53 protein-coding genes and 2 pseudogenes (2 of these 55 running past the window's edge) are annotated in these 56,386 nt (G+C 51.9%); 36 read left to right on the forward strand and 19 right to left on the reverse strand.

Annotation, left to right across the window (positions count from 1 at the left end; all coding sequences use genetic code 11):
- The 3 genes from ACP7EW_RS03070 to ACP7EW_RS03080 form a co-directional block, all read left to right on the forward strand.
- Positions 1 to 102, forward strand: partial view of a hypothetical protein gene (locus ACP7EW_RS03070; protein WP_410239493.1) — the 3' portion only. 45 nt of this gene lie to the left of the window's left edge; 102 of the gene's 147 nt are visible here — the last part of the coding sequence; the start codon falls outside the window, past its left edge; it ends in the stop codon at positions 100 to 102.
- A 69-nt stretch (positions 103 to 171) separates the two neighbouring features.
- On the forward strand, positions 172 to 531 hold the full coding sequence (locus tag ACP7EW_RS03075; protein ID WP_426215202.1) for a 4-fold beta flower protein: 360 nt from the start codon (positions 172 to 174) through the stop codon (positions 529 to 531).
- A 108-nt stretch (positions 532 to 639) separates the two neighbouring features.
- Entirely contained in the window at positions 640 to 1,230 is a 591-nt protein-coding gene (locus ACP7EW_RS03080) for a DUF6338 family protein (RefSeq protein ID WP_426215204.1), read from the forward strand.
- Positions 1,231 to 1,748: 518 nt separating this feature from the next.
- Here ACP7EW_RS03080 and ACP7EW_RS03085 read toward each other — a convergent pair.
- Positions 1,749 to 3,500, reverse strand: coding sequence for a UvrD-helicase domain-containing protein (locus ACP7EW_RS03085; RefSeq protein ID WP_426216370.1), 1,752 nt, complete (start codon positions 3,498 to 3,500; stop codon positions 1,749 to 1,751).
- Positions 3,487 to 5,403, reverse strand: a complete 1,917-nt coding sequence (locus tag ACP7EW_RS03090; RefSeq protein ID WP_426215206.1) for an ATP-dependent nuclease — start codon at positions 5,401 to 5,403, stop codon at positions 3,487 to 3,489. Before ACP7EW_RS03090 ends, ACP7EW_RS03085 begins: the two co-directional genes overlap by 14 nt.
- 184 nt (positions 5,404 to 5,587) lie before the next feature.
- On the opposite strand from ACP7EW_RS03090, the gene ACP7EW_RS03095 reads away from it, so the two are divergent.
- The 4 genes from ACP7EW_RS03095 to ACP7EW_RS03110 all read left to right on the forward strand — a co-directional run bounded on the left by ACP7EW_RS03095 (position 5,588) and on the right by ACP7EW_RS03110 (position 9,783).
- Positions 5,588 to 6,556 (forward strand): hypothetical protein, encoded by a 969-nt coding sequence (locus ACP7EW_RS03095; protein ID WP_426215208.1) that lies wholly within the window; start codon positions 5,588 to 5,590, stop codon positions 6,554 to 6,556.
- 10 nt (positions 6,557 to 6,566) lie between these two features.
- On the forward strand, positions 6,567 to 8,237 hold the full coding sequence (locus ACP7EW_RS03100; RefSeq protein WP_426215210.1) for a hypothetical protein: 1,671 nt from the start codon (positions 6,567 to 6,569) through the stop codon (positions 8,235 to 8,237).
- A gap of 261 nt (positions 8,238 to 8,498) precedes the next feature.
- On the forward strand, positions 8,499 to 8,927 hold the full coding sequence (locus ACP7EW_RS03105) for a hypothetical protein (RefSeq protein WP_426216372.1): 429 nt from the start codon (positions 8,499 to 8,501) through the stop codon (positions 8,925 to 8,927).
- Positions 8,928 to 9,090: 163 nt separating this feature from the next.
- Positions 9,091 to 9,783, forward strand: coding sequence for an ImmA/IrrE family metallo-endopeptidase (locus ACP7EW_RS03110; protein ID WP_056789435.1), 693 nt, complete (start codon positions 9,091 to 9,093; stop codon positions 9,781 to 9,783).
- Positions 9,784 to 9,816: 33 nt separating this feature from the next.
- Here the strand turns inward: ACP7EW_RS03110 and ACP7EW_RS03115 are convergent, their stop codons facing one another.
- Positions 9,817 to 10,032: a hypothetical protein gene (locus ACP7EW_RS03115; protein ID WP_426215212.1), complete on the reverse strand. Its 216-nt coding sequence runs from the start codon at positions 10,030 to 10,032 to the stop codon at positions 9,817 to 9,819.
- A gap of 343 nt (positions 10,033 to 10,375) precedes the next feature.
- Between ACP7EW_RS03115 and ACP7EW_RS03120 the strand changes: the two genes are divergently transcribed.
- The 4 genes from ACP7EW_RS03120 (at position 10,376) to ACP7EW_RS03135 (ending at position 18,429) form a co-directional block, all read left to right on the forward strand.
- A complete protein-coding gene (locus ACP7EW_RS03120; protein ID WP_426215214.1) occupies positions 10,376 to 10,969 on the forward strand; it encodes a hypothetical protein in 594 nt (197 codons plus the stop codon).
- A gap of 306 nt (positions 10,970 to 11,275) precedes the next feature.
- Positions 11,276 to 12,085 carry a phosphodiester glycosidase family protein gene (locus ACP7EW_RS03125; RefSeq protein ID WP_426215216.1) on the forward strand — a complete coding sequence of 270 codons (810 nt, stop codon included), beginning with the start codon at positions 11,276 to 11,278 and terminating at the stop codon, positions 12,083 to 12,085.
- 2 nt (positions 12,086 to 12,087) lie between these two features.
- On the forward strand, positions 12,088 to 13,002 hold the full coding sequence (locus ACP7EW_RS03130; protein ID WP_426215218.1) for a hypothetical protein: 915 nt from the start codon (positions 12,088 to 12,090) through the stop codon (positions 13,000 to 13,002).
- Positions 13,003 to 13,968: 966 nt separating this feature from the next.
- Positions 13,969 to 18,429, forward strand: a complete 4,461-nt coding sequence (locus tag ACP7EW_RS03135) for a PIN domain-containing protein (RefSeq protein ID WP_426215220.1) — start codon at positions 13,969 to 13,971, stop codon at positions 18,427 to 18,429.
- 59 nt (positions 18,430 to 18,488) lie between these two features.
- Here ACP7EW_RS03135 and ACP7EW_RS03140 read toward each other — a convergent pair whose 3' ends face one another.
- Complete coding sequence (locus ACP7EW_RS03140; protein ID WP_426215222.1) at positions 18,489 to 20,204, reverse strand: RNA-directed DNA polymerase; 1,716 nt, start codon at positions 20,202 to 20,204, stop codon at positions 18,489 to 18,491.
- A 90-nt stretch (positions 20,205 to 20,294) separates the two neighbouring features.
- Positions 20,295 to 20,828 carry a hypothetical protein gene (locus ACP7EW_RS03145; protein ID WP_213939617.1) on the reverse strand — a complete coding sequence of 178 codons (534 nt, stop codon included), beginning with the start codon at positions 20,826 to 20,828 and terminating at the stop codon, positions 20,295 to 20,297.
- A gap of 796 nt (positions 20,829 to 21,624) precedes the next feature.
- On the opposite strand from ACP7EW_RS03145, the gene ACP7EW_RS03150 reads away from it, so the two are divergent.
- Positions 21,625 to 22,551, forward strand: a complete 927-nt coding sequence (locus tag ACP7EW_RS03150) for a DUF6685 family protein (protein WP_426215224.1) — start codon at positions 21,625 to 21,627, stop codon at positions 22,549 to 22,551.
- Between the two features lie 514 nt (positions 22,552 to 23,065).
- Here the strand turns inward: ACP7EW_RS03150 and ACP7EW_RS03155 are convergent.
- Positions 23,066 to 23,620, reverse strand: a complete 555-nt coding sequence (locus tag ACP7EW_RS03155) for a hypothetical protein (RefSeq protein ID WP_426216374.1) — start codon at positions 23,618 to 23,620, stop codon at positions 23,066 to 23,068.
- A gap of 305 nt (positions 23,621 to 23,925) precedes the next feature.
- Here ACP7EW_RS03155 and ACP7EW_RS03160 point away from each other — a divergent pair, with 305 nt between their 5' ends.
- Positions 23,926 to 24,393 carry a helix-turn-helix domain-containing protein gene (locus tag ACP7EW_RS03160; RefSeq protein ID WP_426215226.1) on the forward strand — a complete coding sequence of 156 codons (468 nt, stop codon included), beginning with the start codon at positions 23,926 to 23,928 and terminating at the stop codon, positions 24,391 to 24,393.
- Positions 24,394 to 24,707: 314 nt separating this feature from the next.
- Positions 24,708 to 25,316 (forward strand): annotated as a pseudogene (locus ACP7EW_RS03165) (histidine phosphatase family protein); the annotation flags it as partial.
- A gap of 320 nt (positions 25,317 to 25,636) precedes the next feature.
- Here ACP7EW_RS03165 and ACP7EW_RS03170 read toward each other — a convergent pair.
- Together ACP7EW_RS03170 and ACP7EW_RS03175 are read right to left on the reverse strand one after the other, a co-directional pair.
- Positions 25,637 to 26,626 (reverse strand): hypothetical protein, encoded by a 990-nt coding sequence (locus tag ACP7EW_RS03170; RefSeq protein ID WP_426215228.1) that lies wholly within the window; start codon positions 26,624 to 26,626, stop codon positions 25,637 to 25,639.
- Between the two features lie 405 nt (positions 26,627 to 27,031).
- A complete protein-coding gene (locus ACP7EW_RS03175; RefSeq protein ID WP_426215230.1) occupies positions 27,032 to 27,280 on the reverse strand; it encodes a CsbD family protein in 249 nt (82 codons plus the stop codon).
- A gap of 187 nt (positions 27,281 to 27,467) precedes the next feature.
- Here ACP7EW_RS03175 and ACP7EW_RS03180 point away from each other — a divergent pair, with 187 nt between their 5' ends.
- From ACP7EW_RS03180 to ACP7EW_RS03200, 5 genes are all read left to right on the forward strand, one after another.
- The gene (locus tag ACP7EW_RS03180; RefSeq protein WP_426215232.1) at positions 27,468 to 27,677 is read left to right on the forward strand and encodes a hypothetical protein; all 210 of its coding nucleotides are present in this window, start codon (positions 27,468 to 27,470) and stop codon (positions 27,675 to 27,677) included.
- Entirely contained in the window at positions 27,674 to 27,991 is a 318-nt protein-coding gene (locus tag ACP7EW_RS03185; protein WP_426215234.1) for a hypothetical protein, read from the forward strand. The genes ACP7EW_RS03180 and ACP7EW_RS03185 overlap by 4 nt, the downstream gene beginning before the upstream one ends.
- 439 nt (positions 27,992 to 28,430) lie before the next feature.
- On the forward strand, positions 28,431 to 29,666 hold the full coding sequence (locus ACP7EW_RS03190) for a hypothetical protein (protein ID WP_426215235.1): 1,236 nt from the start codon (positions 28,431 to 28,433) through the stop codon (positions 29,664 to 29,666).
- 29 nt (positions 29,667 to 29,695) lie between these two features.
- Positions 29,696 to 29,908, forward strand: a complete 213-nt coding sequence (locus tag ACP7EW_RS03195; protein WP_426215237.1) for a hypothetical protein — start codon at positions 29,696 to 29,698, stop codon at positions 29,906 to 29,908.
- A 55-nt stretch (positions 29,909 to 29,963) separates the two neighbouring features.
- Entirely contained in the window at positions 29,964 to 31,130 is a 1,167-nt protein-coding gene (locus ACP7EW_RS03200; protein WP_426215239.1) for an HNH endonuclease signature motif containing protein, read from the forward strand.
- Between the two features lie 59 nt (positions 31,131 to 31,189).
- Here the strand turns inward: ACP7EW_RS03200 and ACP7EW_RS03205 are convergent, their stop codons facing one another.
- Positions 31,190 to 31,816: a hypothetical protein gene (locus tag ACP7EW_RS03205; protein ID WP_426215241.1), complete on the reverse strand. Its 627-nt coding sequence runs from the start codon at positions 31,814 to 31,816 to the stop codon at positions 31,190 to 31,192.
- A gap of 253 nt (positions 31,817 to 32,069) precedes the next feature.
- On the opposite strand from ACP7EW_RS03205, the gene ACP7EW_RS03210 reads away from it, so the two are divergent.
- Together ACP7EW_RS03210 and ACP7EW_RS03215 are read left to right on the forward strand one after the other, a co-directional pair.
- On the forward strand, positions 32,070 to 32,768 hold the full coding sequence (locus ACP7EW_RS03210; RefSeq protein WP_057723454.1) for a GIY-YIG nuclease family protein: 699 nt from the start codon (positions 32,070 to 32,072) through the stop codon (positions 32,766 to 32,768).
- A 12-nt stretch (positions 32,769 to 32,780) separates the two neighbouring features.
- Positions 32,781 to 33,506 carry a hypothetical protein gene (locus ACP7EW_RS03215; protein ID WP_426215242.1) on the forward strand — a complete coding sequence of 242 codons (726 nt, stop codon included), beginning with the start codon at positions 32,781 to 32,783 and terminating at the stop codon, positions 33,504 to 33,506.
- A 6-nt stretch (positions 33,507 to 33,512) separates the two neighbouring features.
- Here ACP7EW_RS03215 and ACP7EW_RS03220 read toward each other — a convergent pair whose 3' ends face one another.
- Positions 33,513 to 33,968 carry a helix-turn-helix domain-containing protein gene (locus ACP7EW_RS03220; protein WP_426215244.1) on the reverse strand — a complete coding sequence of 152 codons (456 nt, stop codon included), beginning with the start codon at positions 33,966 to 33,968 and terminating at the stop codon, positions 33,513 to 33,515.
- A 157-nt stretch (positions 33,969 to 34,125) separates the two neighbouring features.
- Here ACP7EW_RS03220 and ACP7EW_RS03225 point away from each other — a divergent pair, with 157 nt between their 5' ends.
- From ACP7EW_RS03225 to ACP7EW_RS03235, 3 genes are read left to right on the forward strand one after another with little or no spacing between them, the layout of a single operon-like run.
- Entirely contained in the window at positions 34,126 to 34,521 is a 396-nt protein-coding gene (locus ACP7EW_RS03225; RefSeq protein WP_426215246.1) for a DUF6957 family protein, read from the forward strand.
- A gap of 42 nt (positions 34,522 to 34,563) precedes the next feature.
- Entirely contained in the window at positions 34,564 to 35,034 is a 471-nt protein-coding gene (locus ACP7EW_RS03230) for a hypothetical protein (RefSeq protein WP_426215248.1), read from the forward strand.
- 2 nt (positions 35,035 to 35,036) lie between these two features.
- Positions 35,037 to 35,426, forward strand: a complete 390-nt coding sequence (locus ACP7EW_RS03235; RefSeq protein WP_426215250.1) for a hypothetical protein — start codon at positions 35,037 to 35,039, stop codon at positions 35,424 to 35,426.
- 1,044 nt (positions 35,427 to 36,470) lie between these two features.
- Here the strand turns inward: ACP7EW_RS03235 and ACP7EW_RS03240 are convergent.
- Positions 36,471 to 36,953: a hypothetical protein gene (locus tag ACP7EW_RS03240; RefSeq protein WP_426215252.1), complete on the reverse strand. Its 483-nt coding sequence runs from the start codon at positions 36,951 to 36,953 to the stop codon at positions 36,471 to 36,473.
- 464 nt (positions 36,954 to 37,417) lie between these two features.
- Here ACP7EW_RS03240 and ACP7EW_RS03245 point away from each other — a divergent pair, with 464 nt between their 5' ends.
- On the forward strand, positions 37,418 to 37,750 hold the full coding sequence (locus tag ACP7EW_RS03245) for a hypothetical protein (protein ID WP_426215254.1): 333 nt from the start codon (positions 37,418 to 37,420) through the stop codon (positions 37,748 to 37,750).
- Between the two features lie 129 nt (positions 37,751 to 37,879).
- On the forward strand, positions 37,880 to 38,284 hold the full coding sequence (locus tag ACP7EW_RS03250; protein ID WP_426215256.1) for a hypothetical protein: 405 nt from the start codon (positions 37,880 to 37,882) through the stop codon (positions 38,282 to 38,284).
- 188 nt (positions 38,285 to 38,472) lie between these two features.
- Here ACP7EW_RS03250 and ACP7EW_RS03255 read toward each other — a convergent pair whose 3' ends face one another.
- A complete protein-coding gene (locus tag ACP7EW_RS03255; RefSeq protein WP_426215258.1) occupies positions 38,473 to 39,273 on the reverse strand; it encodes a GNAT family N-acetyltransferase in 801 nt (266 codons plus the stop codon).
- Between the two features lie 266 nt (positions 39,274 to 39,539).
- Here ACP7EW_RS03255 and ACP7EW_RS03260 point away from each other — a divergent pair, with 266 nt between their 5' ends.
- Positions 39,540 to 39,908: a hypothetical protein gene (locus ACP7EW_RS03260; RefSeq protein ID WP_426215260.1), complete on the forward strand. Its 369-nt coding sequence runs from the start codon at positions 39,540 to 39,542 to the stop codon at positions 39,906 to 39,908.
- Positions 39,909 to 40,088: 180 nt separating this feature from the next.
- Here ACP7EW_RS03260 and ACP7EW_RS03265 read toward each other — a convergent pair whose 3' ends face one another.
- Positions 40,089 to 42,635, reverse strand: coding sequence for a UvrD-helicase domain-containing protein (locus ACP7EW_RS03265; RefSeq protein ID WP_426215262.1), 2,547 nt, complete (start codon positions 42,633 to 42,635; stop codon positions 40,089 to 40,091).
- A gap of 302 nt (positions 42,636 to 42,937) precedes the next feature.
- The gene (locus tag ACP7EW_RS03270; protein ID WP_426215264.1) at positions 42,938 to 43,426 is read right to left on the reverse strand and encodes a GNAT family N-acetyltransferase; all 489 of its coding nucleotides are present in this window, start codon (positions 43,424 to 43,426) and stop codon (positions 42,938 to 42,940) included.
- A 375-nt stretch (positions 43,427 to 43,801) separates the two neighbouring features.
- On the opposite strand from ACP7EW_RS03270, the gene ACP7EW_RS03275 reads away from it, so the two are divergent.
- From ACP7EW_RS03275 to ACP7EW_RS03285, 3 genes are all read left to right on the forward strand, one after another.
- Positions 43,802 to 45,766 carry a patatin-like phospholipase family protein gene (locus ACP7EW_RS03275; protein WP_426215267.1) on the forward strand — a complete coding sequence of 655 codons (1,965 nt, stop codon included), beginning with the start codon at positions 43,802 to 43,804 and terminating at the stop codon, positions 45,764 to 45,766.
- A gap of 2 nt (positions 45,767 to 45,768) precedes the next feature.
- Positions 45,769 to 46,578 carry a hypothetical protein gene (locus ACP7EW_RS03280; protein WP_426215269.1) on the forward strand — a complete coding sequence of 270 codons (810 nt, stop codon included), beginning with the start codon at positions 45,769 to 45,771 and terminating at the stop codon, positions 46,576 to 46,578.
- Between the two features lie 252 nt (positions 46,579 to 46,830).
- Positions 46,831 to 47,946 (forward strand): DUF3800 domain-containing protein, encoded by a 1,116-nt coding sequence (locus tag ACP7EW_RS03285; protein ID WP_426215271.1) that lies wholly within the window; start codon positions 46,831 to 46,833, stop codon positions 47,944 to 47,946.
- Here the strand turns inward: ACP7EW_RS03285 and tnpB are convergent, their stop codons facing one another.
- The 3 genes from tnpB to ACP7EW_RS03300 all read right to left on the reverse strand — a co-directional run bounded on the left by tnpB (position 47,947) and on the right by ACP7EW_RS03300 (position 51,974).
- Positions 47,947 to 48,300: an IS66 family insertion sequence element accessory protein TnpB gene (gene tnpB, locus ACP7EW_RS03290; protein WP_426215273.1), complete on the reverse strand. Its 354-nt coding sequence runs from the start codon at positions 48,298 to 48,300 to the stop codon at positions 47,947 to 47,949.
- Between the two features lie 150 nt (positions 48,301 to 48,450).
- Positions 48,451 to 51,048 (reverse strand): AAA family ATPase, encoded by a 2,598-nt coding sequence (locus tag ACP7EW_RS03295; RefSeq protein WP_426215275.1) that lies wholly within the window; start codon positions 51,046 to 51,048, stop codon positions 48,451 to 48,453.
- Between the two features lie 143 nt (positions 51,049 to 51,191).
- A complete protein-coding gene (locus tag ACP7EW_RS03300) occupies positions 51,192 to 51,974 on the reverse strand; it encodes an SIR2 family NAD-dependent protein deacylase (RefSeq protein ID WP_426215277.1) in 783 nt (260 codons plus the stop codon).
- A 546-nt stretch (positions 51,975 to 52,520) separates the two neighbouring features.
- Here ACP7EW_RS03300 and ACP7EW_RS03305 point away from each other — a divergent pair.
- A pseudogene (locus tag ACP7EW_RS03305) lies at positions 52,521 to 52,856 on the forward strand (endonuclease); the annotation flags it as partial.
- Between the two features lie 30 nt (positions 52,857 to 52,886).
- On the opposite strand, the gene ACP7EW_RS03310 reads toward ACP7EW_RS03305, so the two are convergent.
- Positions 52,887 to 53,252, reverse strand: a complete 366-nt coding sequence (locus ACP7EW_RS03310; protein WP_426216376.1) for an SPOR domain-containing protein — start codon at positions 53,250 to 53,252, stop codon at positions 52,887 to 52,889.
- A gap of 262 nt (positions 53,253 to 53,514) precedes the next feature.
- Here ACP7EW_RS03310 and csrA point away from each other — a divergent pair, with 262 nt between their 5' ends.
- Both csrA and ACP7EW_RS03320 read left to right on the forward strand, forming a co-directional pair.
- Positions 53,515 to 53,709: a carbon storage regulator CsrA gene (csrA, locus tag ACP7EW_RS03315; protein WP_003192511.1), complete on the forward strand. Its 195-nt coding sequence runs from the start codon at positions 53,515 to 53,517 to the stop codon at positions 53,707 to 53,709.
- 211 nt (positions 53,710 to 53,920) lie between these two features.
- Positions 53,921 to 54,160, forward strand: a complete 240-nt coding sequence (locus tag ACP7EW_RS03320) for a hypothetical protein (protein ID WP_033901731.1) — start codon at positions 53,921 to 53,923, stop codon at positions 54,158 to 54,160.
- 88 nt (positions 54,161 to 54,248) lie between these two features.
- Here ACP7EW_RS03320 and ACP7EW_RS03325 read toward each other — a convergent pair whose 3' ends face one another.
- Positions 54,249 to 54,926 (reverse strand): HAD family hydrolase, encoded by a 678-nt coding sequence (locus tag ACP7EW_RS03325; RefSeq protein WP_426215280.1) that lies wholly within the window; start codon positions 54,924 to 54,926, stop codon positions 54,249 to 54,251.
- A gap of 207 nt (positions 54,927 to 55,133) precedes the next feature.
- Here ACP7EW_RS03325 and ACP7EW_RS03330 point away from each other — a divergent pair, with 207 nt between their 5' ends.
- From ACP7EW_RS03330 to ACP7EW_RS03340, 3 genes are all read left to right on the forward strand, one after another.
- Complete coding sequence (locus ACP7EW_RS03330) at positions 55,134 to 55,904, forward strand: alpha/beta fold hydrolase (RefSeq protein WP_426215282.1); 771 nt, start codon at positions 55,134 to 55,136, stop codon at positions 55,902 to 55,904.
- A 113-nt stretch (positions 55,905 to 56,017) separates the two neighbouring features.
- On the forward strand, positions 56,018 to 56,263 hold the full coding sequence (locus ACP7EW_RS03335; RefSeq protein ID WP_426215284.1) for a DUF2790 domain-containing protein: 246 nt from the start codon (positions 56,018 to 56,020) through the stop codon (positions 56,261 to 56,263).
- Between the two features lie 42 nt (positions 56,264 to 56,305).
- Positions 56,306 to 56,386: the beginning of a heavy metal response regulator transcription factor gene (locus ACP7EW_RS03340; protein ID WP_033901736.1), read on the forward strand. It continues 591 nt past the right edge of the window; only the first 81 of its 672 coding nucleotides appear in the window; it begins with the start codon at positions 56,306 to 56,308; its stop codon lies beyond the right edge, outside the window.

Consider the following 56,386-nt stretch of genomic DNA (forward strand, 5'->3'; position numbering starts at 1 on the left):
GTCATCTATCGCATGACCATCACAACCAAAACGGGCAAGGTGATTCGACGTGCAAACGGTCAGCCGTTTCGTATCGTCATTCGCCCTAAAGCAGCCAAGTAATATGGCTGCTTAACAGAGCTCAGGGCACACAAGTGCCCTGCACTCTCTAGCTTCCGATGAAGAAATTCCATGAGCCTAGATTTCTATGATCGTGATCGGATGCCGATAGCATATACCGATGACGATGAACATTTGTACTCGTACTGCGGTCGCCCCGTAGCCTACATCCATGAAGGCTCCATTTACTCCTATCCTGGTCACCATCTAGGTTGCATATCCGATGGAGTGATCCGCGACAACCATGGCCACATTGTGCTTTACACAGCGGACTCCAGAGGTGGTTGTGAGAAACCGTATCTTCTACCAACCCGCAGAAGGTTCTCAAGCAGATGCGATACCTCAAGTGTCGACGACGCGCTAAGCATGAAATCCCGTTTCGGCTCTCCTGGTGGTCGAAGATGCCTAGTCAGGAATTCTTCTCTTGACTAGCGGACTACACGCCGCCTTTGAACGGGCATCCCTAATAGAGGCAGGCAGCGCTTGGTAGCCTGTAAGAATGCTCCAAGATGCCCACAGTTTTGGTACTAGGGGATTGTGATGGAAGACCTCGCTACAAAAATCATTCCACTGGTACAGACACTTGTTCCAGGCTTTCTGACCACCATGATCTTCTATTGGTTGGCCGATGTTAAAAAGCCCGGACAGTTTGAGCGTACAGTTCAAGCGCTGATCAGCACGGGGCTGATCACGATGCTGGTGTCAGGCATCAAGCCCGTTCTGTTCTACATTGGCGAGCATCACTTTCAGCTAGGGCAGTGGACGGTTCAAGTAGAAGGCGTTTGGGGAATAGGCTTGGCGACATCCCTAGGCCTATTGTTAGCCTTCGCTTCGAACCACGACTATCTATACAGATTTGGCAGGTGGTTGACCTTGACGTCTCGCTCGTCGTACCCCGAGTGGATTTATGCCTTCCGCAAACGCGAAGGCAAAAGCGTGGTGCTTACCCTGCTTGATGGACGGCGATTATTCGGGTACCCGTCAGTATGGCCAACCGAGCCTAAAGATGGGCACTTCCTCATTACACAGCCAAGCTGGATGAACGAAGAGAATGAGTGGGTCGACACGCCCGGCATCGAGAGTTATTTGATCGCAAACAGCGATGTGTACCTAGTCGAATTTCTAGAGTAGGAGATCAGAAATGAATAACGAAAATAAACCTAGGCATCACGTGCTTGAACAGCGAACTGGTAATGAGGGAATGAATGTTAATCCTCCTGCGCCAGCTAATATCCGTCCCTCAGCACCACCGCCTGCTCCCCCTAAAGCGCCGAAAAAATAGAGGTCGAAATGTACGAGGAAAGGGGTATATCGCCCCAACCACGCAAACCGAGTGGCGGACATTCAAATCCACCCAAGCCATTCGCTCAGCGCCCGGCAACTCCACCTAAGGCCCCTCCACCACCCACCAAAAGGTAATCCCATGACAAACCAATCCGGCGGAAGAGTTCATGTGAATGACGGTATCAGCAAACAAACAACCAGCCAAAGACCTGCCGCGCCGCCTCCACCTCCGCCGCCACCTAAAAAACGATAGAACGTCAGCTCGCAGCTTCGCGGCGAGGAGCTGATGTCCGAATGGGAAGCCCGCCTGGATAATTGTTATGCCAGTAGGCTCCTCCCTGACATCATCGTTAGTTAGCACAGTTTCAGGCGAGCTCAAACCCTAACCCAGTAAGCGTCTCTTTCTCTGCGACCTTCAGTTTCTTCACCGCCCAGATGAGCATGTAGCGCGGACGTGAGCTCGCCACGTAAGCAAACCTCGCGCCTTCGGATGCTGGGTCGGCCAGCCACTCTTTCCAATGGGAAAGGTGAATGCCCTTTTGAAGAGATGACACGACCACAGTCGCATCGTGAGTCTCGCCTTTGACTTGATGGATGGTCTCGTAGCGTAGGACGTCTGCGACTGGTTGTTGAGCAACCGCGTGGTTAAGGCGGACGGACAGTGCGATGTCACCCTGCTTTGCGGGTGATCGAAGTACCAGCTCCCTAAGCGGCTCAAGATCTCCACTGATTTCGTCCAACACGAAAGCCTGATCCGGCAAGTTACGCATGGTTTGTTTTGCTAATGCTGCCCACTCCTTCCACGTCAGGTTTGTATCCGCAGCGCCAGCGGCAACCAAGTGCTTCAAACATTGGTGAATGAATTTCCGCCAGGCAAGCTTCGACTCAATCGCTACCGGGCAATGGGGGCCTGATCTTGTGACGTGCAGGGCGAGCCTGCCAGCCAACCATTCAGCGAATAGTGCTACCGCGACGTTCAACTCCTTGTTGCTCCCATTACTGGCAGCCACACATGCCAGTGCCAACACTTCAACGCCCTTGAAGCTGTCGCCTCTGCGAAACCGTTGCAACGTGCTGTGCCCACGAGCGACAACGACAACTTTCTCATAGCCATTGGTGAGCTCGTTGATCTTTGGAATGAGCTCTGATGGGCATTTTGTGTACTGGAGCAGAAGGGGCTTAACTGTAGCAATATCGGGATTCCCCGAGATCCGATCGATTCGCAGCAAGTCACTGCAAAAATCCACGATGGATTGCCCACTTCTCCAATTCGCTGTGAGTGGCAGCTCTGCGAAACGGAGCTCGGCAAGGAGTGCCTTCACATTGTCTGGATTAGATTTTCTGAACCCGTAGATCGATTGGTTCAAATCGCCTACGAAGTGGAATTTAACACCAAGGCCATGGAGCTTGCGTACCATGGCCAGTTGCTCTGCTGACAGGTCTTGGCACTCGTCGACAATGATCAGTGGAAATCGCTTCGCCAGGCGCTGGAAATAGCCCTTAAGAGCGGGCCTCTTGAGCGCCGCCAGGGCAATCATGTCCATATCTTTGTACGTTGCAAAACCTGCTTCCCAGAAGCGCTTCTTCGTGTCGATCAGATCTTCCAAGGCAACATTAGTGATGTGAGCGTCATTGAGTTGTTTATCTCTAGTCCGCTCGCCGGTCGAGAACGTGAAACCTTTGGTCTCAAGGTCGTAGTTATACTTACAGGCGGAGACCGAACGGCCACAGATTTTTTTGCGAGTGTGGAATATGTCGGCCTTGTTTTCCAAGATCCTGATCCGACTGTCCCCATCCTTCCCTGGAAACTCAGTGACCTCGCTCGCAATGCTTGCGACCATCCGGGAATGGACAAAGCTATCAAAGGTGGACACTAGGTGAGGAAACCCCAGCGGCTCTCCTAGATAGCGAACCAATCTGTTTTTGAGCTCGTCCGTTGCGCTGTTGGAGAAGGTCAAAACCGCTATCCCGCTAGGGAAGCGAGTCCACTCTTCAACGACCTTGGCCACCATGGCCGCGACGACCTCAGTTTTGCCACTGCCTGGGCAAGCGTTGAGATAGACATGCTGATCGATAGGTGCGCCGATATAAGCCTTCTGCTCGTCAGTCAGCTTGATCATTGAGCGGGGGCTCCTCGAGTCCGCAAGCCCAAAGAATGGCATCACGGATGTAGGCTGGTACGACGAATTCGCCTTCCTGCTTCTCAAGCTCTTCGGCAAAAGCCTGCGCGTAGATTCCTTTTCCAATACTGGTGGAATCGATGCGATATAACAGCTCAGCCGCGTGTGCTGCTCGCTCGGGACTTTTCATGTCGTCAAAAACAAGCTTCGCTCTTTCTCGCAGCTCTGGAGCTACCGTTCCTTCCTGGGCAGGCCAAAGATCGGCAGCTAGGGAGAGCATCATTCGTAGGTTCGCGCCCTCCATAGCGATATCGTACTCGAAGGTTTTGTACTGACCTGCGTAAAGGCGGCCAAACTGAGACTGTCCAATCTTGGCAATGTAGGCGAGAGCATGGTTCTCACCGTCCCTCAAATCGTCGTCGTTCGGCGTGTACTCAACTGCCACCTGCTTCCCACCTTCAGCATCGACTTTAATCGTTTTGGGTGGATCCTTGTCGGTCAAACCCGCGCAACGTATCGGCACGTCCTCTCCTGCGCTCTCATCAGTCACGTCACAGAACAGCTGCATGAAATGCTTGAAGTAGATCCCACCTAGGTTTATGACGGACACACCGTAATCCTCCAGTGTGTTTTCGCCCTCGCCGTACTGAGCTAGCACCCTACGTGCCAGCTCCGGGATGACCATCGCTTCTGCTATGCCCTCAACCAAGATAGAGCCTTTCGAAAAAAGCAGGTTGGATTTAGTAACATCGAGCCACCGATCAATGAATTTCCTGCTGGGCTCTGGAAGCCCACACGTCCGCAGAGGTATCGCGATCGGGGTGCATTTGTTGGAGAGATGGATGATTTCGTCAACTGACACTGCGGATGAGATGACCGTGGAATGGGTGGTTACAATTACCTGAATACTTTTTTCTTTGGCCACAGTGCTGAGGTGCTTCAGGAGACGTATCTGAAGCTGGGGATGAAGGTGGGCTTCGGGCTCTTCAATCAACAGAAGCCGCAAGTAGGTCTCTTCCCCGCGCTCCTCCTCAACCTCTAACGTGAGCTCAGCCAGAATCGACGCAATGTAGAGCAGGTTGTTGTAGCCAAGACTGTTTTCTTCTAGAGACCGAAACTGCGTAGCGTCCGCCGCAGCGAGGTTCGGGAAGTAGAGCAATCGCAGACCTTCAACGATGCGTGAAAAGCTTACTTCCGAGAACTGAATGAGTGTGTTCTGGGACAGGTGCATCCCTAACGCAGCCCTCAAGCTATTCCCAATTCGTTCATTCGCTTGCTTGATTGCGTAGTCGTCGCTCGCGGAAAGCTCTTGGTTGAACGCCCCAACTCGCTCCTCCAAGGGATGCGGTTTCCCCTCCTTACGAGCGGTATCAAGTTCCTTGCGGCAGAGCGCCTTCAGAAGTCGGGCTAGACGGGACTGACGTCCATCCCGGAGTTTTGTTTCTGCGTCACGCAGAGGCGGTAAGTAGATGCAGTGAATAAGGTCGAGGGTCTCGGTTTCCAGCGCTGCAGCTCGTGCATAACCGCCATAGAGTTGGCTTTTGAACCGCCCCCGAGATTCCACATTCAGCGCGGTAAAAGTGAGTTTCGCCTCATCTTCGTTGCCGCACCAATCCCTGAATGCAATGGCATCGTTCTCATCTAAATCAGAGAAGGTGGCTTGAATATCAATCCTTTGTGCCGCTACTGCCGCCTCGTGAAATCCACGATGAAAATCTCTCTCGTTGATTAGACGCTTGCCAGATTCGGAGTCGTTAAAGAGCTGGCGGACGGCCGCGATGACACCTGTCTTACCGGCTCCGTTCTCTCCCACCAGAACATTGAGACCATCGTGGAACTCAATCGTGAAAGGCTCGCCGAAGCATTTGAAACCGTGAATATCTAAAGTACGTAAATACATGAGCGTCCTTTCTTCCTGAGAATCCATCGTGGCTTAGTAGGGCCATCATTACCTAAAAAGCTGAGTCGGCAAGAGGTAACGCTTCCAACAGAAGCTAGGTAGCAGCACTGGAATCATATTGACATCACTAGGGTATGTTTCTCAAAATTAAACCTTTATTTGGCCCGCAGGGACTCGCCCCCAAATGCTCAAACGACTCCTCGATTCGGTTGCCCAGGCTGCCGATCAAGTGAAAGAAAGCGTATCCGACGCCTTCGACTCCACTAAAGAGGCTGTATCAAGTGCAACCGATAAAGTCGTCGATGTCGTCTCCGATGCTTACGATGCCACTGTCAACACGGTGTCCGAAACCTCGGAAAAAGCGGCGGCAGTTGCCTCGGACGCATTCGGCGCTACCAAAGAAGCAGTATCAAATGCGACCGATAGAGTTGTCGACGTTGTCTCTAATGTCTACGACGTCACGGTTACTACAGTGTCCGAGACTTCGGAAAAGGCTGTGACCGCTGCCTCGAATGCTTACGACGCCACGCACAATACCGTCTCCAACGCAGCAGTGGTCGTAGGTGATGCCATTACTGGCACCTTTGAATCAGCGCGAGACGTACTGGGCAGCGGCTTCGACGCGTCCAAGGATTACGTCGGTAACTTTGGCCAATCCATGACTGAGTTTTGGGCGGCACGCAAAAATCGCGAAGATGCAAAGATTAAGGAAGCTGAGTCCCGAGGTGAGGCAAAGGCGAAGGCGTTGTATTTGGAGCGAGAAAACAGGTTTGAGTCGGCGCTTGAAAAGGCTACTTCCCGGCTTACAGATAACGACAGCTACTTCCGGATGCTCATTGCTATGCAAGCCGTAGCACAGGCTTGTGCAGCCTGCGATGGCATGGTGAGCCGGGATGAGCAGGAGCAGATCGACGAGCTATTGCTCGGCATGGGAGCCAAATGGCTTCCTCCTCAAGTTCGTAGCGCTCTCGATGCACAGATTGATCAACCTCCTTCGCTGAAAGAGGCGTTTGTAATTGCTCAGGCCGTGGGTGCCGATGCCCAAGACCTGTTTCAGGAAATCATCCGTTTTGTGATTCACCTGGATGACGATGTTACTGATGCGGAGACACAGTTCTTGTCGCACTGGGTTCAACTTCGCGCCAGCGCCTAAGGAGACTGACATGACGGATCGAATTGATCGTTTTAAAGCCCGCCGTCAGTTGCAGGCGAAGCTACGTGAAGAGCCGACACTCGTTGCTCTTCCAGAATCTGCTGATGCTTTAGCGATGCTGCAGCAATCGATTGATAGCCAGCGTGTTGACTTGGCATTCAGCGCCCTCTCAATAGACTTTGATACACGGGTTAGTGAAGCGGAGGTTGATGCGGCAATGCTGGACTTCACTAAGACGTTTAACGGAGAACGTTTTGACCAATTGATTACGGACAGTCGCCGCGAGGTGCTCCAGGCGGTAGTCGTTCCGTTTGGTTTAGGCAAGGTTCTGTCTGTCTATGACAAGGTCGGTGGGAACGTAGATACCATCCATAATGCCCGCAAAGAGGTCTATGCAACCGAAGAGGCGCGTAATAACTATGCGAAAGTTCCCCCGATGGACAAGGCTCTTCGAAAAACGTTTGATCGTGACTCGCGCTACGTTGACAAGAACCGTAGAGACACTACAGATCAGGCGTCGGGCGATCTGAGAGACGCATATACAGGTGAGATCTTTGGGCCTAAACAACTCGATAAACGCAACCTTGATCATACGATCTCAGCGGCAGAGATCCATCGAGATCGTGGTCGAGATCTCGCAGGTCTTGAAGCCATACCTCTAGCGAATAGCGCCTCTAACCTGAACCCTACGAAGGAGCGCTTCAACCAATCTAAAGGCGACCAGAAGGTCGAAATTCTCGTCAAGCGCCTGCAGCAAGGGGCCCCTGCTCGGCTTGAGCGGATTGCGGAGTTGCAATCCAAACCGGCGTCAGAACTGACTATCAAAGAGCGTAACGAGCTCAAACTTAATCTGGAGAAGCAAACCATTGCTGACAATCCAGAAATGATACTGACCAAAGACAAAGCCGCGCGCGAAGAGTACGAAGCGAAGCTCAGCGACGCCCACTACAAGAGTGAAAAATTCAAAAAGAACGTGATTGATACCAGCATGAAAGAAGGTGGCAAAATGGCCTTTCAACAAGCATTCGGTCTCATGCTAGTCGAATTTTTCGCCGCCACTTTTGACGAGCTTCAGGATTTTTATCGTAATGGAGCCGCTCATGATCGCTGGTGGCCAGAACTACGCTCACGTATGGAGCGTGTGGCGTGCCGAGTGGGTAGCAAATGGAAAGAAGCTCTTGCTGCCGGAGGCGCAGGATTCGTCGCCGGAGTTCTATCGAACCTGATCACCGTTTTTCTGAATACCCTCATGACTACGAGTAAACGGGTCATACGCATGTTCCGTGAGGGTTTTATGTCTCTGCTGCGTGCCCTCAAGACGCTTGCGATGCCACCGAAGGGCATGACGTTTAGAGAAGGCGCTCATGAAGCGTTGAAAGTCATCGGTGCCGGCGCGATAGTTATAGGTGGAGTCGCACTTGAGGAGTTCATTGAAAAGTTTATATTGACCATCCCTGGCCTTGGACTTATCGGCTCCGTGGTCTCTGCAGTTATCATTGGCGCATTGACTGGCATCACAAGTGTTTTTGTTGTGTATCTGATCGACCGTCTGGATCCGTTAGGGGTCAATCGCAGTCGCGAACTCAAAACTTTGCATGAACATCTGGATAGGGAACTGGATGCAGTCATGGTTCGAAATGACGGTTTGCTGTTGAGGCTTGAGGCGACGCTAGAGTGCTAGGATCAGAACTCTGCTCCTTTTATATCTGCATAGCGCAGCAGGACTTAACTAAGGAACGGATCGCCCCCCCCCACGGCATAGCAGATCGGTGATGGGTAGGAGTTGTAGAGGATCTCTCACTTTTCTTGGTAGATCAGCTCTTTCACGTCGATGACAACCTGGCTTTCCTACACCAGAGTGAATGCTGTTTTCTTGAGGTCAGATGACATGAACCACCCTCTGTTCGACATTGACCTCAAACGCGTCTCGCACTAGCACTACATTACAGGGAAAGCCGCCATCAATTCCCCCCATCCAGGAAGCACCACGGGTGGGTGGCATTTTCTTGCCTATTTTGATCGGGAATCCGGCGAGGCCAAGGTGTCATTGGCAGGCATCCATTTGCCTGAAACTACAGGCTACTTTGGCGACCTGGGCATCACTGACGTCACTGATCAACTAGCTGAGCGTGGCTGGATTGTTGAGGGACGGCGGCTGAATATGGCGGATCACAGCAGAGCTGCTGCAGACATGATCGTGAGATGGGCACTGAGCGAGTCCAACCACTGCAGCGTCGAAATTGATGACTGGTTCCCCTCTCATGCGGAAAGACAGCGGCTACTTCAGATTCTAGATACAGGAAGGTCACAGCTTTCCGAGGTTGGCCGATGGAAAAAAGTGGAAACGTGGCTTACGCAAACCCTCAGCTAGGGTCGCCGCTAGTCCGGATCGCAACAGAACAGGCACCGAGATGGGTTCTTCGCACGATTAACGGGAGCCCACTCAGGTCTTTATCCCGACATTGCAGGTCGTTGACAACACTACATATGGTGAATAGGATGAACATATAGCACATCATATGGTGTATGCAGCTATGAACCGTGAAAGCATCCAGCAAGCAGCCCATCGTCTTCATAAAGAAATTTGGGACAACCAGGAACGCTTATGGCCAAACCGGCACCTAACGCCTTTTCAGATGCTGGCACCTGAGGTCGCGGCCCATATTTTGGGACTTGATTACCAGCTCCTTCCTAACCTGGGCTCTCCACTCTTCGGGCGAGAGGGAGAGCGTTTCAAGGCTGCTGGCTTAATGAATCGCTCGATTCGACGCATAGCTGTTTCCACCGAATTCCCAATGAATGTAATCCGGTTCACTGGCGCTCATGAGGTCGGTCACTTTGTGCTTCATGAAGATGAGGTGATGCATCGTGATAAGCCTTTGGACGGATCGGCACGAGGACAAAGTCGCCCTCCCAAGGAAAGGGAGGCTGATTACTTTGCGGCGTGTTTTTTGATACCAGCCCGACTTCTACTGGATGCTTTTGCTGCTCAATTTCAAATGAAGGGCCCTTTCCCCTTCACCGATACCACCTGTTACCACCTCAACCCTTCAGATCCGTGGTCGCTTCTGAACGCAGAAAGGGATTCGCTTGATCGAGAGATTTCGCTGGCAAGGTGTGCCCGGTTCAACAACCGTAATTTGATTCCACTTTCGGTTCAATTTGGGGTTTCGGATATTGCGATGGCGATTCGAATCAAGGAGCTTCAGCTAGTACGCTGGCCCTAGCCTCTATCCTCCTTGATACTCTAGTGCCGATGCTCATTGGTGCGTCGGCCCAAACGAGTCCATGGTTGGTGGGTTTTCGACGAAATCGATGGACATACTGACTTTGTCTTGCATGTGCTCGAAGACTTTATCGAGATGCGGATGAGCTTTCGATTCTCGCAGTGCATTAGCCAACTCCAGAAGCTCTCGGCCTGCTGCCAGCAGCAAGAGTTTGGGAGCGATGACTTTGATCCAGTCTTGCTGAGTCATTGCAGTCGGCACGAACAGGATCAGTTGCCAGTGTGTCGTTTGGCAGGATTGCTCTGCGCGGAGCCGAAGTAGGCATTGGGCCATCCAGTTAGGTCAAGGCACTGTCCGGAGAGGACTAGCACTATGATCGGCACCTAGGCTTGAGGCCTACAAAGGTCTTTCAGAAAGCAATAACAGCAGTCAATAAGCGCGAGAGATGAATTCTACTGGCATGACCGCAATGCAAAGAAAAATCCATATGCAAATGCTTTTTGATCTTTAAGTATTTGAAGAAATTGTCGATATTATTTGTGTTAATCCACTTCACCTAGCCCCGGACACCGAGAAAAAAAGGCACTGCAAAATGGCAAGAAAAAAATCGAAGACGAGTAGATCGTCGACAATAAAACCAGATTCCCTCACGCCCATAGAAAAAACAAAGCTAGATAATTATCGCAACAAAATGGCAGCTGTGTGGCTCGCTATTACTTTCGTATGGTTGGCGGGTGGCTTGCTTACCGTGGTGAACGCATCTGAAATTTTGGCTCGAGCCAACAAGCTCGACACCGCTTTTCAGATTGGATATGCAGCCATCACTGTTGCGTTTATGGCTTACAGACTGCGCTCCAGAAAGCTAATAGTCTCGTCCCCAACATTCACTCAGGACATGGGCACTAGCATCCATAAGGCAAAGAAATTCAATAATATAGAGCTACTGAAAGGTACGATTGCCTTTGGCCTGATCTGGATTCCGGCGTTGCATTTTTCAGGCTTGCTTGATCCAGTGTTTATCTACTTCGGCATCTCCGCTTCCTCAGTCACAAATACAGCAGTTCAATGGCTAACCAGCGCGTTTGCATATCTGGCAAGCAACGCCTTGGCGGGCATCATCGGCGGTATCGCTTATGACCGTTTTAAGCGCAAACCCGAATCATCCAGCATAGAAGGGTACGAATAAGCATCGCTTAATATTTTGATTGTTGAATACTGAAACACTGACGTTCGAGTTCACCTGAGCCCACTGCCGTATTTACATAAAGCAGCTTGCCTCCGCGAGCTGCGCCACTTGCAGTCAATCGACGCTAGCTCGAATCCTTGGCTTTTCTAGTTCGCTGGAACGTCTGGCGCGGCTAGCACTCATACGCAAAAAACAGGAAAAAGTGGCAAGACGCCATTTCACTTATGCATTACTATTCTGCGCCTTTTTCTCCTGCCGTCTAGACGATGTTCTGATGGTGCCATCCAAAATGTAGACGAAAGAATAATGAAACGGACTTCTCTCGCCGCACTGCTGATTTCACTACTGGCAGTAGCCTCCACTGCTCATGCACAGGAGCAGTCAACGACTCCAGATTGTGTAGAAAAAAATTATTCGCTGGCTGCGGGAGCAGACGTTACTACTCACGTCTGCGGTGAATACCAAACTGTCATAGCCTACATCCCGGCCAACATCTCTACACTCTCCGTCCAGGACATTCGGAGGAAAGGTACGGCCAAGGAAGCATATGGGACACTCGCCAACAAAAACACAATCTTGATAGCAAGCGGTGGCTTTTTTGGATTCAGGTCAGACGGTGTCGAAAAGCCGATTGGGTTGATCAGGTCTAATGGAAAACGCCTCGTCAAGCTCATGGAATGGGATCACGGCGGCATTCTGGTTTCTGATCGCAAGGGGAATGTAAAAATAATCCCGGCCCAGAACCGTAATCAAGCGGGTGCTTGGCCTGAAGCCATCCAGTCTAAACCGATCATCCTCTACAAGGGCGCAATTGACGTCCGCCAAAACCCTAGGGACTCTGAATTCAACCGCGTTGCGATCGGTTATACCCTCGAGGGGGAGATGCTGGTCGTTGGGGTGTTCCACTCATTCAGCCAAGCTTCCACCCTTTATGACTTCGCACAGGCCTTCAAGAACATCGCAGATAGTCGGGGCCTAAAAATTCACAGGGCGCTTGCTTTGGACGGTGGTGCGGGGGCTCAGATACACATCCCCTCCAGAGGCCTGCTGTTCGGCGACTCCGGAAGATCGTACTTCCCGAACGCCGTTAGAATCGACCGTTTGGCTGAGAAATAGCCATGTTCGATTTTAAAAAAATGCTGACCGTCAAGTGGGGAGTATTTGCTGGCGTCTTGGCGTCCTGCGGAACGGGTGTAGCTTGGTGCGTAACCAACGCGGAGACGATGAAAAATCTCTATACCATGCTTCAAAGCCCTGACGCCCGGGTGTTAATTGACGCTGACTCTAAGACACTGAACATCGGTGAAACCAAGGACTTGGTCATTAAAATCTATCCGACGGCGCAACATAAGCTGCCCCCTGGGACAGTCACCGTCACATCGTCCTCAGAAAGCTTGAAGGTGATCCCTACGGCTAACGCAGAGGTCGCCGAATTCAGCGGCTCGGCTCTTCTCAAGCAATTCAAAATCCGTGCTATCAGCTTTACTGACGCTCCGATCAAGGTTACGGCGACCTACCGTACTGGTGACCTCGAACGAAATTCTGATCCCATCAGTTTCATCATCGAGCCTCAACTGCCAGCACTTAAACCACATTTCGAGCGGACGGATACTAAACGCGTCATTCTTACGGGTGAGTGGGAGGTTGTACTGGGCGCAAATTCAGGCGCTCTGAAGCTCATCCAAGTAGAATCCAAGCTAAACGGATCATTCGATTTACCTCGCTACAAGTGGCAGAGCGGATTGATCACTGGCAGCAAGGATGGCAACACCTTCCGTATGCTGTTTTCGATACCGTTCAAGTCTGTGGAGGAACGCCTCTGGGTGGTAGGTGACTATGTGTTAGAGAAGGAAACAGGGAGCATTCAAATGCGCGGGTGTGCCTATCATCTGAGAAAAGCTCCAACTCATAAAACAGAAGCAGGTGCGCAAGGGGTCGAATGCTCGAACGCAGTGAAGTTTTCCAACTGGAGAACCCTACAGGCAGACACATTCATGGCGACGGCGAGCTTCGATTTCGGAAGCGACTACTAAACGTCACGCTCGTGAAGCCAGTCTTAAATCGTTTGACGCCTTTATCCAAAAAGTGAAGGTTAAACTCAGCCCACCTTCACCGTTGGTAGCGTCCCCATTGTGGTGCCGCTCCTACGCTTAGGATTTTGGCTTCAGATTTTGTGTGTCGATGCTGGTTCAATGGGAGTAGCACAACAATCCTCTAGCTGGGGTAGCGTGCAACAATCATTTAATCACTGCTCAAGTTTTAAATTTCTGCTCCGTTTAGTTAGTCATGCGACTTATTATTTTGGAGTAAATCGAACCTATGATCACAAAACTGCCTCCGAACAGATTCTTCACTTTCAAGTGATGGTTCGCCCGGGGGTGACTCAGACGAAATTAGGCTTGCCATCTTCACTCGGCCCGGGATCGCCGAGGGCGAAGTCATAGGCGATGACAACAGCTACGCAGTTCTCCTGGATACAGAATCCGACGACATAATTTCAATCAAAATCGATGATTCGCGCTTCAGGCTCACGCCTCAGCAGGCGACGGCGCTAGCCTCAGCACTCACTGAGCTTTCAAGAGATGAAGGATGAGTCCCCGCCCCCCTTACACGGGAGTGCATCTAAGAGTCAGCAATCTTCATCATGGAGAGGTGACCATTACGCGCAAGAAAACCTTAAACGCTTGCTGAGGAGATAGCGATTGCACAGTTTACCAGTTTGGGTATAAGCGTGCCCCTGCGGGGATGGTTGTCGTGAACCGAGGCTGGCGGAGCCGAGTCTCGGCCCTGCCGGGCTTCCATCCTCACGCCTGCGCGCTCCGCTTGCCTTTTTATGTTTTTTGGTTGTCGTTGGATGGTACATCTCGACGATGCTGGCGCTCGATACGAACTCCATCCCCCCAGGCCGCACGCTATGTAATTTTCTTGCGAAGCTAACGCTACGCATGGCGCTTAATGATCGATAAGATAGGGCCCTATATCAGTTGTGCGAGCCAGGTATGGCAAGGCTTCCAAAGGCAAAGGGAGTAAAAGCTCTCAACCCAAAACCGAAACCTCAGCAGAAAAAGGTCGCAAGCCCTATTTCAACTGGCGGGCGTGGCGGTGCGTTTGAGCAACGCGTACAGGCGGTGCGGTTACTCGCTATGTGCCTAGGCCTCCCATGTGCCGGGCTGCGCGAAGGATTTGCCATCGTTGGGTTGCTGTTCCAAGGTCGAGGATTTGACCACAATACTGACGACCTTGTTGTCCATGCTGCGTCGGCGAGCACTGGACAGAAAGCAACCATCAGAATGCAGATGAAGCGGTCACTCAAGGCGACTGCCAATGACGTTTTTACCGAAGCCGTAGGGCTTGCGTGGCTCGATTTCATCACGCCAACATTCCAGCGAGGACTGGACGACAATTTGATCGTCTACCACGTGTCTAGCTCGTCATCCATGGAAGGCGCGGTAGAGGTTGTCAGGCTCGCCTTGGCGTCTCTTTCACATGAGTCCTGGTACACCCGTGTGCATTCAGAGGGTCTGAGTAACGCTCGGAACCGGACTGCTTACGCCGCCATCAAGGCTGCAGCTGAGCAATACAATGAGGCCACGGTTAACGACGAAGACCTGCGCCAGTTCGCGCTCCACCTGAAGTTCGTCCCCCACGACTTGGACTCGGATCGCACTCAGGAAACCGGATACCAAAAGCAATTTATCGCCCAGGCATTACCTAGCCGGGACAGCGGCGCAGTGTGGTCGCAGTTATTATCTGTGTGTGCTGAGCTCAATGGCACGGCCGGAGAAATCGATCTCTCTTCCGCTTCAGCCCATCTGGGTGAACTTGCCAAGGAATTTCATACGGCCAAGCTGATACGCGAGAGTGTGCGGGCCTACCAAATGGGTACGATGCCTGTCAGCCATGAGCGCGCGTCAGAGCTTACCCCGCTGGCGGAATATCTCGCTCCCCTCCTCTCCGTTGGCCGCGCTGCCGGCAGCACACTGCTTACTGATGACCTCCCCATCGCAATCCAAGGGTCGGAAACTACATTTGCTACGCGCCAGCTCGACCGCATCAGCACGCTGCACAACGATCGCCGATACAAGGATGCCTTGACTCAGCTGGAACTCCTCGAGGACGAGCTGGACACGTTTGATATTCACCAGAAGGCCCGTTGGTATTTCCTTCGTGGGATGTGCTTCTGGCATCTTGGGGACGATGAGATCGCCTCGACAGATCTTGAGGCAGCCGCAAACCTTTATACCGACGATGACCGTATCGCTGCGGGTCATGTCAGGGCTCACATGCTCAAAAATGATGTGCAGGCTGCTCTCCAGGTTGGCCACGCGGCACAGGCTCGCTTTCCGGAGTCGTATTCGGTATGGATCGCTTACACCAACGCAAGAGTCCTCAATAGAGAAGAGCTAACTGAAGACGAGATCCCCGAAGCCTTTCGCGATAAATCCGGGGCCTGGCAGATGGTGGCCAGTTCCAGGGCTGGCGCCGGGGACGATCTTGGTGCCGTCAACGCTATCAAGGAAGCTTTGGAGCAGCCTGACTGTTCCATTTTCATCGTCGAAAACTATCTGCGTTTTACGCTGCGACTCGCTACGGACAACCCGTTCCACGTGAACACGCGATCTCAGCCCCTGGATCGACGTGAGCTCATCATGGATGCCATGTCCAAGTTTGAAGATCGCGAGAATGCTCTATGGGCCGAGCAAAGTCCCAGGACAAAGACTGACGTCGTGTTTCACCTCGCCTATGCGTATCTGCTATTGGGGCAGCCGGCTCAGGCGTTGGACATGATCGAGCAGGGAAGACAGCGCGGCGTCCCAGAACATGAGACTTCGGCCCGAGTGGAACTTGAAGCCCTATGCGATTTGAATCGTGAAGGTGAAGCTGTTGATCGCTTCTCCGATCGCCTTGAACAGCTTCCTGATGACGCACTGGTGATCTTCGGCCAAGCATGCTTGGTTGCGGGTAGAGAGCCAATGCTCGAGTCTGCCTACGGTGTACAGGTGCAGCGGCCTGTCACGGAGGAGTCGGCGAAAGTGCTGCGGATACTCCGCCACATGCACTGGGAATTGTTGCTGCGTCAGCAACACAATGATGCAGTTCAGCAAGAGCTTAAGCTGCTAGGTGTCACTCCCCAGAACAGCAATATTACCGATGGGGTTTTCGCTGCTCGGGCCTTTATCGATAACGAAGCAGTGCGCCAGGCATTCGAGAATCGTGTGGCTGAACTCGCACAGCAAAGCAGCGATTTGCTGGAGCTGTCCATGGCATCGCAGTGGATGCTTCATGCACGGCGTCACGATGACGCTATCGCGATGCTCGAGCGCGTGCTTCCTCGCGACTCGTTCACTCCATTGCACGTTGATCTTCTTCACGCATACGCCCTAACTGATCAGCGCGCGAAGGTTCGAGATCTGCTGGAGTCACTTCCTGGGGAATGGCGCCAGTCCGCAGATGTCCGAAACGTGGCTTTGAACGTTTACGGTAACGCCGGTGATTGGCCCAGGATGCTTGAAATCGCAGAGATGATCGTTTCTGAGAGCCCCCTTGATGCCAGTGCATGGTTGTTGCTGATCCAGGTTCTAGCCAACATAAAACCTCGGCAGATGGGCGCGTGCATCGCCACGCTTCCTGTCTTTCTCGAAGGCTCCGCTCAGGATCAATTGAAACTTGCTAACGCAGAGATCAGTCAGGGGATGCATGATCGAGGCATCGCCCGCATTTACCGCACCATGCGAGTGAACTTGGGCAATCTTGAGGCTGCGGCTGGTCACATCTCACTCATGGTCATGGCATCCGGCACGGTGGACTCTTTCCTCACCAACCCAGTTGAGGTCGGTTGTGGTACTTCAGTCGAACTCGAAGACAGCAACGGCGGCAGCGGTTACGTTTCAATAGATTTTAACATTGACCCACCTCTCTCCCCGACCGCGGAGTTCATCGCTGCGGACTCCGCGCAGGCTGTAGCGCTTATTGGTCTCAAAGTTGGCGAAACCACAACAATCCGCAGCTTGATAGGAGAGCAGACGCTCAAGGTTAAGCGGATAGTGACTATTCACCGACGGTTGCTCGACCTATCATATGGGCAGGTCTCAACCGCGGTCGTTCCGAGCAAAAATTTAGTCGCCATGACCATCCCCACTCGTGAGGACGGCGAGCTGGATATCTCCTTCTTCATCAAGCAAGTCGAACAGAAAAAAGCACATGGTCTGAACATAATTGGTCTCTACGGCCAACATATGGCCACGCTTGAACTTATCGCGCGGATGCTCGGTGTGGATGTGATCGATCTCGTAAGAGGCTGGCCCGATGAGGGGCCACTACTTGAGGTCTCGATGGGCGTGGGCCAGACCCACGATGCATTCCCCGTTGACGCTGCCCGCGATCTCCCGTGGGTAGTCGATCTCTCCATGTTGGTTGAGCTTGCGACGCTGGGAATGCTCAATGTATTGGAGCACATCCCAAGGTTGTATGTAGCTGCTGCCACCATGCAAGCGATCAAAACGAAGATCGAGTCGTCAGCGCGATTTCGCGAGGGAGGGACGCTCTTCTCACACGAAGGGCAACTCGGTATGCAGGAGCAGACTGAGGAAAGTTGGCATCGGGAGCGCGCTTTTCTCGATTCAATCTGTGCGGCTGTTGATGAGTATTGTGAGGTGGTACCGGCATACGGCCCCCCCTTACTACCGGCACAGATGCACGCGCTCAGAGACATTCTGGGTGACGGAGAGTATGCAACCCTGCTTGTCTGCCTAGAATACGGCGGTGGCCTACTGTCGCTAGATGCCCGCCTCCGCGCTATAGCAGGGTTCCTGGAGATCAAAGGGGCATCTCCTCAGATGCTACTGACGAATGAGCTGATCTCAGAGCGTTTGGTGCAAAGCGAGTACTCCCGGGCAATTGTTCAAATGGTGATGACCAGGCGCAGCTTCGTCTCAATCCAAGCTGCCGACCTTATCGCCATGATGAGTCATGGTGAGACGTTTGCAAACATAGGTATCAACCGGTTGCGCAGCTATCTGGCCGAGCCGAACCTCACATTTGATAGTGCCGTGCCCGTCATAACCGATTTTGTCTGTTTGATGTTCTTGCAGGTGCGTTGCAATCTAGGCGTGATGCTGCAGCTGATTGAATATTGCTTTGAACCGATGTTCCGCCACCCAAGCTGCCCTGACGATTTTCATCGCTCGGCGTACACACGGCTCCTGCTCACGTTAGCTGGTGTGAAAATCAATTCCATGGCCCGCAAAGCCATCAGGCACAGGCTACATGTTGCGATGCAGCGCGCAGAGCGACCTAGCAAGCCGGTGACACTGGAGGCGAAGGTTTCCTTCGCTTATGCAGTCCCTTTCTGGGCAGTCGCGGTGCCCTCACCACTGGCTTCTATTCGGCTAGAGGCCCAAAATCCTGCACCAGCATCGGTTGAGAGCGGCCATACCGAGGTAAGCAGGAAAGTGGATTAGCATCCATATAGGCGAGCATTAGCCACGGATCCAGTTCACAACTTCCGTCTATGCAAGACTCACCAATCATCTGGTGCTTCAGGATCTACAGCTAGATTTCCTTTACCGGCTGCTGCCGCGCCATGCTCCTCGCCTTCCTCATCAGTATCCGTTACAGCCGAATCGAAGTATTCCTCATCCATACTGTCAAACTCGAAATCACGGTCGATTTCGTCATCCGAGTCGAAATCAATAGCCTCCGCTGCTTCGATCTTGACTTGAAATATAGCCGGTAGCCTGGCTTCCTGGTCATAAAAGCTAACATCAGCGTTTAGCAGTGCTGCGAAGCAGGGGTCGGCTTCTATGAAAGCGATATCTGGATTTCCGAGCCACAGCCGGCGACCCCCTTCGTAAGCCAGTAACCAGTTGTTCCCTTTGAGTGCCTGATCTGTGAGCGGTAGACCCGTTAAAGCCGCAAGATCTACCTCACCGTCGACTAAATCTGAATGAATGAGATCCAGAGCGATGAGCGAACATACGGAGCTCTCCATCTGAAGCACCTGACGGATCAAAGGGGCGTCAAGATGGATGCTGAGCTCCTTGCACAGCCAAAGGAGCCAGGCAGTCTCACTGTGGTGGTTCGCGGCGGCAGCTGACTCCAACAGATTTCGGCTGAAAGCGCCGAGAGCGTTCATATTCAATGGATAACCATAGCGATGGTAGGTCGCGAGGATTTGGGTAATTACCTGCAACGTGTTGGGAAATCCATACCCACATTTGAGAAAGTACGCTTCGGCGATCGCCCAGTTGGACTTCTTGACGATGGATGAGGACAGCTGCTTTAGGCCATATTTGACTAGGCTCTCGTCCTTGAACCTTGATTCAAGTGAGAACAACATCTCGAAATAGTGGTGAATATCGTCTTTCTGCTGACGCTTTTTCGCTGAGACGGTCAGTTTCTTGAGGCTGTATTTCCAGGATTCCTGGACGAGCTCTCGCACTTCGACGATCTTCGTCTTGGAGGCGTTGATCTGGAGCTCGTAAGCACTGACGCATTTGATGATGATTGCCAGCGCCCTCTCAGCTTCCTCACGTTTGTTGAAGAAGAAAGTGAAGTCGTCGACGTAGCGAAATCCCTTCGGCCATCCACCCAATTCAGCGCAGATAGCCTCATCGATCGACACCCCGATTATTTCCGCGATGATGTGGGAGGTGTCGGGGCCAATAGGCAAGCCAATGGTTTGGCCATCCTGTGTCCCCATGCAACGACCATCAAGGATATTGCCAAAAAATTCAGGAGTTTTTTTGGTTTTGTTCGCCTTGGCAACCGGCTTGGTGTGCAGTGCCCACGGGATGGTGTGCGTGTACACAGTTGGGAAATAGCTCGATATGTCGGTGATCAGCGCGTAACGGGCCCCTGCAGATTGGCATACGCGCTCCTCATACAAGTCGCTGAACTTCGTCAGCTCGATCGCTCTGAGACTACCGTCGGTGCCGGGTATGCTGCGAGAGATTTCGCTTTTATCGTAATGCGCCCGTATCTGAGGCCAGTACTCACAGATCTCCTTAGCCAAGGCATAGAAACTAACAGGATTAGGGATCGAGGTTGTGCGCCTGCTGTAGGAGGATCTAGCGACCGAGAATTTCTCAGACTGAGAAGCGCCGGCCTGTTTCCCCGGCGCTCCGTCCCATACAGCCTTAATCTGCTCAATGCTGTCCGCGAGTCGCTTAGTGCCGAATCCCACCGGTAGCTGAATTGGAAAATATCCTTTAGCAAGCAGATCCTGCAACTGCATAACACTCATTCGCTCTGTATTTGAGGCTGATGATTTGTTCTTGGCGTAGGCGGCACACTGCCACCGCAGTACCGTGCCGCCAAAACCGGATTAAGCGTATTGAGGTCTGACGAGATGTGATGGTGTTGCCGTCAGAACAATGGACAAGCAGTACGTGGCTGTCCTGAGATTCTCAACTTGATCATTGAGTGTGTCGAGCGACTTGAGCCCATGGAAGAGGTTATTTCGCAGCCGGTAGATAATGATGAGCGTTGCCAGCAGCACATCATGCGGTTCATCGTTCTGCCCCAATAGAACACTTTCTACCAACACCCTGCGATCTCTAGCGCGAAACTCCAATCTGTCGAATCTGGGCAGTATGCCCTCTTCATTCGTATAGCGAGACCGCCAGAAGGCCACGCAACCACAAACCCCCTGATGCTGATCAGCGTTCGGTCGATACAGATCTGCAACGCGTTCGAAGGCAGCGATATTCCCCTCATTGCGGCACAGATTACCCTCGAAGAAATTCCACATGGTGGTGAAGTCAGCGATGGAATGCTGAGTCTCAGGGGTAAGGCGCGAGCCGCCCGCGGTGTTATCGGAGAACCACTGTGCGGCGTTGAACTCGGCGGGAACAGCCATAAATAAATTCCTTTTACAATCGAACATGAAACTCGAATAGCCTCGTAAGGCCATCACACGAGGAGCAATCGTACGTGCCCAATGGCCTGTCGATTGAGCCACGATGCCGCAAGCTACTCGATACGATACTTCCTGACTACCTCGCCTGCCCAATACTGATACGCATCATGGCCGTCTCCCCCGCTCTGCTCGGCAAGCATCTTCAGGAACCGCCACACCCGATCGCTGCGGCCTGATGCCCTCGACCGATCAAGAGTCTTGTTGATCAGCTACAGGATTGGTGCCCTTTTATGTTCTAAGTCTTGCCAAGGGCTCTGCGCCGCTTTGTGCCCGAAGAAGATTCGCCGCTTGGCCCGCAGCTTTCCGGTCTGGCCCGGTGGATACCGGACGCTGGGGGACAATAAAAATCGGCTGGTTGTCGATAGCAACGAAGTGCTCCACGGGAATGAGTTGGCCGGGAAAAAGCCTTAATGCTTGCTCAGGCTTTCGGGCTACGTTCAACCAGTGCCGCCCATAATCGGTCTCGCACCAGCGCGACAACTGCTGCTCCATCTCTCTTAATCGACGATGCATTGACTTGGGAGCTAGGTGCTCCCACCACAGGCGATTTAATCTAACCATCGTTAACCTCCTCTGAATTATCACCTGGTCGGTCGCATACTGCACGGCCTAGCCACCTCAAGCGCTCGAAGAGCTCGATCTGTAGAGCCAAGGTCGTTCAAGCATCGGGTTGAGTCGCATTGCTCCGTCACTAAATGCATTCTAGTAAAGGGGCCCCATAAAAAGGAAAAACCATATGTTCAAAGCGGCAGCTCAGCGCGTTTTAGATTTAATCAAAGAGGAGTTCGGACACCCCTCTTCCTTGGTAAAACTGATTACGGAGGAACCGGGCCTCAACAAGCCATTGGTTGAATACGAAAAAGGTATTTCCAGCGCAGAGGTCGTGAAGTGGAATGAGTTCGGCAACCTTTCTTATGAACGTAGCCGCCCATGCAAAGGTAGCCTCAACGGATTTGGGCACTACCTAGGAGCCAATCGAAACTATGGTGGCGTGTCACTACGTCGTGAGGAACTACTCAACCTCGGCACGACTCAAGAGGTGGAGAGATGGGAATGTGACATTCAGGACGTAGACGGCTTTTCAGCCTCCAAGTCAGAGCTCCGTTTGTTTAAAAGCATGGATGCGATGGTGGAGAAGAATTCGAGAGAGATGATTGATGAGATCACTCCGGAGAAGCTAACTGAGAACCTGGCTTGGGATGAGATCCGAATCATCAGCCGCGTGGATCATGACTTTTTTCAAACCTGGTCTTGGGATGGACGAGTTTTCTTGATGAATAGTGGTGGCTCCCATCATTTTGCTGCGTCTAAATACATCGCAAAACGCCTCAATATCAAGGTGCCTTTGAACGGTAGATACCGAGTTCATGGTATCAATCAGGTTGCTTTGGAGAGCCTTACACGAGATTTCGAAATCTTCGTGATGTCGTCTCATCATAGGCACCTAATGGGCTTTCACAAAGCCATGCGGAGCTTTAAGGCAACTTACTACTGGAAGGATCTGCCACGTCCATACACTGATCAATGTGCAGTTTTCCTACCGAAAGCTGAGAAAAGATCGGCCAAAGTCGCCGAGATTTTAAACGCGTCGGCTTTCCACGACCTCGGTCTTTATTTGAAAGGCCTATCCACGTTTGTCACGGGACGCTCTATGTTTCTCTAGATGCGTCATCTCGCTCATCCACTCGACCAGAAATTTCTGCCAGTCCGTGGCATATAGCCCATCTGTAAGTCGGGTGGATCCTTTGCTTGCCTGAAGAAAGCGTTCTCTCCATGGCTGAGGAATGCTGAGTTCCACGACTATATCGATACCGGAGTGATGCCGGCTCACCGGGACAGAATCACGAACCTCAATCGGTTCGAGTGGCCTGTCTGGAGGTACCGCACCGTTTCGCTCCTGGTGGTCGAGATCATCAAGGATGGCAAGGAGGTCGGATGCAGTGGGATCGCCAGGACGGAGGCATGTAAGGGCCCACAGAGTCCTTCGCCTAGCGCCCTCAAGCTGACGGAGTTCATCGTGGGTCATTTCAGCCGCATCCTTGTTGATTTGATATCGGACAATAGCTATGGCGTGCCGCCTGCGCGCTCCGCTTGCCTGATACTCGCATGGAAAGGAAAGGCTGGCGCAGCGAGTCTGAAGCCGGGGCAGGTGTAACCGTGCCATACGTACAGGACTATTACTTATGGAGCTTACTGAAGCGACTCGATAGCACTGCAGCTTCGGTAGTTTCCCAAGCTTCAGGATCAGACGTAGCGTTGAACATCACCCATGCCCTCCACAGGAAAAAGGCGGCAACCAAGCTCGACTCAATTACTGCAAATACCGTAGTGGTATACATATAATCTGAATTTTCCCCGAAGAAAAACAGCACTGGAAAGATCGAAGCGATCCAGCCGGCGACGAAAGTTAGACAAAATGCGATGGCCGCAGTGACCGTCAGGAAAATCGGGACTTGATATCTATACTGGGTTGCAAATGATTTCTCGCCGTTTTGCTTCGCTAGGCCGTACAAGATGCCTGTGTTTTTTTCTTTGTTATTGTTTCTTTTAAACAAGCCATACAAAGTTACACTCTCGCCGACCTCTAGCTCTTCGTAAAGCTTGTTCGACACTTGCAAATTCGGGATAACTGCACCGTCAATGCTGACTTTAGCTTTATGTCCGCCGTTCATTCGATCAACAGATCGAACGTAGTCAACTTTTCCTGAAACTTTTACGCAATCGAACTTCATCACTCACTATCCCTGCCTTCGCTTAAAAAAGTAGATCTGGTTCTTGCCAAGACGTCGCTCAGTGACGATTGCAGGCAGGCTTACGCGGGCCATAAACGTCGGACTTGATGAGCGCGTCCCCCATCGAGACGTCCCTTGCCGTGTCTTAGATGCTGCTCTCATGACCAATCCATCACCAATCCAAACATCCCGCCGCTATGATCAAATGACTGCCTGGCAAACCATATGTCACGATAATATCATCATCGTCTGTTTATCGAAACACGCTTACCGTGGCTCTATCCTCGCTTTTGAGGATCCGTCTCATGCATCTGAAAGAAGCGCTGGCAGGGGCGTTGCGTGGAGCTCGTGCTCATCAGGGGTTGAGTTACGAAGAGTTGGCGGGGGCAACGCACAGAACGTACGTGGGGAAGCTGGAGCAGGCCCGAGCGAATGCGACGTTGGAGAAACTGGAAGAGATCGCTGACTACCTAGGGCTCGACCTTTTGACGATGGTCACTCTCGCTATTGCTGCGCAGGGTGAAGAACTCCCGTCAGAGGCTTTACAGCGTACTGCCTTGCGTGTCAGGGAATTCGAGATGTCTGGAGGGTGGCAGTTGGTAGAGGAGCAATTCAGTGATGGAAAGCTAATCAAGCGCTCCCAGGGTAAGCCTAAGCAGCCGCTTAATGCGCATTACGTTCGAGCCCTGAAAACGCAAGGTTTCGACCGAAAAACAATCGCTGAAAAGCTCGGCATTGCCAGAAGCACAGTCCAAAAATACTGGAATACATAAGCCTGCAGAACATCGGAAATCCTGCAATCTGAGCAAATCGCAGTTGAGGCCGACGAGTTAGCTCGTCGAGTGAACACTACCTGGCTGACTTTGCATTCGGAAATTAGTGAGTCTCACAAGTTGCTTAATGCGCTTCACGGACTCAGCTTGCTCACTGGCGAACGAAGGGAAGCTAAGCTCGAAGAGCTGAAATTCAAGCATGCAGGCACCCAGATTGAGGGATTGCTGTCGAGGCTTCTTGATTGAAGGTTGAGTACCAGTAACCTTGGGGATCTGAGAGAAATGATGGCCGAATCTGTGCGAGTAGTTCGTAAATGAAGCATGTAAGACTAATACGACATGGAGAAAGCGCTGCGAACGCGGGCGAAGCCACTTTAGATCATGCGACCATTACTCTCACCCCGAAAGGAGTTGAGCAAGCGCAGCTGGTGGCATTGTCGTTCAACCATGCTCCGGCTCTGATCGTTGCCTCGCCTTTCACCCGAGCGCACTCAACCGCTATGGCGACCGCAGCGGTGTTTCCTCATATCCCTTTTGAAACTTGGCCCATCCAAGAATTCACTTACCTTGAAGCCGCGCGGTGCACTGGCACAACCGTCGCTGATCGGCGCGAATGGGTGGAGGCGTATTGGGCCAAAGCAGATCCTGGTTTCACAGATGGTGAAGGCGCTGAGTCATTTCTAGATTTCATAGCTAGAGCTCAGTCTTTCTTGGAGCGTCTTGCTGAACATCCCTCCCAAGACATCGTTGCGTACTCTCATGGCCAGTTCATTAACGCTGTTGCTTGGCTGATTGAGCGCAAGCCTCTGGGCATTGATGGCGGAGCTATGGTGGACTGGCGTGAGTATGAGATCGCGAACCACGTGCCCAATTGTGGTGAGTGCCTGCTTTCGAAAGATCACGACGAAGCCGGTTGGAAAGTGAGCCGATCAGCCCCTAAGGAGCCACGAATGGATGCCATTTGGCGCGTGCCGGGCAGATCCTATCAAGTCGCTCGTGATCCTGAGCGCCAGCTCATTGAAGAGCGCGCCGAAGCTCTCTCAGCCGCAGGCTATTCGCTGCCAAGTGATGATCCGGCTATGTACGCAGGGTAAAGGCTGCTCGAGGCAAAATTGCAGCTGGTTCATCGCAGTTAGGTGATGTTTATGAACAGCTTCTAGCTGAGTTCACAGCTAGAGTAGCTAACCAGGTATCCGAGAGATAACCTGGGATTATCACGTCATTACAAAACATTACGAGAAAGTCAATCGGTGCTGCACGGCCCCGTCCACTCCACTTCACTCGAAGATATAGCCGATATTAAGGCATTAACCAATGGACGTGAGCTAGGAAATGGATAATACAACCCAACTATGCGCGGAGCGATCTCTGTATCATCTGCGTACAATAGTGTCTTAATAGACGCCGTAGCAATTAGTGCATTCTGTGCAGTAGTGGCATTTAGCTCGCTTTGCATCGGTAGAGCACTGGATACTGCCTTCCCATTCACACCTAGAGTCTGAACCACTAAGCTACCTTGTAGTTTATTCGCTTGCGCCTCCGCACCTATTACCCCTATGCCTGAGATGTTAGCGCTCCCTCCTATAACCTCCACATTCGATGTAATGCGAATACCTATTCCAACGTACAATGGAATGCTGTAGACAGTATATTTGCTAGCCTCTGCGGCGCCCCTACTCAAAATTTCCCTCTGGTACTGCTTGTCAGTTTTGACAAAGTACCTCTCAGCGACCACCTCTTTATACTCACTGGTCGTATTAGCATATCTATATTCAGCAACCAGATTGTCCGACATAGAAACGTCTTTCCAGTCGGATATATCTCCCAGCACACCATGAGTGTAAGATCTAGATGAAATTTTCTCCCTAACCTGCCTGCTAATCCAAAGTTTGATACTCACGGTATCAGCCGAAATGTAATCAGAGGTAACCTTATACCGCTCAAGGTTAGAGCCGATCTTCCCCGCGCCATAGGTAATATTCCCACTGGTTTTCAGGTTTTCCACAACCATACGCACAGCATTGTCGGGAAGTGCTGAAAGTATATTATTTACTGGCTTCTTCGCTACCGTACCAATAGGGACTTGGGAGGACTTATTTGGCAGGACGTCTTTAGTAGGACAGTTCCTAAGATTCATTACCACTGGTAATGGGTCAAGCGGAATATAGGTATAACCGCTCCCACCATCTTCGGCCCCCCTATAATCTGCTGGTTTAATAGTACAACCAGTCATACTCATGATTCCGACGACGCAAAGCGTTGCTCTAATCATCTCGCCCCCACGAACTATAATAAATATGCGCAAGAGACATCTTGGCACCGTCCATTTACCAGATAATCTTCGGGATCTTGGTGCATCTCAAGAAACTCTTAAGGCTCACCGCAGGTGAGCATAGCGTGTAAAAAGATAAGCGCAAACACGTCGTGGAACGGGATTCAAGCGAGCTTAGGCACTGAAATGTCGAGACAACAGGTCATCTCCCTCTCCCCGGAAAGTCACAGACTCCTCACATTTTTGAAACCGGAAAACAAAAAATTTCCGATATCGGGAGACTGCAAAAAATTGAAGTTTGGATCAGCTCGCAGTAATGCCAGTTTATCAGGAGGTGTCGCTAGGTGTGAGACACCTCCTAAACGTTCAACGACGAAAAATGCGATTTATCAGGATCAACGCTGCAGCACCAATCGCGATTGCAGCAATCGGTTTTTCTTTTACGAACGTAGATACGCTGTCTAGTGCATCGCCATAGGTTTGCGTCAACTGACCAGCAGCTTGGCGCCCGGCACCTTCAGCTTCCAGCTTCGAATCGCCAAACAGTTTACCGACTGCACTCTGCGCTTTGCCGGCAACCTTTTCTACGACACCTTCTACCTGTTCGCTCTTCATGATTCACCAAACCTTCGTGTGTGATTGAGTAACCCAGAAAAACCTGGGCTTGAAGCAACCTGCACAAAGTTAGGGGAACGGGCGTAATGATTAGTTCAAAGTTGATGAGCCTCAGGATTTTTCCGCAAGACACCTAACCATTTCTCGTGCTGCGCTATGCTGAGCGGCCCTGAAGGAGGTCACCTCAATGCCAAAGGAATACTCGCTGTCGGATGTGCTGGAAAGGATGTATCAAAACCAGCTCGCCCTGGAGGCAGCCCTGATGGAGTTGACCCTCCACCTCGAGGCTCACGGTCATGCAGATGTGGGAGATAATGTCCGTGGCGCCCTAGAAACAATTGGCGAGAACGCCGGCCACATAAAGCAAGGCTTGGCCCGGCTCAAAAAGCTCCCATGACCCAGCCGCTTTTTTATTTTGATCTCAAACACGTTTCGCTTGAGCATTACATTACTGGAAAAGCTGCTATCAATTTCCCGCACCCTGAAAGCAGCACCGGGGTCTGGAATTCCCTGTCATATTTCGACTGGGATTCGGGTGTCACCAACGTATCTCTTGCAGAAATTCATTACCCGAATAATCGCTTTTTTGTTGACGCTGGTGTCACTGATGTGATTGAGCAGTTGAGGGAGCGTGGCTGGCCCGTAAAGGACAAAAGTCTCTTCATGGCTGATCACTACAGCGCTGCGGCGGACATGCTGGCGAAGTGGTAGTTGAGCGACTCAAGACACAGCGACATAGAAGTCGCCGAATGGCTTCCTTACCCTGAGGCGACTCAGCGGCTGCTTGGGGTACTGGATCTTAGGAAGCCCAGGCTTTCGGAACTTCATAGGCTGCAAGAAGTGGAAACTTGGCTAAGCTCGCAATAGGTGATTACGTCAGGTTGGTTGGGAAGAAAACCGTTGTAATACGTGCCGAATGAGAGCAATGGATAAGTGAACACTCTGGGGCGTGCCCTGCGGGTTTCGCTGTCATTAACCAAGCCGGCTGTAGGTGTCTTGGCAGATTAGACTTCCATCCATCATGCTTTCGAATGCGCCTGTGCACTCTGGTTGCTTTCCTGATGCAGGCTGTACAGGCTTGTCACAAGGTCACTGCAACCTGCGGAAGAAATTAAACAGTTTGAACATTATCTAAAGTCTGGAATATAAAATGAAAATTTCGTTGATAGACAATGGGCTTGATTCCCTTCGCAAAGGGTACGTTCACTTAGGCAGGTATGAGAAACTGTTAGCCGAAGAGGCAGGCGACAGTGAAAGATTTTCAGCACTAAAAGACTCTGTCTTATCAATTCAGCATGGCGTTGAAATCTTATTCAAATACTCACTTAAAGAAAAAAATGAGATCCTTCTCTTCACTGACATTTCAAAACTGAAAGAAGCATATAAAAGCCGCCGTGAGGGAGCCATCAAGGAACTGTACGAGTTCGAAGGTATACATACGGTAACATTTAAAGAGTCCATCGAGCGCCTAAAGGATATCTGCGGCATTCATATGGACGAAAAATTTATAAAAAACCTAAAAAAAGTTGAAGCGTGGCGGAATAGCATTACACACAGCGCCGTACTTTTGAGAGAAATTGAAGTTGCAAGAATCCTGATAAAATTCTTGACTGAGCTGGATGTTTTTTTTGGCCCTTTGATCGGAGAACCGTACCTCAGAGGGCAGGGGCGAACAGAGTTAGATCGAGCCTACAGGTTGACAAAGGCGGTCTACGGCGAGTTAGACAATAAAATCAAGGGCTTGACGGTAGAACGTTTAATTGATGTACTGCAATCTAACAATCTGAAAAATGTTACCGCTCCGAGCACTTTTCTTATCAAGGATCCAAAGAGGGCTTACGCTATATTAGAGCAAATACAGGGGAGCGAAATTAGATATGGTTGCGATTTTGTCAATATGCATAACTCTGGCCATGCACAAATTGTAAGCCTAGCAAGCGACGACATTGTCACCATCCATGCTGTGGATATTCGAACTAAATATCAATTTTGTTTAGATGCTCTGGTTGTACACATTCCAGAGATCAAAAATGACCGATCACCTCTCATATTTATGTTTGCCAAGCGCCTTCCCGCGCAGGGCGAGAATCCGTATGTGAGAGAGGACGTAGGATGTACCCTGCAACATGGAGTGAACATAGATGCTGACGACTCTTATCACTGGGAGAAAGAAATGCGCGAACAGTCAATTGAAGACTATGATTCTGACACTCCCCAACTTCCACCGCACAAAGAAGCCATTAGATTTTTATCAGGTGGGCCCGTGTGCTTCATGAACATCCAACAACTGGAGTATGGATCTGCACATCGTCTTCTTGATAACCGAGCATTTCAAAATCCTGAAGCGCTGCATGCTGCCTTCCAAAATTTGGAGTTAGATGAATAAAGAATGGTTGAGCCAAGGACTTCCGGTGGGTGCCAAGCACTATCACCGCCTTGGCGTCGTGGCATGCGTTCGCTCACCATTATTTGGTTGTTAAAGTGCTCAATAAGCCTGAAGTATTTGTTGAAATAGCGGCTGGGAAAATTAATGTTGATGAGCGTTCTATCAACGACGAAGATACGCGTCGGCTGTTGACTCAGCATCTCTTGGCTCTTCAGGATCTGGCTACACAGCGAGTCTGCTAATAAGGGCCTGGTAGCGCTGACCTACTGTCGCTGAATTTCTAATGGAGTAGAGCTTGTGACCAGAAACCCGACTGAGCTAGCGCTAATTGCCCGAGGTGTAGACATCACGCTGGCAAGGAAGCTGCGTGAAGAGAGATGGACGCTCGCAAAACTTCAGCAGCAAAAATTTCAGCAGCTTCTCGAGATGGGACTTACCGAGGAGGCTGCACACACAATACTCGGTGACGGTAGGCCCCCGATTCCCCTTGAGGCGCTCGTAAAGACCTTGTTCGCAAACAGGTGGGTTTGCTGTGTTTGCCGAGACCCTACTCTTCCGGTCATCGTCCATCATATAGAGCCGTGGGCCAAGAGCCGCGATCACTCTGAAAAGAACCTTGCCGTTCTCTGCTCCATTCACCATGGTGAAGCGCACACCACTCGCACGCTTGAGCTAAGCCTGACGTCTGATCGACTTAAAGCGGTGAAGGTTGCCTGGCAGAAGGAGGTGGAGCGTCTTGACCCTAGTGCGATCTTCAAGTCTACGCAGCTCATGGCCTGTCAGTGGTGGTACTTCAACCACCTCAGGGTATTTGAAATTGCCAGCGAGCTCGGAGTGGACATTACTCAGATCAGTGGTTTTCAGGGGGCGCGCAGCGCCAATCTCTGCAACGACGAAGGCATCCTGTATCTGAGAGATGGGATCATGTACTCGGGCATTTCGGGTCTCATCCTTCAGCGCTACATGACCAGCATGCTGAAAATCACGATGGGCCATGCCAGGGTGAAGAACATCTCTGATGATCTAGACCGAGGGACACTTAAGCTGCTGATCGCTGAGGGAGAGCTTATCTTCATACAGGGCAGTTACACATTTTCAAATTTGCCATCTAAAGGCTCGGGCGAAGACGCGGTATCAGGCCGGCGACATGTGAACGACATCGAGATCACTTTCGTCTTCAACAGGAATGAAGGGACGTCGGGTTCCGCACGAAACAACTGGCTGAGGGGCACCCAGAATTTGGGGTGCCTTCTGCGAGTGAACAGCCTACGTCGGGATCTCAAAGGAGCGTTGAAAATCGAGACTACTGTTCTCGCGATTCGAAGCGCCCATCAGGAGCTGAAGTCCAGGGATTATGAGATCGGACTTCTTCGAAGCGGGCTGATTGGGCGAGATCCTGAGGACGATGAGGACGATGAGGACGATGAGTTTCAAGAGGAGGAGGATGAGGAGTCGGCGTGGTAACGACCGGCCCCTTATCACAATTTACGCGTTGAAATGACCGTGTCTCCCAGCGTACGGGTTTAGTAACCGGATTGACCTTGCTCCATCTCCCCGATCCAGCTGTATGTGCCGTTTAGCCAAGCGAAGACGCTGTTGAGCACCTCGCGCAAGTGCCGGATGTTGATGTGCGTAACGTCCGGCAGGTGAGCTTTACCACTCTTGGTCGTCGCATACCGAAATGCCATCGAGTCTGGGTCAACGTCGTCCAACTGGCGAATAAACTCGTGTACAGCATTAGCGTTGGCGTCGGAGCGCTCTAGACCCAGCTCCATGAGCAGATGGCGCAATTCTGACCATAGAGGCATCAACGGATGCTTGTCGTAGTTCTTGGACTCTTTGCCTTTCAGCGCGCGAGCACTCTGTAGCATCAGCTTGAACTGCAGCTCCAAGGAATGGCGGTATAGAAAGAGCAAAGGGTAAATGCCGCTATCTAGTGGCACCTGACGATTAGCCATAGCCTCTACTAGGCCGTCAGCGGCATCTTTGTATGCAAAAGCATAAAGGTCGGCACGAAAGTGAGACCAGTTCAACATCGCGTTGTGCTGCCAATCCTCACCTTGGATAAACAGCTGCTGGCCGGAGAAGTCTGTCGGCCACTGGATGGCCTCTAGCTGCGGGTCGAGCATCGGTAGCGATTCGTCATCCATATCATAACCTCACGTTGGCCAGTCCATGGTGTAGAACTTTACGAGTCTGGGTGGACTATCGGCAACCAGTAGGTGGTTTTCTGGCTTGGGCTACTGTGCGAGAAAGCGTGATCTCAGGTTGAGGTCACGGTGTCCTTTTTGCGGGGACATCGAAAAATGGCTCTGATCTATACTGGGCACGGTTTCGGCGCTTAATTGAGCTTCAGAGGGTACGTTATCGCGGCAGCCCAGTAGTCATTGCAAGGAAGCTTGTATGAAATTTTATCGGTTTGATCCCCAGAAACTTGTTATGCCCGTGAAGCACGACGTGCAAGTTGATTCCGATTTGGCCGGCCTCATTCTCCAGGTGCGTCCCAAGGACTGCATTGTGCTGGCCGGTTGGGACGCGAGAGCCCAGGTTGGTAATGTGAGGGCATTTGGCATCGTCATGACGGTTGATCGAGAGTCAGGCCGTGCAAAAATTCTGTGGCGCGAGGCTGATGTCACGCTTCGGCCCAGCTCGAATGGAAGACGTTACTGGGTGCAAGCCAAACACTGGTTTGCTTTTGCTCCTGACGTGGTCAACCGGTACGGTCTTCCAGATCTACATGCCGAATATTTTCCAGACATCGCTGGATTCGACATCCCTGCACCACCACCGCCCGTGAAAGGTGTGAGTCGTCCCTCGAATTCGCCGACAGGTGGGTACGTCTATGTCATTCGATCTAAGCTGGGTTTCAAGATCGGCAAAACAATTCACCTGAAAGCTCGCACTCGGCTCTTTGAGGTCAAGCTCCCCTTTCCCATAAGCCTTGAACATTACGCCTGGTTTGACGATTACAGTCATGCAGAGCGAAGCTTCCACATCACTTATCAAGCAAAGCGCCTTGAGGGTGAGTGGTTCGATCTCGACGCCTCCGATCTTGAGCAGATCAAAACTTTTGGTAAGTCTGTGCCGGTGGCAGGGCTGTGAATAGGTACTCAAATGGAAGTGATTAGCTATTTGCGAGTCGAGGAGTCGATAGAGACTTGCCTTGAAATGTTGATGAAGGCTTTGGTCACGATACCGACCCAGATCATTGAAGGTAATTCTGTCTCTGCAGGCTCTTCTGCAGTCGCCATGCTAGATCGCGAAGCCTTCATCAAAGCCTGCGAGAGCCTCAAGCCTGCTGTGGTATTCATTTATCGCGAGCATAGCCTTTTGGAGGAACAACTTGCCGATCTGGTTTCCGAAATCACAGACATCCAGGCTGAGGCGGATAAGCTCCGACAGGAGTTCTTGTCTAGGGAAGCGGAGGTCGTGGCTAGGGCTCGAAAATCCTGTCCTGATTACTCTCACCTGCAGTGTTTCTTTACCAGCGGGGCGTTATTAGTCGCTATGGCCTGTGAGGTAGGTGACTACCAGGACTTCACAGAGGCACTCGACAGATTTGAGCAGGCTGCGGATGAGGCTGAGGAAATGGCGTCATCTCTAGACCAGGCAAGACTGAATAGTGAGATGAAAAAGGTCGCGGAGACGGTTTCCAAGGATCAAGGATTCATTTCCCTTCGTGGCAAGCGAAAGCGGGCGATGTACGTCCTAAAGTATTACCGGCAGGGGATTCCTGAGTCTCCATATCTTGAGCGACCCGATCAGGGATCAGAACCTATTGATCGGAACGTCGTTCTCGTTGCAAGGCAGGCCGCTGATATTCTTGAGTTTGAGACCTGAGCACGGTCAACCGCCGAAGTACCACAGCCGGTTAACTGTGCTCTTGGGCAGTTCTAATTGCCGGCAAACCTCCGCTTGAGAAAGGCCTGCCGCCTTAAGATCGCGCACCGCTTTGAGTCTTTCTGCGGCAGCGATTCTCTGGGGTGTAGTGAGCTTTTGGGGTTCGGCAGGTAGCTGCTCATCAAGAACACCAAGCTGCATGAGTTCTTTCATTGTGTCATTCAGAACTGAGCGCGCGGTCTTGCCTTCATCGGCAGCGGCCACCAATGTAAGAAAGGAGAGTGGCATTAGGCCAAGCGCTTTAGCTAAGTCGGCACTGAGATCGACGGTTGCCGATGTCGTCGATGCTTCCAAGCGGCTTATGTGTGCTTGGTCAGTCTGATGCTGAAGGTCGGCTTGCGACAACCCATGTCGCACCCTCAGCCACTGTAGCGTTGCCGCATATGCCTTCCGCAAAGACATCCAGCGCACCTCTCCCCAAAAGGAGACGGTATGCCCCGTTTGATGAGTTCCACACAAATGTATATAGTCATTGCGATGGAACTACAGGTGCGCCATCTTTGCGATCTGCGCGTGCGCAGAGCCCTATTTTCTTTGTCGCCAAGAGGATCATCAATTTATGGCTAATTCTCCTGAGCACGAGCTGCTCCAGGATGGTCGGCAGTCCTCCGCAGGCACGTCTCTATCTCACACCGAGGTGGAGGCATTGGTAGCGCAACGCTTCGGTCGCAAGCCTTTTTGCACCGTTGAGGATTGGCTCATCTTCCATGTTGACGAGCCCCCTGAGTCGCTCGCGAAAGTACGAGCAACTGGCTTAGAGCCGATGTTCATGTATGCCCATTGCGTGGTCTTTGACGGGCATGGGCGGTTTCCACAGGGAGGTTGGGTGCGCTCCACACTGTGCAAATCGTTCGACGGCGTTTGCCTGTTCGAGACGCGAAACACGGTGTACGTGCTCATGGGAAATGGACGGGAAATGACTGCATCGCTGAAGACAATATTTGGCTTATGTTAATCGCGGGTACCCCAGGCGGGCCTGCATCACTCGAGAAGCACGATGTTCAGGATTAGCATGCAAGACCAGACTGGCCCAATGGGAATGTTTGGCGATGGCCTAGCTCACTTTCACGCGGTTTCGCGATCTCTCGCAACGCATTGGTATCACGTCAGTCTCAAACGCCGGTATGAAGAGCGATTGGTAGCCTATGAAGAGATGGTCAGCGATGAGCCCCGCCTTGTGGAGCTTCTTATTGCTCAGGATGAGAGCTTGGTTGTCCAGGACGTCCAGGTCGTCACACCTGGCTGGATGAACAAAAGTTCGGGCTGGAGAATGGAAAAGCTGGTTGCGCTCTCGATGGGCCTCAATCAGGTTGAGGTGCCGATCTGTGTCTTGGAGGTCGAAAGCGGTGAGGTGTACGTCAATACTCATCAGCGTGATCTTGATGTCGACACTCTTACCGAGGTGAAGGAATTTTACAGGCGCAGTGAAGCGACCATCGGTTTAGCTTCAGCTGCGGAGGCTGTGTAACGATGACCGAAATCAATACTGTCGCGGTCGATTTGTACACGAAGCGCTATTCGGACTTCGATCTCCTTCGTATCGCAAAGGCGGTCAGCCAAGACTACGAGGGTTTGATCACTGCTTACCTTGTGAATGTGCATATCCATGCGTGCAGCGCCGTTGGTGTTGTCTTCGGACACCTTGTCGCGATATCAGATCCGAAATTCTCGGATGGTCGACTACTCCGGACTTCGGACATCCAGCGCGTCAAAAAGGAGGGAAGATTTTGGGTGATCACCACGGTCAATTCCAAGTACGTGATTGCGACCTTCAGGCGTGATGTGGGGCGGCGAAGCTTGCGTGAATTCCTGCGTATTGCGGGGGATCGGTACATCCCAACGCCTCGTCGACTTCAATAGTCGTTGCGCTGCTTTTTTGAGCTTGTTCCGCTTCGGGGGCGACTGTCGTGAACCCATCCCAGATAACGCCGGGCTTTGGCCTAGGCGGGCGTCCATCTTAAGCCATCGCCTGCGCACAGTGCTTCATCTTGACCGCCTGAATGATGCCTAGTCTTCAGCCCTGACGAACCTTGGACACTATGAATCAGAACACTGAAGCTCTGCCCGAGATCGACATCAAAGAGTTCAGAGAACGCTTCCCCCGGATTTTCTCTGACACTGCCGTCGACGATATCTACTGCGACCCCGGCTGGAAGAATCTCCTGATTGCGGTATGCGAAGTTCTTCAGGACTACCTAAGGCGACACCCTGAGGTCACTCCAGTCACCGTCGCGCAGATCAAATCTAAGTTTGGGGAGCTGCATTTTTTCTACGACGGTGGGGACGCTTTCTGCAGGGGAGCAGTAGACGTAGCAATCCAGCTATCTACGAAGACCTGTTCGTATTGTGGTGCACCTGGCAAGCGAGTCGGCAGAGCATGGATCAGCACTCTGTGCTCAGCGCACGATGAGAGTGGTCGGTCGCACACTGGCGACTGACACGTTCGCGTCCGATCCCTGTGTCTGCCTGGCTTGGATACCGTTTGTAGACGGCAGAGCATCGGTATTTATACTGATGCGACATTTCTGTCATATATGAGACAGGTTAAAACGTCGGCCCTTGAATGTGTTTTTCAAAACCGGAGATGTATATTTTGAACTCAAAAAAGAGCAGCGTTGCCTGAGCATTCTCATTTTTTCATTTGAGAATCTGGTTGTTTTGATGATCGCTTTTTTTGTGTGAGCTCTTCGATTTGAAGGTTTTTTTAACCAGATCTTCAAGCCCATAACATCGCTTTGGATTGCCTTCGACCTCTACATCCTACTCGCCATTTGGGGCCGCAGGCCCCGGCTCGTTTTTGCCCCCAAAAGACAAGTATTTAATCTGCTTTTTTAGTGGGTACACGAGATCGGGTGTGATCAGAGACCGAAAAGTCCAGCGAATCAGCAAGACGTATAGCTCCGTCTAGTCATACGAGGCTGCACCGGGCTTCCCTCGGATCACGGAAGCAAACATGCTTGCGATAATCCTGGCATCAAGCAAAGCGTGATGAGGCAGCTCTTTTCCTTCGTGGGTCGGAGCTAGCTTCGTCGCGTCGGTAGGAAAATTCCGAACATTTCTAGGCCAGCGTCCAGCCTCATAGACCAAGTCGCAAAAAAGCTCCCAATCGAATTGCGGGGCGTCCGTGACGATTTCGACCTCATTGTTGAACGAGGTCAGAAACCCCAGTAGCGCGCCCCTCGCCTCCAAGGTCGGAAGCGAGTAGTTACCACCCCATAACTGCGGAAGCACGATTTCCTTCACGAAGTCGCTGCAGTCACCAGCCTGCCACGTGCCCTGCAATTCAACGTAGAATTCGCGCCCATCCTCAGCCACAAGTGCCAGCGATATCAGCTTCGCTGCAGATGAGAGCTGAGTGAAATCGCAATCAAGAAAAAGCCTATGCATTCAGAACCCTATAATGACTAGAAGTCGCTTGGATATAGCGCAGGAGCGTCAGCTGTGGGATATGGCTATCGACCATTTGGGCTCAGAAGGGCTGCTCCTGGTAGTCGTAGAAATGTGGAGCAGCGCCGTTCTTCCAGCAAAGCCAGTAGTTGAGCACCTGTCCACGAAACAGGTGAGCCAGGATGCTCTGAATATACTGAAAATTGCCCAAGAGCGAGTCGGAGCTTTTGTACCGGGCCGAAGCCCAGCTCCAGGCATCGTAACGCTATACGCTCGTCATGCTAGTGATCTCGCGGACGGGCTCATTACGCGACTGCCGAAAGAGCTGCTATCGCGGGCATGGAGAGGCTCCTGTCTCGAAATCGACCTGGGCATTTGACGTCCATCTCTACTCCATAGGGTGTAGTGGCATAGCCACACTACTAGAATTCATTAAGCAGATTTCCGCTCCATCGAGAGGTTTTATGAACGCTGATTTGACTGAAGAAGAAATGCGTCGTGCATTGTTTGGTTCGACTGAGCCAGAAGAGGTTCCTGCGCCTCCAACGCCAAAGCCTTTGACAGAGGAAGTGATCACGACGCCACTGCCTCCCCCGGCAGCCAAGAAGAAAACGGCGAAAGCCTTTACGCCTAGGCTCAGGGTCACGCTCCGGGTTGGAAACGAATATGAGGGGGAGATGCACGAACTCATCCACGACGCCGACACGTTGAGCTCGTTGCTGGCTGAGCAAGAGGCTGTGAAGTCTGCAAGGAAGAAGTACAAATATGTGGAGGTGGTCTCGGTTAAGTCGATGTAGAAAGGACTGCTGGCTTATGAGGTAGAACGTTGACAAGCGTCTGGCGAACGCACCTTCGCCATTAAGCACTAATGTCCACGTCGGTTGATCCCGCTATCATAGGATCACTTCACCAGAGCGGGCCAAGCTATGCCAAGGTTGTCATTCGCCATCCGAGCTTTGTTTGCCTTTTGCCTTTTGATCGCGACCGCCAATCACATCCGAGCAGACTTTCAGCATGGGTTGTTCTGGGACTACGGCTACGGTGACAGCGCCTACTGGGCTAGCCGCGTGTTCTGGGCGGCACTAACTATTTTTGACCCGCTGGCGGTAATGCTCCTTTTCAAAAAGCCACGGATGGGAATAGTCCTCACCGCAGCAATTATTTTGGCTGACGTAGCACATAACACCTATTACGTCGCACTGAAACAGCAGTGGCTGGAGTCGTTCTATCTGTCGCAGGTGGCGTTTCTTATTGCGGTGCTTCTACTCTCACCTATTGCTTGGAGACGCCCCATTCGCTGCGTATCAATAGCAAGTCCGGTTCGATGGTAAAGCACTCCAATGATGAAGCCCTCAATGAGCCAGACGATAGGGATGACGGCCTTCTATGGCCTGTTCCCATCCGGAACAGGTGGATCCTGCAGCGAGGCGTGGATGAGCCTAGGTCGAAAATAGCCGTTACACGAGTTCCATCGCGGCGGCTCAATCGGCTCCAACCGAGGCTCCTGTGCCGACATATCTCAACTATCCGCCAAGCGATATAGCGCTTGGACGTGAGATGTCGCAAGCCCCGTGCGCTGCAAGTTACGGCGACTTTGCGAACTGGGAAGCGCAGTTGCGGCAATCACCAAACTGCCGTAATTCTTTGCTTGCTCTATGCGGTGAGATATTAGGGCTCCATGATAGCCCAAGCCTCGTGCATCTTTTCGGGTGGCAGCCGTCCCGAGGTAGGCGACTCCATTATTGGCCAGATACATCAATGCTCCTGCAACTACATGTCCATCAGTTTTGAGGATGTAGATTTTCAGACGATCATTTGACAGTAACCCTGCAAAAGAGGCTTGGCTCAACTGACGGTGCTCTGGCTTGGTATGGAATCCACTCGCATGAACAGCTGCGAACTCAGGAAGAGTGTGTGAGGTGGCCTCTTCGATCTCAAACGAATTGTGGCTCAAGACCACGTCCTTGATGGCGCACGCAAGTTGCAGGTGCGTCCAACCTCTCAGGCGTTCTAGTCGCCTCTCGCCCACAAAAGCGAACTGCTCCAGGGACGAAGGTTTTCCGATAAGAGGCGTCACGGTTGAATATTCTGCTGAACTCTTAAGCAAGTTCAAAAGTGGCTGGGGGCTGCCAGTGGTGTCGCCGTAGATGCGATTGAACATCGGGCTAGGAGACGCCTTCACTTGAAAGCATGGAAAAGCTTCGTTGAAAAACACGCGAGCACCGAAAGGGTTTCCACTTATCCGCGACAAGCTCTCAACGCGGGAGCACAAATACTCGGCTTCTGCGGCCTCGATTGCGTGAGCCATTCCAACATCCATACGCGTAATCCCTATCGTGTGATTCCATGGAAGGTAGCGATAAAACAGACAATACGCACCTGCAAAGAACCTGCGCGTAGGTAGTACGTTTGCATGCTCGCTTTAGATCTCAATAATCTGGGCTTTCTCTGTGGTCACCTTGGATAAGAGCATTATCTTTAGGCGTAGTGCTCTGCCGACGAGCACAAGCTCAGATGATCAAGATGGCGATGGCTTTTGGCCTTGATGCCAGCTAGATTTGGAGCTTTCTACGATCAAGGAAGGATATGAAAAAGCTCATCGCAGTAATGGGAATCTGTGTCGCACTTGGCGGTTGCGCTACGTCCCACTACACCGCAGGACGAGACTTTCCGTCGGCCAGTGTAGCGAGCGTCACCAAAGGCAAAACCACGACTGCTGAGTTGAAGTCGCTATTTGGTGAGCCCTACGCCAAGAGTGCTGTCAGCGAGACTGACGAAAAGTGGATCTACACCTACACCAATGGCTCAGCCCATGCCCAAAGCTATGTGGTCACCATGAAGGTGACGACTACAGGCACTCAGAAAACTCTCGACGTCTTGATCCGCAATGATGTGGTCATCAACTACACGTTCAGCGAAGGCCCTGCCCCGGGCACTACCACTGCGACGAACTGAGACTGCCGCCTTGACGGGGCGACGTAGAGGTGGGACGTAGGTTTGAAATCAAAGCCAGCAAGGCTGTGCGAGAGCTAGAAGAGGATATTGCTCAAACCTCCTGAAGCCCAGCCGCTGCGCTTCTCTGTCTTCCTGTATATCGACTTCAGATGCACAGATGGTGGTGAACAAGGGCACAGGCTAGCGCCCCTTCACTGCTTTGCGTTTGATCCCATCTGAAGGGGGCGCGGGACGTGGAGTCACAACATTCCAATAGGCCTGATCCCCCTTGACATGACGGCTTGCCTTCTCCGACGCAGGTACCTTTTCGTCCCAGGAAAGATACCAGTAGCAGTAGGTTACGGCCCGAGTGATCGCGACATAGGCAGTTCGCAGCGCCTCATGTTGCTGTGCTCTGTCGTAACCGCAAGGCTCGCCCGGACTCGCCATACCGGCCTGGGCATAGAAATCGTTTCTCGAAGGCGACGAGGTGGTGACCTCACAGTCCCCCAGCAAAAAGACAGCATCAGCCTGCAAGCCCTTCGAGGAGTGGTAGGTCAAGAACTTGATGGCCTTGCCTCGCTTGTCTTCACGCGCTCGCTCAATGACATCGCTGAGCTTAGTCTGGGCATCTTTTTTGGTGTCGCGCTTGCGGTAAAGTACCAGGATCGAGCGGCCGGCGTCGTAATGGTGCTCAACCATCTGGACTAGGTGTTGCCAGTCAAGCTCTCGAACCTCTACCGGTACCTGGTTGCCGATCACACGTTTGTTGACTGCTATTCCGTGCTTGTTCTCAAAACCAGGTGTCTGATTGACGATTGCTTCCGCCGCATCAACCACCATTTGGTGCGATCGGTGGTTCTCTTGCATGAACACCTGTGTCTGCTTCGGCGACTTAAACTCCTTGCCGAACTCCATCAGAAAACGCGGAGAGCTACCACGCCATCCATAGATACTTTGCCAATCGTCCCCCACCGCCATCACTGAAGCATAGGCCGGCGCACCGAAGGTCTTAGCAGTCAGCCCGCGCCGCTCGATTTCGGTGAAGGTCGCCCTCACCCACGAGATAGTGTTCGCCCCAACGTCCTGGAACTCGTCAATGAGCAGGGTCGTCATCGGACGAAGTACACTGTCTGGCAATGCCCGAAAATTTTGCTGACCACGTTCACTGAACATCGCGAACATGCTGTTGAACGTCATTACCGGTGGGTTCATCCCCAGCAGTCGATCGTTAAAGGCGGCCCAGTAAATGCTCATGGCGTGGAAAAATGTGGTGTCGGGCTCACCCTCGTACAGAGTCATATTTTTTACCGCCTCGATGGCGTCCAGCCCCAGGTTTTCGATGAAGGAGGCGGTGGAGAAAAAGGCCTCCAGAATATAGCTGGAGCTGATCTCACCCCTGACCTTGTACTGGAATTTCGGACATCCATTTATACGACCTTTGAGCGCGTCAACCGACCGCGATGCATCGACATAACTGTTCAGGTAGACAACCCGTGGACTGCAAAAGGCCTGAAACAGCGTCCGCTTGTCGCGCACGTGCTTGCGCATGAACCAACCATACTGGTGATCGAGCTTAATTTCATTTGGTTCAGTATCGTCGACACCTAGTATCACGTAGGTATCGAACTCGGGGATGTATCCGTTCACCCGGAAGTTTTTCCCAAGCAGTCGGACGGTCTTCTGTGCAGCCTTTATCCCATCAATTGGCCAATAACCGGCAGCTTCCCAAAGACCTTCAAGTTGACCGCACAACGCATCATCGATATTTGCCATTTGCCAGGCCTTATCCTGACGTTCCAGAACGTCTGGATGGTTTTTATCCATCGCATCTAGCAGTAGGGAACGTTGATAGAGCTCCCCGATCAGTGAGCGAAACTCCGTGTTGGTTTCGTAGAGCTCTTGGTATATCGCGTTCATCAGATCGAGCTGGGTTTCGCCCAGTTTGACGTTCAGCATCGAACCGTCCTTTTCGTCCTCACCTGGCTTGTTGTCTAGGAACTCGAAAGCCTTGACATCACTTAGACCATCGATGCTTTTGGCGAAGGACAGAATGCGGGAATGGAACGTACGGACGATCTCAAGGGACTTCTTCTCGCTGACTTCATAACCCCAAAGGTCAAACACCTCGCGGACTTTTTTCGCGAAATCCAGCTTGGATTCTTTTGTGAACGTGACAACCGTCAGACCCGACAGATCAATTCTGAGGTAGTGGTATAGAACGATCAGCCGCAACACCATGGTGGTCGACTTACCGCTACCGGCGCCCGCAACTACAGAGGTGGTCGGAGTGGTGGACAAGATCATCTTCCACTGATCTTCTGAAGGAGGTTGATCAGGAAGATAGTGCTTCACATCCTGCCGGATCTCAGCAGCCATTTCTGGAGTGATCGCAAATCTCCAGTCCTTGAACAGTGCAGGTTCCTTGATGCACGGTGAAGCCGGAGTCGTAGCTGTACCAGGACGCAATTCAACAATTAGCTTTCCATCGTCCAGTCCTTGGGTATGCCCCTGAGAGAAGCCCTCCTCCAAGCCTTTGCTTTCCCCCTCTTCAGTACCGACCAGACGACCCGCATTCCAAGCAGAGGTTTGTTGAAATCCGACGACGTCGAGGATGGCATTGGTGAGCCAGTTGAAAAAGCCACGCTTGGCGGACTGCAGGCTATGGCCTGACTCCAAGGTAACGTTGTCAGCTGATGAATCAATCTGTGGTGGTTGAGAATGAGGGTTAGTTGGTCGCGAATCCACTAGCTAAGAGCTCCCTGCAGGCTTAGAGCGTGCCAGGAATCCGGGCGCCGCCTCTTCGATATAAGGGCGTAGATTACCACCACAATTGCAACGTCAAGCGTCTAACGCAAGGTCACAATAACCAGCGCCGCCTACTCCGCCAGTACATCCTGACTCGCCAGCGTATTTAGGCCCGCTATCAGCTACGGGTACATACACGCCCGTAAGCGCCCGCTAATCTCACCGCTTGCTACCTAGGCTGTACAGAACAGCCGACTGACTACCCGAGAGCAGCTGCATTAACCGGGCTCTCAAGGTGAGTATTATGGTCGGCCCACTCTGCTGCGGGTCATATGGATGAGTGCTGATCTACGACTATCCAGAGAAATTCTCTCTTCGACAGCGAAGGGCAAGAAACCTAGTTTTGGGTAAAGCAGCAAGCCTGCTGTATTTTCATTGAAGCAAGAGATCCGCACCTCTGTGGCGTCATAGCGGTCGAACGCCAGAGCTGCCATCGTCTCAACGATGAAGGTCGCCACACCTTTACCTCGTGCCTCTTGGGCAACGATGACATTGCCGATACAGCAAACTCCACCCGTTTCAGTCCGATAAAAGTTAGCAAAGCCGACGACGCTATTCCCCGTCTCGACAACCGTCGAGTCGAATCGTTGAGCGATAGCGTTGGACAACTGAGTTTCAGTCAGAGGGTATTGAGCTTTCGGGAACATATAGAACAGTTCCTGAGCGTTCAGGGGAAAGCTACAGATAGTTTTGATGTCATCAGACTTCACTGGCCTGTGTTGCAATATCATCGCGCGCCCTTGAGGTCTATGCATCCGGCATTCTAGCTCACCAAAGCTTGCTCAAACACCTTGCCTGGTTATCTGGGCACCCATAGATGCGGAAGCAGGTTTGAAATCTCGTACGCCCGCTGCATCGGCACCGGCCCCTTACACATGACCGAATGGGAGCAGGTGCCTTCGAAAGGGATTACACCTTTTGCGGCGATTGGTGCAGGTGCTATCACTACAATTTAGCTGCAAATTTCCTTAACCATTTCTCAGGCATTGCACCTGTTCACCGTTAGGTATTGTCGACCAAAAAACTTATAAACAATGCCATTACGCCATCATTCATCGGGTAAGATCGCAGCCATTGGAAATTCATACAGAATAACGAAGGACGACATGACGGAATCGGCGCATCCGAAGCCAGCAACTGGTAAAGGTTTGGTAGTGAAACGCAAGCCCACGGTTACCGAACTGCCTACTGAATCAGATCCCAGAAATGCAGGAGCACCAGGGCTAGCTTTGCGAGCTGGATCGACGCATAGGTCGAACGAACACCACCGCTCAAACAAGGGCAGCAAAACAAAGTCGGTGGGTGAGAGATCGGTATTTCTGGCAATGCAGGGTGGCGGCGCCAAGGGCATCGTGCATGTGGGGGGCCTGACGGCGCTCGATGACATGAATCTCGATATAAAAGGCGTGGCAGGTACATCAGCGGGCTCCATCGTCGCGGCTCTCGTTGCTGTCGGTTACAAAGGCAAAGACCTTCTCAATCTAGATGGCGATGGAAATCTATTTGAGAAGTTGCCATCGAAATCAAAGGTAAGAAAACCTACCGACCTTTTCACGTTTTGGGGCTGGCAAGCACTAAGACTTTCCAGGTTGATCGTTGCTGCTGGGGGCGGACTACTCTCGGTGGAAAGCAGACTTCTGAGCTGCCTGTTTCGAAGCAAAAAGCCCGGCGCTATCGCGCGTGGTCTTCGGCAATTTTTCAGATGGTTTAGCACAGCTACCAAAGTGGTATTTTGCGGATACATCGTCAATAAAGGGGTGGAGTGGGTCGCGGTTCAAAACGCAGCAACGTTGAAAACCACCATGTGGATTGCAATTGGAGTGGTCGTTACTTTCGGGTTGGTCGTATGGAAAGCGCTCAAAGGAATCACGACTGTAGATAAAGTCCGTAAGTTCATTGATAACGCATTACGAATCAAGATCACCATGTTGAAAGATTCACGTAAAGGCGTGACTTTTGCTGACCTTCAACGGGCGAAAAAACCGCCGCTTAAGATTGTGGCTACCAATGTCTACGGTGAAACCTTAGAGTTATTTTGCGTTGAGCGGACGCCGGACGTTGCCATTGCCGATGCGGTCGCCGCTTCAATCTGCCTGCCTGTCATTTTTAAACCTTGGCGGCTCCAGTTCGAACGTCACAACACTCATCCACCAACTCCTGTTGAGACAACATTTCTAGACGGCGGATTGGTTTCCAACCTTCCTGCTTGGCCATTCGATCAGGAGCGCAAGGACAATCCGGATATCCCGACGATTGCGCTAAGTATCGGAGAGCCCCCTGTTCCAACGCATAAGCATTGGTTGTTCTCATTGGTCGGTAGCGTTGTGAACGGCTCACAAGAGGTTCATACCCGCGCGGCAGGACAGATGTCACAAGTCGCCCTAAGCACTACATTAGGGATGCTCGACTTCGACAAGTCGGTTCTTGTCCTGAGAAGTGAGGCAAAAAAAGCAAGACAAACAACTCGACGCACCATCATGCTTGACCTGACCTTATCGCCTTTGGTTCTGCGAGCCTTCACAGCCATGGTTCAACGGGACATTAAGAAGCTGACTGCGGGCACCTTGGCTTGGGCTCATCCCGTTAAAGCGGATGCGCGCGTAAGAGTTAGCCTCGCCGTGGAGCAGTCGGGCTCGTTTGTCACATCCTATACAGCTGGACACAAACCCGGTGACAAAGACGCTGCGAGCTTGGGCGTCAAGGTGAAATCGCACATTGCGCAATACTGCTGGAATAAAAAAGCGTCGTACTCGAAAATCTTTACGCCCGCCACGTCCGCAAAAGCGCTAGCTGAGCGACAGATCTGGGGGGACGCCTCCTTCATTATTTGCATCCCTTTGTATCCAAAAGCACATTTGTGCCCCAAGTCCCAGCCAGAAACGGCGCCACAGCAGCCAAGGGGGTGCGTGTTAGTGATTGAGTCGAACATTCCTGTGATTACGACAACCGAAGCGCAAAAAATTGCCTTCAGTAAGTTCTTGGAAACGGTGCAGAAGCACGTGCTATATTTAGATCAAGGAGTCGATAAAAATAATAAACGAGCGACTGCTGATTTCGTACAGGAGATATAGAAATGGCGTTGATGATAGTCGACTTCGGTGATGGTGATATTTCCGAGATAGAGATTTCAGAAATACACTCTGATGACAGCGTTCCGAATGAACTCCGCCAAATGGGTGATTGGCTCGGTGAAGTTGCTCAAGATGCAGCCGAATATCTCTCGGTTACGGATCAACTTCAAAAGTCTGACTGGGTCAAAAATGACGAGACCCGCCCCTTGTTAAGAAAACTATATGAAAAGTCTCTCGGCCTCCAAGCGCTCCCATTTGATGGCCACATCAAAGAATTTTACACGTGGATAAAACAACCAGGCGTCATGGCTCGGCTTCCAAAGGCAACTACAACTCTTTTTGACTCCAGTGGCGACTCAAAGATCGCGAGTGAGATGCACAAGGTTGGAGTATCTAATGAGGAAGTGAGAGAGTTTTTCGCAAATATGACGCAGTTAATTATTCGCGAGCGAGATGCCGTACCCCAAGAAACCAAGCAACAACAATTCTCCGTTTTAAGGGAGGAGCTGTTGGAACTGACCGCCAAGACCAGCGAACGTACCGCTGAGTTTATTACTTACGACCGCGCCATCACAGAAGCCTATCGAAGTGCCAGCACTCATCGTTCCCTCCTAACAGAGCTCACTGCTTTGCATGCCCATAGCCTGCAACCCGTTTATCTCGAGGACAATGTCTTCGATTCAAGTAATATAGAAATCAATCAAACGTTCAAACTGTACCCTGAGTTTTCAGCAAAACGTGAGCCAACAGGACGTACCAAATACAAAGACAGGCTACGCCATACTTTCGAGGTGGGTATGACACGTTGCTAAACAGTCATTCCCCCAAAAACGTGATCAGTCGGACAGCGATGTTGGATTTAGCGCTCACCACCGTGAGAGACTGTATGGTGAATCGTCTATCTTTCGAAGCGAGCAATTGGGAAACACACCCTTTAGCGCAGCATTTCATGACGCTTACGGTGCTGATTAAAAGCCCGAATGACGCCAACAACCAGTATTGCAATCTAGCAGCTCAGGCTTGCCTAAACTCAATTGAGCGCGCCTCACCGATAAGGACGATTCATGGACGCTAGCAAGAAGCCCTCCCCCTCAATTACCTACTTCATTGATGAGTCCGGAAATACCGGAGACCTGATCACAGCGGGCGATAAACTTGAATTTGGAAATCAGCCTTATTTTGGACTTGGTTGCATAGGCGTGACTGACGCAACTGATTTTTATGCAAAGGTCATCAAACTTAAAATCAAGCATAACATTAAATCAAATGACCTAAAATCCACAAAAATTTATAAAAACAAACCAAAATTTATCCTCGACCTTATTAAATTAATAGCCAACGATAAAATCCCGTTCTTTGTGGAACTCGTCGAAAAGAAATTCTTTATTGCTACAAACATCAGCTTCTATTTGGTGTGGCCGCCTTACTTCAACATTGACGACCATGAAGCCTCAAACAAAATGAGGAATATTTTTGCTCAACTGATCACAAAAAACGCTCCAGACGAAGTGTTCAACATGTACTTCAAAGCCTGCTTAGATCCGACACAAGAAAGTCTGATGTCCGCATTCCAAGCGCTTCTTGTTTTCGGACAGTCCCAACAAGCGGATCCTATTTATCAGGGTCTCGTTAAGTGCGTTAATGAATCGATAGATGATTTCTCGCTCATGGTCAAGGAAGAAAAGAGCATTGAAGATGCGGTGAAGCGATTTTTGCCTTTGCCCGACAAGGGAAAAAAAGGGAAAGAATACTGGATTCTCCCAAACTATTCTTCCCTCACAAACCTTTACGCTCGTATCAATCATGCTCACAAAGGAAAGCTTTCAGATGTCCATTTGGTGCATGACGAGCAAGCTCAGTATGACGAGATATTAGATCTCGCTAAAAAAGCGGTTGAAATGTTACGTAATGCTCGCGAAGTTTCGCCCATCACAAACTATAACTTCTTTGAACAAGCATCGCTGACCTTTGCGAGGTCAGAAGATAACATTGGCATCCAAGCCGCAGATGTACTTATTGGCTTCCTCGTCAGGTACGCGCAAGAGATCCTGTGCGCTAAAACTGATCCAGCCGAAGATCTGAAAGAAGCCTTCAGAGTAATGGCAGAGGCGGAAGACTTTGACAAAGGATACGGCGTCAATTATGTATGGTCTCATAACGAAATCGTCTTGCCTGATTAATTAAGTCAACTCGTTGATTACCTGCCTGGAATACTGGCATCTAGCACTCGATGATAGATACGAACAAGTCGGTGGAAAAACCTCCAGGACAATCGCTTCGTCCGTCACGTCGGGCGACGTTTTGAAACGTTCGGACTCCAAGCGCTTGAGCCAAAGGCAGAAGCCGTTGCGCTCCCAATACAAAATCTTCACTCGGTTGCGTGGCTTGTTGAGGAAGACGAAAAGCATCGGGTAGAACACCGCGACTTTGATGTGCAACTCGACCAAAGCCGCCAGACCGTCGATGGACTTTCGGAAGTCGACGGGCTTGGGGTAAAGATACACTTTTTTAACTTTTGCGTCGGGACGCATCATGGCTGGCGGGCTCCAGAAAGAAATCGGGAGCACAGCATCCGGGATCACGCGGCGACTTTGAATATAGGGATCATGGAGCGCTTACAGTAGAAAAATCTGCTGAGGTCAGAATCGGAAGGCTCAACTCGATTCTAACCCCTATTCAGCAGATTAAGCGGCTCGAGACCCAAACTCCGCAATCCAACGTTGCAAGCCCGTTACATCGGCCTCGAATACATCCAGTTCAAGTGTGCTGCTGGGCTTCTCATCGGACTGAGCATGTTCAAAGACTGAGTAGCGAGTCATCAACTCATCAATGAATGCGCAGTCCTCATTCGTCACCTTGGCGACCTTGTGAAGCTTGCCTTGGGTATTGATAGCGCGCCTGAAGCGACCTACGACATCCGCTAAAAGAATATGCTCAATCGTTTTCTCGACGATCACCCTGAAGTCACTGCATGCGCTTTTGCCTAGAGTCTCGTAATCGTCGACCTCGGCCCTTTCCTGGTGTTTCTTCAAACGCGTAATAGTGTTGTCGATCAATCCGCGAAGCGCGCTCTCCGGTTTCAGGTCTCGAGCGCTAGCGGTGGCTACAATTCCTGCTACCTTGTCCATCCTCCTCAGAGAGACCAGTGTCGGCTTAACGGAAGGCATTCCTGGCATCTTGTGCCATTTTTCCGTAACCGCGTCGACTAATGCCACTAGAGAGAGCCGGTGAGTAAAAATGATGACCTGTCGAGTCGCTGATAAGGACACCAAACGCTCGACAACTCTCTCCTCAAAATCTTGGTCAAGTGACGAAATTGGATCATCAAAAATGAAGGGTGCAAGTTGGTTAGAGCCCGTGGTGTCCGCTAAAAACGCAGCCAATGCAGCAATCCTGGTTTCACCTTCGCTCAGGATGTAATCCAGACCGTGCGAGCCATGCGCACCTACGAGGTTCAGGCCGAAGGTGATCTTCCCTTTGCCTCCCGGTTTACTCTGCGGAACAATTGGGATGCGGTGGCCGCCCAAGAGCTTCAATTCCTCAACGAATCGAGCCTGATAGCCTGCATCCAGCTCAGTCTTGGCCAGCTCATTTTTCTTGGAGGTCAGAGAATTGGTAGCAGCTGAACGGGTGGCTTTGTCTATCGCCGCAACGGCGATCAGCCTCACCCTTTCAGCACTTATTGATGCCTTGTTCTGTGAAAGCCATTGCTTGGCTTGAAGTTGCTGGACTTGGTTCTGCACTGCCTGACGATGCTCATCCTGTAACAGGGCGGACAGGCTCGCTTCCTCGGTAACCAAGTCTGCAGACTTGGTTTTTACCGCCTCATTAATGCTCGTCCAGTCGAAAGCTTGCAAGGTGGCAGCAGGGCTTCCCAGTACGACTTGATCACGCCTCGTTTTGAGCATGCCAAGCCACGTGATCGCATCGGCTTCCTCGAAGCCCAAAGTGGACATGTGAACGATCCAGTCGGCTTGCCCTGGAAGAGTTGGCAAGCGGATTTTGTGGTCAGTAAAACTTTTTTCAGCCTTCTTGGCGGCTGTCTCAAGGCCGTCAGTGACGAACTTCTCAAAACCAGCCAGCCGGGCTTTGGCATCCTCGTCAAGGCTTTGATGGCAAAGCACACAGCGTGAGTCAGCTGCAATATTGGGAAACTGAGATTCTATGTACGCCGTGCCGTTGGAGTATGCGCGTGCGTACTCCCACATATCCTGCCAAGTCGCAGAGCCAACACCTTCGAGTTCGGCTTTACCGAAAATCGCTGCCGCCGCTTCTTCGCTCGAATTCCTAGCTTTAACAGCGGCGTTTTTCAGGGTCTCTAGCGTACCTGCCGTCGCATCGTTCAATCCCTGTTGAAGAGTCGACATTGCTGTTTCAACACTCTTAAGCGCAGTTTTTTCTTTGTTAATGCTCAGCAGCCGGCCTGCAATGTCTTTCTCTGCGAGTAGGGCCTCCTTCTCGATGCGCTCCCGATCAAGCAGATCCGTGTACAGACACTCCTTATCAATACTCGCGGTCGTGGTCGCGCTCTTCAGGCCCTGAAGCCATTTTGCTTCGTCGGTGTGACTTAGCGTTTCGGGGATGGCGGGTAACGCTTTGCTGAGTAGCGCCTTCTCTCTTGAAAGCTCTGCGCTAACAGCGTCCGCGGTGACGATCAGTGCCGATACAAACTTCATCCGACTGGGCTCATAGCATGCCTCAGTCCTGCCCATGTACTGCTGGGCAGCCTTGCTATCAAACACCTGTGCATGTCGTAGAGCTTTGTGAGCCCCGCTTGGGATGTCCCAGTGAACATCCGCCGGCTTTCCGTCAATGGACACCTTGAAATGAGCACGGCAGGGCGTAGGCGTTGGATCAAAGACGTTGCCACGTATTTCGTCCTTGGATCGTGATCCACAGATCTCCTTTAGCAGCCGCGCAAAACCGCTCTTGCCGGTTCCATTCTGTCCGTAAATCACTGAGAGATTACTTTTGCCGAATTGGAGGCTGGCACCAGCCTTGATCGCGTTTAACCCATGCACATCAAGGATCTCTTCAATCCGAAGCAAAGGTCTATTGGCTATCTGCGACAGCGTTCCAGGTGCCACCGTTGAAAAGCGTGGATCAGCCTCGCCCTTGGCTTCGAGCTTGCAAAGCGTGGCAAGTGTTTTGATTTCATCTTGATTCAGCTGCCGCTTCGAGTCGATCAGCATACGAGCTGCGGCCTGTAGCCATTTGGGCCGTCCGTTCAACCAAATCTCAAAATCATCCGCTACAACCGGTTCTGTCTCAATTATCGACATGGCAGACCTACCTCACGAGAGAACTCATGAGCGTAGATGCAATATGGCCTTTTGCCTCTACTTAGCAACCACAATGGTTACAAGATGTGGCCGTCAGGAATTCTAAGTGAGCCCAAATCACGGAGCGTGGGCACTGAATAGCCTCATTCTACGAAGCATTCGGTAACAAGAGGATCACCAAAAGCTTCGGTAAGTAGACCTCGCATCAAAACCGAAGCTTGCCCTTGAAGAAAGTGCTCTCGACTGCTGATGTTGAACCGCTCAGGATTGATGTGAACGACAGTCGCCCCATGACCCAGAGCACGTAGCGGAAGCTCAGCAGCTGGATAAACGATTCCGGACGTACCAATCGAGATGAAGACATCACACTTCTCTGCGGCAGCCAGCCCTGAACTCCAAGCATCCTCAGGCAGCATCTCACCGAACCAAACAACCCCAGGCCGGACGTACCCACCGCAGGCACTACATTGTGGCGGCTCAATCCGACTTCCATCTTCGGGCAGTGCATCAGAAGTAAGGGGCAACGTGTACGCCTGCCCACAATCGATGCACCGAGGAGAGTGCAGGCTTCCATGCAGATGAATCACATCTTGGCTGCCCGCACGCTCATGAAGGTCATCAACATTTTGTGTGACCAAAGTCAGCTTGGGCACGCGCTTGGCAAACTCCGCAATGGCTCGATGGGCCTCATTAGGTTGCGCCCGGACAACCTTTTGTCTGCGCCACTCGTACCATCCCCAGCAGAGCGCAGGGTCGCCTCTGTACGCATCACTGGTGGCAAGCTTGGCAGGGTCGAAGTGCTCCCAAAGACCCGTCAAAGCATCTCTGAAGGTAGGAATACCGCTCTCCGCTGAGGCGCCAGCACCAGTAAATACGACTACGTGCTTAGCCTCCCTCAATTGCTGAGCCAGCGTACTGCTTGTCATGAGCACTCCTTGGGCGTGGGTTTCATTTTTGGTACCGTCACTCTGGGTGATGGATGGGTAGCTGGTGATTGTCAGTCCAAAACCAAGAAATTCTAAAAATTTAGATAGGTAATTCTTGCAGAGGATGATTGGCCGATTGCCGTGCCATCTCCACTCCCTGCTCAGCCAAGATGATTTCGATGAATTGCCATTTGATCCTCGGGAAGATCAGCTCGGGGTTCTACATTGGAATGAGATCAATAAACAGCTCGGTAAAGGAAAAGAAATTCAGAAATTCGAAGCCTTAATGAGCTCAATTTTTGAGCAATTGAGGGGGCTAAGGAAATGTCGCGAGAATAATCAAGGCCGAGCTAGCGAGCCTAAAACTTGTTGATAAGCCTCCATCAAGCATACCGTTCGTCGGGAGTTTTCCGCACGCCTCGCAACCCCAAAATGTCAACATTGACACGAAAACCTGCAGTTTTTGTCAGGGGCAAAATAGTGCTGAGAGCCCGGATTTCACTGGGCTTTATTGATGCCAGATTAAAATGTCAACGCGGGGCTTTATCGGATAATAATATCAATGGCGACCGCAACAACTTCAGTTTTGGTTGGTTGCCGGTGCAAAGCGGGCAGTACGGCTCTTGCCTGACCCAGGTGGACTTCAAGGCCAAGAAGGTCATGCCGCGCCCTTCCATTCGGGGAATGATCGCACGCACGTATTTCTACATGAGCAAGCAGTACGGCTTGCGCCTGTCAAAACAGGATCGCCAGCTGTACGAAGCCTGGAACAAGACCTACCCGGTGCAGGCCTGGGAGAGGCAACGCAACCAGACCGTGGCGTGTGTGATGGGGCGCGGCAATGAGTTTGTCGGCCCGGTGAACCTGAAAGCCTGCGGTTGAATGTGGGCGGGGCGCCCGCCCACTCTGCCCTTACTGGGCGGCGTTGTGCTCAATGATTTCTGACACAGTGTCGGTTTTCTTGGCGCGAGCCATTTTCTCGTTAAGCAGGGTCTGCTTGGCCTCGGCTTCCGCCTTGGTTGCGAACGGCCCCAGCAGGACTTCGTCCTTGCCATCCACTTTCACGATATAAAAATTGAAACCATGCTCCAGCAGCCAGGCCGTAAGGTCGGTGATCGCCTGCAACTTGTGGTCCGGCGGGCCTACTCGCAGGTCCCATTCCTGGGCGGCAATCGCGCCGGTCTGTGGCTGGCTTTCGGTCGCTGCTGGCTTAGGCTTGGGCGCATCAACGCTTTTGCCTTCACCACAACCGGCCAATGCCAACACCGCAATTGCCATCGCTACTTTACGCACTACCCTGCTCCTTTGAAGAGAAAGAGGCGACTTTATCATTCACTGTCTATTCTGGCCGTCATAAACGTTGGCTTAAACAATGCGAATCATGTATCGCAGACCTGTATGATGCCGCCATGGGAATTAATGTCGCCTCTATGCGTCCTAAAAGAGGCAGTCACAGGGAAGCGCTTAGCAGTAAGCTACACACATCCGACACCTGCCCTGTCTGAAACATGTGTCCTTAAAAGTAATCAAGGAGAAGTCCATGCTTATACTCACCCGCAAAGTTGGTGAAAGCATAAACATCGGTGATGACATCACGATCACCATCCTGGGCGTAAGCGGCCAGCAAGTACGAATCGGCATCAACGCACCTAAGGATGTTGCCGTGCATCGCGAGGAGATCTACCAGCGCATCCAGGCCGGCCTGACTGCTCCGGACAAAAACCAGACACCTTGAAGCGCCCTCAGTAGCCAGCCTTTTCGTTCACTGTAACGGCTGGCGAAAACTCTTTCGGACTGCTCTGATCGTTGTTGCGTGACTGACGCCGCCCATGTGTTCATCTTCATGGAAAGATGAAACTGTCATCACGCCTGGAACTTGTTGTTTCATTCACGGCCGAATCTCCTGACTGACACTCAGCCATCCGTGTGCATTCAGGAGCACGTCGATGAGGCCTACAACCGCACCACCTTTTGCCTACAAGGCCTGGGTGATCGCCCTATTGATAGGGTTGATCTTCGTGGGGCTGGCCTATGGCTTGAGATACGTAATTGAAGGTGCCAATTCCGCCGATGACCACTCCTGGCTGGACCTGGCGCTGTTGCTCAGTGGCTACCTGTTCCTGTTCTGCCTCAAACCCATCCAGAAAGCCGTGCAGCGTAGGCTGTGCCGGCAAGCCACACGCTGATGTCGCGCTGTTCGTTATCTGATCGCCGGTATTGGCAGCACCACAATACAATCGATGTGCAGGTGCGCATGATCACAGCGCATCAGCATCACACTGTTGCACGCTGCACGTGCAACAAACCGTCCGTGTCGCGCTGTGCCTTTAACTGTTCATACCCATCAATCGTAGGATGCTCGGTAAGCATGACCGTGTGATGCGTTGACGTCACGACCATCACATCCATCCCTGCCGCCTCTCCTGCACGAATGCCGACCGTCGCATCTTCAAACACCAGGCAATCCTCTACCGGTACTCCCAGGCGTTGCGCCCCCAGCACGTAGCAGGCGGGGTTTGGCTTGCCGACGGCAACATCTTCGGCCGTGACCATCACCGCTGGCGGTGCGATGCCCGCCGCTTGCAGGCGACGCAACGCAAGCTCCCTGGGTGCAGAGGTGACCAGCGCCCATTGATCGCCCGGCAGGCTACTCAGGAACGTGACGGCCCCGGGGATCGCGACAACGCCCTCTACATCATTGATTTCTGCCTCAGTGATCCACTGCGCTTCGACCTCAGGATCGATGCCAGGCAATGCCTGGCGCGTGATGGTGTCGATTGCACGGGCACCGTGGATGGTCTTCAAGAACGCTGGCACATCCAAACCATGGCGCTGCGCCCAGATGCTCCACACGCGCTCCGCGGCAGCAATGGAGTTGAGCAACGTCCCATCCATATCAAACAGAAAGGCACGGTAACGGCGGTTGAACACGGCTGAACCTCGGTTGGACACTGCGTGGCTTCCTCTTGGGTGGTAACAAATGACAGGCCCGATGCAATCTACGGATCACCTCGCCTCTTGTAAACGCTAGCAGCCTGGATTGCATTACAGGTTTGTAATCAAGCTGTAAGTCTTGCCAGCACCCTCACTTCATACAGTGGAGTCGTCAGTCACCCACATCGGATGACGCCACTTCCTACTGATGAAAAGGGTCCACCTATGAAACCTGTAAGCAAACTCTGCCTGGTCGCCGCCAGCCTGTTGATGCTGGGCACCGGCACTGCCATGGCCGGCACCGTCGCGCCGGTCAAAGCCAATAACGTGGTGCTGGTACATGGCTCCTGGGCTGACGGGTCGAGTTGGTCCGAGGTGATTACCCGCCTCCAGGCCGCCGGGCTGCACGTCACTGCCGTGCAGAACCCGCTGACCTCGGTGGCCGACGATGTCGCCGCCACCAACCGCGTACTGGATCAACAAGACGGCCCTACCGTGTTGGTCGGCCATTCCTACGCCGGCACCGTGGTCAGCGACGCCGGAGCCAACCCGAAAGTCAGTTCGCTGGTCTACGTGGCCGCCCGGGCTCCAGATGCCAACGAAGACTTCGTCGCGCTCTCAGCCAAGTATCCGACCATGCCGGTGCGCGCCGGCGTCGAAGATCACGACGGCTACCTCACCCTGAGCCAGGACGCCTTCCTCAAGTATTTCGCCGCTGACGTGCCGCACGCCAAGGCCATGGAGCTGTACGCCGTGCAGCAACCCATCACAAAGGCCCTGTTCAACGGCCGCACTGTCAATGCGGCCTGGCATACCAAGCCGTCTTGGTACGCGGTGTCGGCAAATGACCAGACCATCAACCCAGACCTTGAGCGCTTTCTCGCCAAGCGCATGAATGCCACCACTGTCGAGCTGCCATCGAGCCACTTGTCACTGGTGTCCCACGCCAAGGAAATCACCGACCTGATCCTCGAAGCCTCGGGCCGCCAGCCTTAAGCCTTGCATTACAAACTTGTCATCATCCTGTTGGTTGGCTGTTCGGGGCCCCTGGTTACTGTGAAGTCACTGCCATGACCTGGCCGCCAACCCTTTATAAGAGAGATACCGCCATGAAACTGTTTATCCTCGGCTTTGCCGCTTTGCTCGCTACCGGTTCCGTGCTTGCAGGCGAACCCGTCATCCACGACAAAACCGGCTTTTTCGTCCATCTGGACGTCGCCAAAGTATTGTCGAGCACTGACACCTATGGCCAATGCGGCATCGTCCCCGCACGCCTCAACTACCTCGACAGCCAAGGCCGAGAACACGTGTTGGACTATCAGGTGCAGGGCATCGGTTGCGCCAGTGACAATTGATCGGGCTACACTTGCGCCACGCATTAAGACAAGGCATTTTCCATGAACATCCTCGTAGTCGAAGACGAACCCAAGGCCGGTAATTACCTGCTCAATGGCCTGCAGGAACTGGGCTACTCCGTG

The organism is Pseudomonas sp. DWRC2-2, assembly GCF_049897885.1.
Classification (GTDB): domain Bacteria; phylum Pseudomonadota; class Gammaproteobacteria; order Pseudomonadales; family Pseudomonadaceae; genus Aquipseudomonas; species Aquipseudomonas azotoformans_A.

What these genes read in the sequence shown, in the direction of transcription:
- ACP7EW_RS03075 (WP_426215202.1), top strand. Translation starts at nt 172, where the DNA reads ATGAGCCTAGATTTCTATGATCGTGATCGGATGCCGATAGCATATACC.
- ACP7EW_RS03080 (WP_426215204.1), top strand. Translation starts at nt 640, where the DNA reads ATGGAAGACCTCGCTACAAAAATCATTCCACTGGTACAGACACTTGTT.
- ACP7EW_RS03090 (WP_426215206.1), bottom strand. Translation starts at nt 5,403, where the DNA reads ATGTATTTACGTACTTTAGATATTCACGGTTTCAAATGCTTCGGCGAG.
- ACP7EW_RS03095 (WP_426215208.1), top strand. Translation starts at nt 5,588, where the DNA reads ATGCTCAAACGACTCCTCGATTCGGTTGCCCAGGCTGCCGATCAAGTG.
- ACP7EW_RS03100 (WP_426215210.1), top strand. Translation starts at nt 6,567, where the DNA reads ATGACGGATCGAATTGATCGTTTTAAAGCCCGCCGTCAGTTGCAGGCG.
- ACP7EW_RS03110 (WP_056789435.1), top strand. Translation starts at nt 9,091, where the DNA reads ATGAACCGTGAAAGCATCCAGCAAGCAGCCCATCGTCTTCATAAAGAA.
- ACP7EW_RS03115 (WP_426215212.1), bottom strand. Translation starts at nt 10,032, where the DNA reads ATGACTCAGCAAGACTGGATCAAAGTCATCGCTCCCAAACTCTTGCTG.
- ACP7EW_RS03120 (WP_426215214.1), top strand. Translation starts at nt 10,376, where the DNA reads ATGGCAAGAAAAAAATCGAAGACGAGTAGATCGTCGACAATAAAACCA.
- ACP7EW_RS03125 (WP_426215216.1), top strand. Translation starts at nt 11,276, where the DNA reads ATGAAACGGACTTCTCTCGCCGCACTGCTGATTTCACTACTGGCAGTA.
- ACP7EW_RS03130 (WP_426215218.1), top strand. Translation starts at nt 12,088, where the DNA reads ATGTTCGATTTTAAAAAAATGCTGACCGTCAAGTGGGGAGTATTTGCT.
- ACP7EW_RS03135 (WP_426215220.1), top strand. Translation starts at nt 13,969, where the DNA reads ATGGCAAGGCTTCCAAAGGCAAAGGGAGTAAAAGCTCTCAACCCAAAA.
- ACP7EW_RS03140 (WP_426215222.1), bottom strand. Translation starts at nt 20,204, where the DNA reads ATGCAGTTGCAGGATCTGCTTGCTAAAGGATATTTTCCAATTCAGCTA.
- ACP7EW_RS03145 (WP_213939617.1), bottom strand. Translation starts at nt 20,828, where the DNA reads ATGGCTGTTCCCGCCGAGTTCAACGCCGCACAGTGGTTCTCCGATAAC.
- ACP7EW_RS03150 (WP_426215224.1), top strand. Translation starts at nt 21,625, where the DNA reads ATGTTCAAAGCGGCAGCTCAGCGCGTTTTAGATTTAATCAAAGAGGAG.
- ACP7EW_RS03155 (WP_426216374.1), bottom strand. Translation starts at nt 23,620, where the DNA reads ATGAAGTTCGATTGCGTAAAAGTTTCAGGAAAAGTTGACTACGTTCGA.
- ACP7EW_RS03160 (WP_426215226.1), top strand. Translation starts at nt 23,926, where the DNA reads ATGCATCTGAAAGAAGCGCTGGCAGGGGCGTTGCGTGGAGCTCGTGCT.
- ACP7EW_RS03170 (WP_426215228.1), bottom strand. Translation starts at nt 26,626, where the DNA reads ATGACTGGTTGTACTATTAAACCAGCAGATTATAGGGGGGCCGAAGAT.
- ACP7EW_RS03175 (WP_426215230.1), bottom strand. Translation starts at nt 27,280, where the DNA reads ATGAAGAGCGAACAGGTAGAAGGTGTCGTAGAAAAGGTTGCCGGCAAA.
- ACP7EW_RS03180 (WP_426215232.1), top strand. Translation starts at nt 27,468, where the DNA reads ATGCCAAAGGAATACTCGCTGTCGGATGTGCTGGAAAGGATGTATCAA.
- ACP7EW_RS03185 (WP_426215234.1), top strand. Translation starts at nt 27,674, where the DNA reads ATGACCCAGCCGCTTTTTTATTTTGATCTCAAACACGTTTCGCTTGAG.
- ACP7EW_RS03190 (WP_426215235.1), top strand. Translation starts at nt 28,431, where the DNA reads ATGAAAATTTCGTTGATAGACAATGGGCTTGATTCCCTTCGCAAAGGG.
- ACP7EW_RS03205 (WP_426215241.1), bottom strand. Translation starts at nt 31,816, where the DNA reads ATGGATGACGAATCGCTACCGATGCTCGACCCGCAGCTAGAGGCCATC.
- ACP7EW_RS03210 (WP_057723454.1), top strand. Translation starts at nt 32,070, where the DNA reads ATGAAATTTTATCGGTTTGATCCCCAGAAACTTGTTATGCCCGTGAAG.
- ACP7EW_RS03215 (WP_426215242.1), top strand. Translation starts at nt 32,781, where the DNA reads ATGGAAGTGATTAGCTATTTGCGAGTCGAGGAGTCGATAGAGACTTGC.
- ACP7EW_RS03220 (WP_426215244.1), bottom strand. Translation starts at nt 33,968, where the DNA reads ATGTCTTTGCGGAAGGCATATGCGGCAACGCTACAGTGGCTGAGGGTG.
- ACP7EW_RS03225 (WP_426215246.1), top strand. Translation starts at nt 34,126, where the DNA reads ATGGCTAATTCTCCTGAGCACGAGCTGCTCCAGGATGGTCGGCAGTCC.
- ACP7EW_RS03230 (WP_426215248.1), top strand. Translation starts at nt 34,564, where the DNA reads ATGTTCAGGATTAGCATGCAAGACCAGACTGGCCCAATGGGAATGTTT.
- ACP7EW_RS03235 (WP_426215250.1), top strand. Translation starts at nt 35,037, where the DNA reads ATGACCGAAATCAATACTGTCGCGGTCGATTTGTACACGAAGCGCTAT.
- ACP7EW_RS03240 (WP_426215252.1), bottom strand. Translation starts at nt 36,953, where the DNA reads ATGCATAGGCTTTTTCTTGATTGCGATTTCACTCAGCTCTCATCTGCA.
- ACP7EW_RS03245 (WP_426215254.1), top strand. Translation starts at nt 37,418, where the DNA reads ATGAACGCTGATTTGACTGAAGAAGAAATGCGTCGTGCATTGTTTGGT.
- ACP7EW_RS03250 (WP_426215256.1), top strand. Translation starts at nt 37,880, where the DNA reads ATGCCAAGGTTGTCATTCGCCATCCGAGCTTTGTTTGCCTTTTGCCTT.
- ACP7EW_RS03255 (WP_426215258.1), bottom strand. Translation starts at nt 39,273, where the DNA reads ATGGATGTTGGAATGGCTCACGCAATCGAGGCCGCAGAAGCCGAGTAT.
- ACP7EW_RS03260 (WP_426215260.1), top strand. Translation starts at nt 39,540, where the DNA reads ATGAAAAAGCTCATCGCAGTAATGGGAATCTGTGTCGCACTTGGCGGT.
- ACP7EW_RS03270 (WP_426215264.1), bottom strand. Translation starts at nt 43,426, where the DNA reads ATGATATTGCAACACAGGCCAGTGAAGTCTGATGACATCAAAACTATC.
- ACP7EW_RS03275 (WP_426215267.1), top strand. Translation starts at nt 43,802, where the DNA reads ATGACGGAATCGGCGCATCCGAAGCCAGCAACTGGTAAAGGTTTGGTA.
- ACP7EW_RS03280 (WP_426215269.1), top strand. Translation starts at nt 45,769, where the DNA reads ATGGCGTTGATGATAGTCGACTTCGGTGATGGTGATATTTCCGAGATA.
- ACP7EW_RS03285 (WP_426215271.1), top strand. Translation starts at nt 46,831, where the DNA reads ATGGACGCTAGCAAGAAGCCCTCCCCCTCAATTACCTACTTCATTGAT.
- tnpB (WP_426215273.1), bottom strand. Translation starts at nt 48,300, where the DNA reads ATGATGCGTCCCGACGCAAAAGTTAAAAAAGTGTATCTTTACCCCAAG.
- ACP7EW_RS03295 (WP_426215275.1), bottom strand. Translation starts at nt 51,048, where the DNA reads ATGTCGATAATTGAGACAGAACCGGTTGTAGCGGATGATTTTGAGATT.
- ACP7EW_RS03300 (WP_426215277.1), bottom strand. Translation starts at nt 51,974, where the DNA reads ATGACAAGCAGTACGCTGGCTCAGCAATTGAGGGAGGCTAAGCACGTA.
- ACP7EW_RS03310 (WP_426216376.1), bottom strand. Translation starts at nt 53,252, where the DNA reads ATGGCAATTGCGGTGTTGGCATTGGCCGGTTGTGGTGAAGGCAAAAGC.
- csrA (WP_003192511.1), top strand. Translation starts at nt 53,515, where the DNA reads ATGCTTATACTCACCCGCAAAGTTGGTGAAAGCATAAACATCGGTGAT.
- ACP7EW_RS03320 (WP_033901731.1), top strand. Translation starts at nt 53,921, where the DNA reads ATGAGGCCTACAACCGCACCACCTTTTGCCTACAAGGCCTGGGTGATC.
- ACP7EW_RS03330 (WP_426215282.1), top strand. Translation starts at nt 55,134, where the DNA reads ATGAAACCTGTAAGCAAACTCTGCCTGGTCGCCGCCAGCCTGTTGATG.
- ACP7EW_RS03335 (WP_426215284.1), top strand. Translation starts at nt 56,018, where the DNA reads ATGAAACTGTTTATCCTCGGCTTTGCCGCTTTGCTCGCTACCGGTTCC.